Raw genomic sequence first — 48984 nt, forward strand, 5'->3', positions numbered from 1 at the left:
TACATGGGCGGCCACGGCACCAGTATCGGCGGCATCGTCGTCGACGGCGGCAACTTCGACTGGGAGGCCTGGGGCGACCGCTTCCCGACCCTGAACACGCCCGACCAGAGCTATCACGGCGCGGTGTGGACCGAGGCGGTCAAGCCGCTCGGCCCGATTGCCTTCATCATCCGGATGCGCGTGATCCTGTTGCGCGACATCGGCGCGGCGATGAGCCCGTTCAACGCCTTCCAGGTGATTCAGGGGATCGAGACCCTGCCCCTGCGGATGCGCCAGCACTGCGAGAACGCCATCCTGACGGCACGGTTCCTGCGCGACCATCCGAAGGTGACGAAGGTCATTCACCCCAGCCTCCAGGACGGCGAGATGCGCCGGCGCGCCGACTCGGCCTTCACCGGGGGCGGTTACGGCGCTCTGATCGGGTTCGAGCTGGACGGCGGCACCGAGGCCGGCCGGCGCTTCATCGAGGCGCTGGAGTTGTTCTATCACGTCGCCAATATCGGCGACGCGCGTAGTCTGGCGATCCACCCCGCGACCACGACGCACTCGCAATTGGCGCCGGAGGACCAACTTGCATCCGGCGTGTCACCGGGCTATGTCCGTCTGTCGATCGGGATCGAGCATCCCGACGACATCATCGCGGACTTGAGCCAGGCATTGGAGAAAGTGTGAGCGGACTGACCGTCGTCAATGGCCTCGGACATTTCCCGAGGACCCGGCCGCGGCGCCTGCGCGGCGCCGCCTGGTCGCGCAATCTGGTCGCGGAAACCCATCTCAGCGTGTCGGATCTCGTCTGGCCCGTTTTCGTCATCGAGGGCGAGGGCCAGCGTGAGTCGGTGACGTCGATGCCCGGCGTCGAACGCTTGAGCATCGACCTGCTGGTGGACGCCGTCGGCGAGGCGTCCAATCTTGGCATCAAGGCGTTGGCGCTGTTCCCCAAGGTGGACCCGTCGCTCAAGACGTCGGACGGGCGCGAGGCCGCCAACGCGGACAACCTGATGTGCCGGGCCACCCGGGCGCTGAAGGCGGCGCATCCCGATGTCGGTCTGTTCTGCGACGTGGCGCTGGACCCGTACAACAGCGACGGCCACGACGGCATCGTGCGCGACGGTGTCATTCTCAACGATGAGACCGTCGAGATGCTGATCAAGCAGTCGGTGGTCCAGGCCGCCGCCGGGGCCGACGTGATCGCGCCATCCGACATGATGGACGGGCGCATCGGCGCCATCCGCGACGCGCTCGACCAAGCCGGCTTCACGCACGTTCAGATCATGAGTTACGCCGCCAAGTACGCGTCGGCCTACTACGGTCCGTTCCGCGACGCGGTCGGCTCCGGTGGGGCGCTCAAGGGCGACAAGAAGACGTATCAGATGGATGCGCGCAACACCGACGAGGCGTTGCGCGAGGTGGCCATGGACCTCGACGAAGGCGCCGATTCGGTCATGGTCAAGCCGGGGATGCCCTACCTGGACATCGTCCAGCGCGTGCGCGAGACCTTCGCCGTGCCGACGCTGGTCTATCAGGTCAGCGGCGAGTACGCGATGATCAAGGCAGCCGCCGCCAACGGCTGGCTGGACAACGACACCGCCGTTCTGGAAAGCCTGATGGCGTTCAAGCGGGCCGGGGCCAACGCCGTGTTCACCTATGCCGCGCTCGAGGCCGCGCGCCTCTTGAAAGGCTGTTGAGCCGGGCCCTTGGTGTGATCGCGCCCCTGTTCAATCCAGCCGGAAACCCGTAGGGTCGGCAGACCGGATGCGCCGTCCGGCAGGCGGCGCTTCGGCGGAGTCCCAACTGTTTACGCCGGGCCTTCGGTCATGCGCATCGACATCGTCTTTGACACGGTTTGTCCGTGGTGCTTCGTCGGCAGCCGGCGTCTGACCCACGCCCTGGCGATGCGCCCGGGCGTGCCCGTGGACCTGCGCTATCACCCCTTCCTGCTCAATCCGGACATGCCGCCGGGCGGCATCGAACGCTCGCTCTACCTGGAGCGCAAGTTCGGCGGCGGGCATCGCGCCCGCCGGGTGCTGGAGGCCGTCACCATGGCGGCCCGGGGGGCCGGGGTGACGTTCCACTTCGAGGCGATCAAGCGAATGCCGAACTCCGTCGACAGCCACCGCCTGCTGCGGGTGGCACAGGAGGAAGGCCTGATCGAACCGGCGCTCGACGCCGTGTTCCGCGCTTTCTTTCAGGAGGGGCAGGATATCGGCGACCGGTCCGTGCTGCTGCGGATCGGTGAGGCGGTCGGCCTGAGCCCGGCCCTGGTGGAGGCCGCGTTCGAGCGCCCCGCCGCCATCGCCGAGATCCGCTCGGCCAACGCGCGCGCCCATGCCATGGGCATCAGCGGCGTGCCGAGCTTCGTCTTCAACGACAGCTATGCCATCGCCGGCGCGCAGGAACCGGATGTCCTGTTGCGCCTGATCGACTTGGCACTGGAAACCCAGGTGCGCGACCCGGTGACGGTGAGCTGAGGCGCGGGCTACGGGCAGCGGTCCAGCCTCTCGGTCGCGCCCAGGGCCTGGATCAAGGCGGCGACGCCGAGCCCGTTCACCGGGTGGCGCCAGTCGGGGGCCACGTCGGCCAGCGGCACCAGCACGAACGCGCGCTCGGTCATGCGCGGGTGCGGCAGGATCGGCGCCGCCTCGCGCACCATGCCGTCCATGTCCAGCAGGTCGAGGTCCAGCGGCCGTGCGGCATTGCGCGTGCCGTCGCGCCGCCGGCCGAAGGCTGCTTCGATGGCGTGCAGGCGCGCCAGCAGCATCGCCGCGTCTCCCTCTGCGAAGGCGACGCGCGCCACGCCATTGACGAACCACGGTTGATCCGATGGCGGCACGGGGGCGCTGCGGTACCAGGGCGAGCACGCCAGCACGCGGATCCCGGCGTCCGGAAACGCGGCCAGGGCGCGTTCCACCGTCTGGCGCGGCGAGCCGGCGGGGCCGGGCAGGTTGGATCCCAGGGCGACCAGAATCATGGGGTTGTGGTCCGTGTCTCGGGTCGCCAAAAGCTCTTGAACCGGAGGGGCGGACTCCCTAATTTACATAGGGTATAGCTGGTGCAATTTCGCGACCGGCCCATTTCAAAACGATATTTGGCGAGAATTGTCGGCAAGACCATTGTCGCAGAATCGTGCATTAGGGATCCGACTGTATGATTTTCTATCCTCAGGAACGGATCGGCCTGTTCATCGACGGGTCGAATCTGTATGCCGCCGCCCGCTCCCTGGGTTTCGACATCGACTACAAACGCCTGCTTGACCTGTTCGCCGCCAAGGGCCGGCTGATCCGGGCCTTCTACTACACGGCGCTGGTCGAGGACCAGGAGTATTCGCCCATCCGCCCGTTGGTCGACTGGCTGGACTATAACGGATACACCATGGTCACCAAGCCGACCAAGGAATTCACCGACGCCATGGGGCGGCGCAAGATCAAGGGCAACATGGACATCGAGCTGGCCATCGATGTCATGGAAATGGCCCCGCACCTGGACCACATCGTGCTGTTCTCGGGCGATGGCGACTTCCGCCGCCTGGTCGAGGCGGTGCAGCGCAAGGGCCTGCGCGTGACCGTGGTCAGCACGGTGCGCTCGCAGCCGCCGATGGTCGCCGACGAACTGCGCCGGCAGGCCGACAACTTCCAGGAATTGCAGGACCTGGAGCCCAGCATCTGCCGCAGCCAGGTGCAGCGAGAGCCGCGTGAACCCCGTGAACCGCGCGAGCCGCGCGGCGAAACACGGGAACCCCGCGAGCGCGCCGAACCTCGCGAGCCATCGCAGATCCTCAGCAGCCAGGACGTGGACACGACACCTCGGTGAGGGGTGGAGCCGTGGGGCAGGGGACGGCGCCAGAGCCGGACTGCGCGCTGTGTCCGCGCCTGGCGGCCTTCCGCGCCGCAAACGCGGCGGCGTATCCCGACTGGTTCAACGCCCCGGTGCCCTCGTTCGGGCCGCCGGACGCGCGCCTGCTGGTGGTCGGTCTGGCGCCGGGGTTGCGCGGCGCCAACCGGACCGGGCGACCCTTCACCGGGGACTTCGCGGGCGACCTTCTGTATGCGACGCTGCTGGAGCGCGGCCTGGCCGAAGGGGTCTACGCGGCCCGTGCCGGCGATGGGCTGACGCTGTCGGGCTGCCGCATCACCAACGCGGTGCGCTGTGTCCCGCCGGAGAACAAGCCGACGACCGGCGAAATCAACACCTGCCGTACGTTTCTCGCGGCCGAAATCGCCAGCCTGGCGCATCTGCGCGTGATTCTGGCGCTGGGCAAGATTGCCCACGACGCCGTGATTCGCGCGTTGGGCCTGCGGCTCAGCGCCCACTCGTTCGCCCACGGCGCGGCCCATGCCCTGCCGAACGGGCGACGGCTGTTCGACAGCTACCACTGCTCCCGCTACAACCAGAACACTGGCCGCTTGACCCCCGACATGTTCCGGGCGGTGGTGGATGCGTGTGTGGCGGTGTTGGACGAATGAACCGGGGGTGAGTCTTCCCTGTCGGTGCAGGCTTGCGCGTTCGTCCATTTGTAACGACATTATACATGCATGACAGAGAATGGGGAACGGCCATGCCGCGCGTCAGTCAGCATCCAAAGGCGGCAACCTTCAACTTCCGGGTCGACCGGGCGTTGAAAGCGGCCTTTACACAGGCGACGGAGGCCGAGGACAAGCCGGCGGCCCAGGTGCTACGCGACTTCATGCGAGCCTATGTCGCGCGTAAGAACCGGTCCATGTTCGAGGCGGAGGCCCAGCGGCAGTCGCGCGAAGCGGCGGCACACGCCGAGGACCCGGACAGCGACGAGGCCCGGTCTCTCAAGGACCTGGAAGTTCTGCTCGATGAGGACGACTTCGCCGCCGAGTGGACGGCATGAGGCGTGGAGACCTGGTGACCATCGCGGTTGGCGGGGATTACGGCAAGCCCCGTCCCGCCCTGGTGATCCAGGATGATACGTTCTCCGACCTTAGCGCCGTCACGGTGTTGCGCCTCACCAGCGAGTTGAATGATTGGCCGCTGTTCAGGATCACCGTCGAGCCAACACCCGAAAATGGCCTGCGGAAGCGGTCGCAGGTGATGATCGACCGGTGTGTTGCCCTACCACGGGCGAAAGTTGGAGCCGTGTTCGGACATCTTGGCGTCGACGACATGGCGGCGGTCAGCGAAGCCCTCTATCGGTTTTTTGGGTTGCGCGACAGCGGGTCGTGATGAGGCGGCCGCCCCCTACAACCGCTTGATGGGGATACCGTGCCGGCGCAGGGCGTAACCCACCTGGCGCGGCGTCAGGACGCCTGCTTTTGGGCCGTGCCGGGCATGGGAATCGGGCGACCCATGTCCTTCGCGGCGTCGATCCAGTCCGCGATGGCATCCTGGATATTGACGGCCGCCTCCTGCGGCGTTTCGCCGTCCGACATGCAACCTGGAAGATCGGGCACCTCGGCGAGGTAGCCCCCTCCATCGGCGTCAGACAGCGGCGTGATCGTGATCGCGTATTCCACAGGTGTCATGACGGGTGGGCCTCCACGCATTCAATGAAAGACACAAGCCTTCGGATGTAGACGGCCTTGATGGGGCGTCGGGCCGGAATCGTCAGAATATGGGCCTGCGAGGGGTGGCGGATCTTGAAATGGGATCCTCCGCCCCGGGGCGGCACCACCTCAATATCATACGCCCTGCAAACAGCTTGAACATCCGCAATCGTCCAGTCGGCACTGGGCTGGTCTTTCATTTTTCGGAAGTGCTTGTTCATGGCATCGCAATCTTCAGGAATCGGGTCGGCGTCGACGCTCAGGCGACTCCCTACAACCGCTTGATGGGGATCCCGTGTCGGCGCAGGGCATAGCCCACCTGGCGCGGGGTCAGGCCGAGCAGGCGGGCGGCCTTGGCCTGCACCCAGCCGGTCTTTTCCATGGCCGCGACCAGGCGTTCGCGATCGGGCAGGCGGCCGGAGCCGCCACCAGCATCATCGCCGTCGCTGGCTTCGTCCGCTCCCGTCTCGGCGGCCGGGTCCGGGGCCGGGGGCGGCGCGGGAGCCGGCGCTGGCGAAGCGGGCGGGCCGGGGCTGGTGCACGAGGCGCACCCGGCTCCGGTGCCGCCCGCCGTGCCGGACGGGCACGGCCCTCCCGGCGCCGGCGAGGCCAGCCCGCCGACGGCCTGCGTGGGACCCTGCACCTCGCGCCACAAGGCCGAGGACAGGCACCCCGCCTCGCGGCAGGCGAAGTCCTGGGCGCCGATGACATCGCCGCGCACCATGGTGGCGACACGAGTGATGCAGTTCTCCAGTTCGCGCACGTTGCCGGGGAAGGCGCAGCCGCGCAGCAGGTCCAGGGCTTCCGGGGCCAGTCCCAGGTTATCGCCGTTCTCTTCGTTGAAGCGGTCGAGGAAGTGGCGGGCCAGGGGCTCGATGTCCTCCGGGCGGTCGCGCAACGGCGGCAACACCAGGGTCACGACGTTGATGCGGTAGTACAGGTCGGCGCGGAACTCGCCCCGCGCCACGGCCTCTTCGAGGTTGCGGTTGGTGGCGGCGATCAGGCGCACGTCGACCTTGCGGGTTTTCGACGAGCCCAGGCGCTCGAACTGGCCTTCCTGTAGCACGCGCAGCAGCTTGGCCTGGAAGGCGGCGGAAATCTCGCCGATCTCGTCCAGGAACAGGGTGCCGCCGTCGGCCATTTCGAATCGGCCCTTGCGCTCGGCGTTGGCGCCGGTGAAGGCGCCCTTGTCGTGGCCGAACAGTTCCGACTCCAGCAGCGTGTCTGGCAACGCGGCGCAGTTGACGCAGACGAACGGCTTGTCGGACCGAGGGCTGACCTGATGGATGGCGCGGGCGACCATCTCCTTGCCGGTGCCACTCTCACCGCGCAGCATCACGGGCGCGCGCGTCCGCGCCACATGGCGCACCTGATCGAGCACGGCGCGCATGGCCGGGCCACGGCCGATGATCTCCTTGAACCGGGGCGTGCGACCGCCGGGGCCGGTCGCGCCGGCCGTGGCGTTCGGATCGGCACGGACCCGTTTTTCCAGCCGCGCGGCGTCGGCCAGGAGCGTCCGGCGATCGGCGGCTACCAGACGATGCAGGCGCACCGTCTGTCCGATCAGGTTGCCGACCATGGCCAGGAATCGCAGGTCCTCGTCGAACGAGCGCGCCGGCGGGCCGTCCCATTCCCGTTCCACCGACAGCGTGCCAAGGGCGGTGTCGCCGGCGCGGATGGGGACACACAGGAACGACACGCGGTCGGTCTCCAGGCAGCCGGAATGTTCGGCGTAGGCGGCGAAGCGCTCATCGTCGCTCAGACGGCCGACCAGCAGCGGCAGGTTCGAGCGGTACACCTGGGCGGCGGCCTCCAGGGGGTAGGCGCCCTGTCCGCCGCGCGCGATCTCCAGCGACTGGCCGACCGTGCCCACGATCGCCAGCGGGGCGGCCTCGCCAACGCCATCGGTCGCCGGCTCGGGGGCCAGGGCGATGGTGCCGCGCCGCATGTCCAGGTAGGACGACAGCACGTTCAGCACGTCCCGCAACGTCGCGTCCAGGTTCAGGGACGCGGAGAGGATCTTGCTGATCTCGTACAACGTCAGCAGCGGCATGGCGCTCGACGTCGGGGTGTTCTCGCCCGAAGGGCCTGGAGAAGAGGATAGCTCGCGCGGGGGGTGCGCATCCATGGGCGATGCTCCGGAGCTGGCAATGTGTGCATCGCACCATGATGCGACGTTTCTGCCTTAATAGCAATCACTGTTGGGGCCGTCACGCAATGTTGCCTAAGTCATAGGCACATTTTCCAGGGGCGCGGAGGCATGGGCACGATCCCAGACCTACGGTAGCGCGTCCAGGGTCCGCCTTCTACGCCTTTTGATGTCGGCGACGGCGTTGGGCGGTTCGTCCGGATATGGTTCGGACGCGACTCCACGAGGCCCGGCGTGGATCCGAGGTCGGCAGACAGCCGCGGCCGGCAAACGCGACAGACACACGCAAACGGGGGCGCCCGCCAAGGCGCCCCCGTTCAACGTCACACGACAGAGAGATCGTCAGGTGTGTTCGGATCAGCCGAACTTGAACTGGATGCCGTAGCCGCCGCGCGGGTAGTTCCAGTCCAGTTCGCCGGAGCCGGCGGTCAACACGCGGCAGGTGCCGCATTCCATGCAGCCGTCGGGCATCACCTCGACGGTGCCGTCGTCGGCCATCTGATAGCAGCCGGCCGGGCAGACCTTCACCAGGGTTTTTAGCACGTCCGACGGAACGGTGTGCGGTGCGATGCAGACGTGCGGGTTGCCCTCGTCCACCTTGTAGCGGTTCTGGAAGAGCTTGTCCTCAACCTTGACCGATTGGCTTTCCAACATCACGAAACTCCTTGGATTGGGCCGAGGACCGGCCGGTCTGATGCCTGGGGGACCCAATCTGTCGGGCACCCAATCAATCTGGACCCATTGTGTCTCTCCGGGCGCCAACTTTGTAATTAAAAATCCCGCCAGAGGGAAGCGTTATCAGCACCGGTTGGATCGAAACCGGATCGGGACGTGTTGGCGCGGTCGGATGTTACCCTTCTGTGTACGCCAGATGCGGATTGAACTCAATTCTTTTGTTCGCAGGTGCGAGATGCGGGCGACGCTCGCCGCCCGCGCTCGCACCCGCGCCGCCGTCAGCGGGTCAGGTCATAGCTGATGCCGGGCTGTTCCGTATCCCGGTCGACCTTGTCCAGCACCGCGTCGAGCAGGGTGACCAGGACCCGCAGGCCCCCCTGGTAGCCCATGGTCGGGAAGCGGTGGTGGTGGTGCCGATCGAAGATCGGGAACGTCAGGCGGATCAGCGGAATGCCGAGGTCCTGTTGCAGGAACTTGCCGTGCGAGCTGCCGATGACGAACTCGGCCGGCTCGGTGGCCAGCAGGGACCGCAGGTGCCACAGGTCCTTGCGCGACCACACCTGGGCGTCCTTGCCGAACGGCGAGTCCGCCAGCAGGGCCTTCATCTTCTCTTCCCACGCCGGGTTGCCGTTGGTGGCGAGGCAATGCACCGGCTCGACACCCAGGTCCAACAGGAACGCGGTCATGCCGTAGACGAAGTCCGGATCACCGAACACCGCCATCTTCCGGCCATGCAGCCAGGCCTGGCTGTCGGTCATGGCGTCGACCAGGCGGCCCCGCTCCACCTCCAGGCTTTCCGGGATGGGCTTGCCGGTGATCTCCGAGACCGCCATCAGGAAGGCGTCGGTCGCCGTCACACCCATCGGATAGTGGAAGGACTGGGTCGTCTGGCCGGTGTCCTCCTTGACCATCTCCAGCGTCTTCTCGCTGCACCAGTGCTGCAGCGACAGGGTCGCCTTGGCGTTGCGGGCGGCCTTGATCTCGTCGATGGTCGTGCCGCCGGCGTACATGCGGTAGGTGCCGTCCGTTGGCGTGTCGAAGACCTCCGAGACGTCCGAGATCATCGTCATCTCGACCCCCATGAGGTCCATCATGCGCTTGATCTCGCGGTTGTTGGCGACCGCGTAGCCGTCGAAGCCGGGGACGATGTTGATGGCCTCGCCCGGAGTCGGATCACCCTCTTCCTTGTCCCAGAAGTAGGAGACGATGCTCTTGACCATGACGTCGTAGCCGTTGACGTGGCTGCCGACGAAGGCCGGGGTATGCGCGAACGGAACCGGGAACTCCTTACTGAAGTCGTTCTTTTCCTTGGCCTGGATGATGAACGAGTTGAGGTCGTCGCCGATGACCTCGGCCATGCAGGTGGTCGAGACGGCGATGATTTTCGGATCGTACAGCGCCGAGGCGTTGGCCAGCCCGTCCACCAGGTTCTGCAGGCCACCGAACACGGCGGCGTCCTCGGTCATCGAGGTGGAGACCGCCGCCGACGGCTCCTTGAAGTGGCGCGCCAGGTGCGAGCGGTAGTAGGCCACGCACCCCTGCGAGCCGTGCACCATCGACAGGCACTGGTCGAACCCGGCGGCGGCGAACACGGCGCCCAGCGGCTGGCAGGCCTTGGCCGGGTTGATGGTCAGGACCTCGCGGGAGAAGTTCTTTTCGCGGTAGTCCCAGCCCTTGGTCCAGTCGGCGATCTCCTGGACCTTGTCGGACGGGTGCGGGCACTCGAAGGCGTCCCGCTTGGCCTCAAACATGGCCTCGTATTCCGGCTCCCGGAACAGCGTGGCGTGATCGAGCACGCGATCAGCGTTCTGTGGCATTGTCGGATGTCTCCACGCGAGAGGGATCAGGAAGCGGCCTTCCAGGGGGCCTTGGTCAGGCCCCAGACCGGGCTGTTGACGGCCATGTCCATGTCGCGGGCGAACACCACGAAGCCGTCATAGCCGTGATAGGGGCCGGAGTAGTCCCACGAGTGCATCTGGCGGAACGGCACGCCCATCTTCTGGATGGCGTACTTTTCCTTGATGCCGGAGCCGACCAGGTCGGGGCGCAGCTTCTGGATGAAGTGGTCCAGCTCGTAACCGGTCACGTCGTCGTAGATCAGTGTGCCCTCTTTGACGTACGGGCTGGTGCGCTTGTAGTCGTCGCCGTGGGCGAATTCATAGCCGGTGGCGATGATCTCCATGCCCAGGTCGTCGTAGGCGGTGGCCACGTGCCGGGGCCGCAGGCCGCCGACATACAACATCACCTTCTTGCCTTCCAGGCGCGGCTTGTACTTGGCCAGCACCGCGTCCATCATCGGCTCGTACTTGGCGATGACCTCCTCGGCCTTCTTCTGGATCGTCTCGTCGAACTGGGCGGCGATGGCCCGCAGCGACTTGGCGATCTGGGTCGGGCCGAAGAAGTTGAACTCCATCCAGGGCACGCCGTAGGTCTCTTCCATGTGGCGGCAAATGTAGTTCATCGACCGGTAGCAGTGGATCAGGTTCAGCTTGGCCTTCGGCGCGTGTTCGATTTCCGACAGGGTGCAGTCGCCCGACCACACGGCCACCACGCGCAGGCCCATCTCCTCCAGCAGACGGCGGGAGGCCCAGGCGTCGCCACCGATGTTGTAGTCGCCGATGACGTTGACGTCGTAGTCGGTGCCGCCCTCGGTGTTGGCGTTGTCCTTCAGCACCCAATCGCGGATGGTGTCGTTGGCGATGTGGTGGCCCAGCGACTGCGACACGCCCCGGAAGCCCTCGCAGCGCACCGGCACGATGGTCTTGCCGATGTCCTTGGCCTTCTTCTTGGCCACGCCCTCGATGTCGTCACCGATCAGGCCGATCGGGCATTCCGACTGGATCGTGACACCCTTGTTCAGCGGGAACAGGCTCTCGATCTCGTCGATCATGATGCCCAGCTTCTTGTCACCGCCGAAGACGATATCCCGCTCCTGGAAGTCGGAGGTGATCTGCATGGTGACGAAGCGGTCAACGCCGGTGGTGCCGGTGTAGTAGTTGCGGCGCTGGGACCAGGAGTAATGGCCGCAGCCCACCGGACCGTGCGAGATGTGCACCATGTCCTTGATCGGACCCCACACCACGCCCTTCGAGCCGGCATAGGCGCAGCCGCGAATGGTCATGACGCCGGGGATGGACTTGACGTTGGATTTCACGCCGCAGCTCGGGCTCTCCTCGCCCTCGGGCGTGCGGGCCACGGCGAGGTGCTTGGAACGGCGCTTGGCGAACTTGTCGGGATAGGCGGACAGGACTTCGGCGATCAGATCCTCGCCGGAAACGGAGCCGCCCGGAGTGTCCAGAGGGGTCATGGTGTCCTCCAGTGAAGACGAAATGGGAACGGACAGTCGGTGGGAGGGGCCGGACTGAAACGGACGACCCCTCCGGGACGCCGGGGGAACGCGGGAGCGGAGGCCGCCCGGTTACGCCATGGCCTTTTCCTTGGCCTCCAGTTCGGCGATCTGCTGGTCCTCGGACTTCATGATGCCGAACTCGATGAGCATTTCCTCAAGCTCGTCCATGCTGACCGGGGTGGGGATCACACCCTTGCCCGAGTTCTCGTGAATCTTCCGGGCCAGCTCGCGGTATTCGTTGGCCTGGTTGGAGTCCGGCGCGTACTGGATGACCGTCTGGCGGCGCAGCTCGGCGTGCTGCACGATGTTGTCGCGCGGCACGAAGTGGATCAGCTTGGTGCCCAGCTTGGCGGCCAGGGCCTCGGACAGCTCCAGTTCCTTGTCGGTCTTGCGCTCGTTACAGATCAGGCCGCCCAGGCGCACGCCGCCGGAGTGGGCGTACTTCAGAATGCCCTTGGCGATGTTGTTGGCGGCGTACAGCGCCATCATCTCGCCGGACATGACGATGTAGATTTCCTGGGCCTTGTTCTCGCGGATCGGCATGGCGAAGCCGCCGCACACCACGTCACCCAGCACGTCGTAGGACACATAGTCCACGTCGTCGTAGGCGCCGTTTTCCTCAAGGAAGTTGATGGCGGTGATGACGCCACGGCCGGCGCAGCCGACGCCGGGCTCGGGGCCGCCGGATTCCGTGCACTTGATGTCCTTGTAGCCGATCTTGACCACGTCCTCGATCTCCAGGTCCTCGACCGAGCCGGCCTCTGCGGCCAGGTGCAGCACGGTGTCCTGCAGCTTGGTGTTGAGGATCAGGCGCGTGGAGTCAGCCTTCGGGTCGCAGCCGACGATCAGGATCTTCTGGCCGAGTTCGACCAGGGCCGCGAGGGTGTTCTGGGAGGTGGTGGACTTGCCGATGCCGCCTTTGCCGTAGAAGGCGATCTGACGCAGTTTCTTCTCCATGAGTGTCTCTCCAGTTGCAAAGGTCGGGGACCGAGGGAGGAACGGCCGGTCCGGTGCCTGGGTCCCTCATGGGCAAGGTCCGTGCCAACCCGGAGCGCGGCTCGCGTCAGACCAATAAAATCGCGTAGAAACAAGGCATTGCGGGCCTGTCGTGGGGGTTCGGGGGCACCGATCCGCCCTGTTCGGAAGGCGACAAAGCACCCACACCCCATGTCGGGATCGACACAGGCCCGGCCCTTTTGTCGTTTCGTGTCCGATGCGAGTTCCGCCGCGTGTTCAGGAAATTTGACGGTTGCCCGCCGCTGTCCGATAAAGACCCGACTCGGCATGGGGTTTGCGAGGGGGAAGGACCATGAGCAGCGGGGCGATCACGGCGCCTTCATCCGCCAGGGTGGGCGAAGCCCGGCACCAGCCGCGTCCGCCCGTGGATGAGGAGCCGGTCGTGCGCCGGCCCCTGGGGCACAGCAGCAACATGGTGGGCCTGCCCACTGCGGTCCTGGCCAGTCCGCTGTTCAACGCACGGCCCATCGCGCTGGACCTGCCGCATGTGCGGGCGACCTGCGGGGCTTTGTTCGAGATGCTGGGTGAGGCGGAAGACATGGCTGATGCCGTCACGGCCTTCCACGCGTACATGGCGGCCACGTTCTGCCTGGAGGCGGAACAGCGCGATCCGCTGGACAAGCCCGGCCGCAAACGGCCGGACGACGGCACGCGCCGGTTCCGCTCCAGCTATCTGCGGCTGCTGAAGGGGTGGGTGTTCGACAGCGCCTCGCCCGAGGGCGCGGTGCTGAAGGGCTGGGTGGAAAGCCGCTTCGGCCTGCTGCCCACATGGCACGGCGAGCCGATCACGCACATCCCGTGTCCGGCCTGGGTCCGCTATGTCGAGCAAAAGATGAGCAGCCGCTTCCACGGCAACTCGATCCACTGCCAGCTCGATCTGGTGTTCACCTTCTGCCAGTGGATGCTGGCCCGCTTCGTGCTTAACGGACGCCAGCACATCACATTGTATCGGGGCGTGAACGCCATGGGGGAGGATCAGGTCCTGGAGCGGCGCGGCAAGCGCGAGGCGCTGGTCCGGTTCAACAGCCTGACCTCGTTCACGGGCGAACGAGAGATCGCCGACTGCTTCGGCGACAAGATTCTGACCGTGCAGGTCCCGGTGACCAAGATTCTGTTCTTTGACAAGCTGCTGCCGCGCCACCCGCTCAAGGGCGAGGCGGAATACCTGGTGATCGGCGGCGACTACGACGTGGAGATGGCGACGTTATGAGGGCCGTGGATCCGTTTGAAGACTCGGCCGCGCTGGAGGACCGGGCGCTTGGCGCCTACCTCGGACTGGCGGTCGGGGATGCCCTGGGGGCCACGGTCGAGTTCATGACCCGGCGCGAGATCGAGGCGAAGTACGGTGTCCACAGCCGTATGATCGGCGGCGGCTGGCTGAACCTGAAGCCGGGGCAGGTGACGGACGACACCGGCATGGCCCTGGCCATGGGGCGGGCGCTGATCACGTCGGGCGGCTACGATCCCCATGCGATCGCCGAGTCCTTCGTCGGCTGGCTGAAGAGCAAGCCCGTCGACTGTGGCAACACGGTCCGGCGCGGCTTGCGCCGCTACATCACCCAGGGCACCCTGGTCGGTCCCTACAACGAGGGCGACGGCGGCAACGGGGCCGCGATGCGGCTGGCGCCGCTGGCGGTGATGTCGTTTGGCGCACCGGCGGAGGACGTCGAGGCCTGGACCCTGGGGCAGGCGCAAATCACGCACAATCAGGCGCGTTCGGACGCCGCCTGCGTGGCGCTGGTGCGCATGGTGCACCGGGCGTTGCGGGGCGAGGGCGTGAGCGGCGTGCGCGCCGAGGCCACACGCCTGATCGAGGCGCACCCGAAGTTCAAGTTCACACCCTATCGCGGGCACAGCTCGGCCTACATCGTCGATACCATGCAGACGGTGCTGCACTTCTATTTCTCGACCGACGGCTTCCGGTCCTGCGTGACACAGACCGTCAACCAGGGCGGCGACGCCGACACCACCGGCGGCATCGCCGGTATGCTCGCCGGGGCGACCTACGGCGCGTCGGCCATTCCCTCGGCCTGGACCGGCAAGCTGGACAAGACCGTGGCGGCCGAGGTCAAGGCGCAGACGCGGGCGCTGCTGATGCTGGCGCAGCGTCGGGCGGGCCAATAGGGCGCGCGCTGTCGGCTCATGAAGCTGCCGAAAGCACGCCTCCCGTCGACAGGTTCACTCACCACCAGCAGCGTCCGCGGCCGCCCATGCCGGCTCCGGCACCGCCTCGTCCGGGGTCGCCTCGGCCCATGCCCGTGCCCTGGCCCCGGCCCTGGCCGCCCCGGCTCGCCGGGCCAATCTGCCAGTTGGGCCGCAGGGTGTCATCGCGCAGCGCGAAGTGCATGTCCCCGACAGTGACCGTTCGGGCCACGTAGGCATCGCCCGGCATGGCCTCTGTCCTGAAGGCCGTGACGGCGACCGACTCGCCGGGCCGCAGGGCGTCGAGCAGGTCCGGCAATGCGGCCACGGGTCCCAGATGCACGTTCAGGGGGGTGTTGTCCGCTGTTTGCAGGATCATGTGGGCGCCGATGGCCGCCCGTCCGGAGGTCATGGCGCACCGTTCTGTCACGACCTCTCCGACGACGCCGGACAGGTCGATGACGGGCAGGGCAAGGCCTTGGCGCGCAACACCCTGCGTGTCGCCGAGTCCTTTCTGTGCCAATACCGAAGACGGCACCGCCACGACCATCAGCAGCGCCGCGAGTGCATATATCATACGGGTCATGATGCCCTCCCGTGTCCGACAGGTGTCCACCGGATGTCCACGGGATCGACGTTCGGCTGGCGGCGGCGGGGCCGCTTGAGTCTTCGGGTCGGGTCCTCACTCTGTCCACTCCAGCCACACCGTCTGAGGTTTGCCGCGCTCCCGAATAGCCTGCGGTCCCGTGAAGACAACACCGCCAGGATACCACGACGAAGACGTTGCGGCGTTGCCAGGATATCAGGGCAGGGGCGCGGCAAATACCGGTCCGGACAGGTGTCGTGGGCGGGGGCTTTGGGCCGCAGGTCATCCCGGCGCCGTGCAGGTCTTCATGAACCGTAGGGTGTGTTCGCGCCCCGGCCGGCGTGCCATGCAATGCTCGCCTTTTCCTGAACCCGTGTCGTGTCCCGTGGAAACGACCGGGGCGCAACGCACCATGTGCGCCAGCCGCGTGGCGGTGCGTTGCCCGCCTAGGGGGCAAGGTGGCGCCGATCCGGGGGCATTCGGGGTCCCGAGTCACAGTCCAGTGACGCATCCGGGTTGCGGCCTTGGACAGGGCCCCGAACGCCACCGTCCACCGGTTGCGGCGTTGGTGGACACCCCCTTGCTTCGGTTGCCAAGGAGCGCTTCAAGGTAGACACTGTGTGTCTGGCTGCAGTTCGTGGAGGGGGCAAACCACGAAGACACTGAAGCGAAGATGGCATTCGTCCTTTGTGATTTTGGGGCAGGCGGCACGGAGACTTTGATCATGTTCAAATCGATTCGCATCGGTTCGAAGCTGTACGGTGGTTTCGGGGTCGTATTGTTTTTGCTTGTGGCTGTAGGGGGTCTCTCGACTCTTCAGTTCCTGACCGTGCAGGACATGTTCAATCAGTACCGCGATGCGGCCAAGGCCGCGCACACCATCAGCGAGCTTCAGGCTGAGTTCTTGCAGGCCCGACTGAATGTCAAAAACTACCTCATTGACAACGACCCAGCCGTTGCCGAGTCGGCCCTTGAACAGATGGAGGCCTCGCGCGAGCATATCGTCACCGCCTTGGAAGAGGCTGACGATCCGGATGCCGAGGCGCGCCTGAGGGACATGAACGACCTCGCCGGCCAGTACCTGTCGGCCTTCACCAACGTCATCGACCTTGAGCGTCGACGCGCAGACCTGACACAGGTGTTCCTCGCCGTTGGCCCGGAACTCGAAAACGCCCTGACGTCCGTCATGCGGGAGTCTGATCAGGACAACAATTCAGAAGCGGCTTATCGGGCCGGATTGATGCTTCGAGAGCTGCTTCAGGCTCGCATCCATTCCAGCAAGTTCCTTGGCAACGCCGACCGCACCGAAGAGACCCGAACGTTCGAAGCCCTCACGGCATACGATGAAGCCGCGCCCGCCCTGTTGGGCGTGCTGCAGGACCCTGTGTTGCGGCGTACGACAGAGGAAGCCGTCGCGCGCAAGCAGGACTACCAGGAGGCCTTCGATGCCGTCGCCGACGTGATCCACAGGCGCGATGAGATTGTTGGCGGAGTCCTTGATGTTGTGGGGCCAACCGTCGCGGATCAGATCGTCCGGTTCATCACGGATACCAAGCGGGTTCGCGACACTCTCGGCCCGCAAGCCGTGGCGATCATTTCCCAGACCGTCGTCATCACCATTTCCCTCTCGGTGGTTGCCATTCTGATCGGCGTTGCGGCGGCCTGGATCCTCAGCAGGGGAATCGCCCAGCCGATCCGTGCCATGACAGCCGCCATGGAACGGCTGGCGCACAAGGACTTCGCGGTGCAGATCCCGGCCCAGGACCATAAGGATGAGGTCGGCGAGATGTCGAAGGCCGTGCAGGTCTTCAAGGACAATGGCATCAGCCTGAACCGGATGCAGGCCGAGCAGGAAGCCGAGCATCGCCGCAACGCGCGGCGGGTTAAAACGGAAATGTTCGCCCTGACGAACGCCCTGGACGAACAGGTCCGGGGGTCCATCGCCGAGGTGCAGCAACAGGCCAAGCGGATGCTGGACGCGGCCGTCAAGATGGCGGAGGCGGTGACCATCTCCGAGGGTGGCGCGACGGCCGCCGCGAATGCGTCGCGCGAGTCGTCGTCCAGCGTCGATGCCGTGGCGGCGGCCGCCGAGGAAATGGCCAGTTCCATTGCCGAGATCAGTCGGCAGGTCAGCGGTGCCAGCGACATTGCCCGTCGGGCCTCCAATCAGGCCGAGATGACCAACGAACGGATCCAGGGCCTCGCGTCCGCCGCCAACCAGGTCGGCGAGGTGGTCAACCTCATCAGCGATATCGCCAAGCAGACGAACCTTTTGGCCTTGAACGCGACAATCGAGGCCGCGCGCGCCGGCGAGGCCGGCAAGGGCTTCGCCGTGGTCGCCAACGAGGTCAAGACGCTCGCCAACCAGACCGCAAAAGCGACAGAGGACATCGCCGGACAGATCAGCACCATCCAGACCTCGACCAAGGACGCGGTCGAGGCCATCGAAAGCATCGTGCGGGTGATCGGCGAAATCAACGAAGTCACCTCCAGCGTCTCGGCCGCGGTGGAGGAGCAATCCGCCGCCACCGGCGAGATCAGCCAGAACGCCCAGCAGGCCGCGCAGAGCACCCAGGATGCGTCGCGCAACATCGAGGATGTCTCCAACAGCACCGAAACGACCGGTGGCTACGCCCGCGACGTCAAGCAGGCGGCGACTCAAGTCGGCGAGCAGATCGCGCGGATGCTGCAAGATCTGGAACGGATCGTCCGTTCGGGCAGCGAAGAGGAACGCGAGATCCACGCCCTGCGGACCATCAACGTCGCGTGCACGATCGACGTGGGTGGCGGGGCGCAGCACTCCACGCTGCTGCAGGATGTGTCCCTCAGCGGCGTCGGAGTCCTGGATCGGCCGCTGGGGGTGGATCGCGGTCAGAGGCTTACATTGCAGGTCCCGGACCTGGGGACGGTAGAGGCCATTGTCGTGTCGGAAACCGCGACCCACACGCACATACGCCTGGACGTCGGCGAAGGCCAGAGAAAGGGCCTCGAAACCTTCGTCCGACAACGCCAGCGCGGCTAACGGGATCGTCTCCCGGGATGTGGTGCCGGAGCGCGATGGCCTTCGCGCTCTCCGGCTGGGTTTGCCCGTTGGATCATGCGACCGGCACCCGGCCCCCCTAAAGGCGCGATCCCTGCCCCGGCGCCGCGTAGGCCTTCAGTTCCTCCAGGGTGACGACCTCCAGCGCGCGTTCGTGCGTGGCCTCCAGCACCACCGGCGGGGCCATGCCGATTTCGAACGCGTCCAGCCAGCGCGACGCGCACACGCACCAGCGATTGCCGGGCTGAAGCCCGGGAAAGCCGTACTCGGGCCGGGGCGTCAGCAGGTCGTTGCCGGATCGCCGGCTGAATTCCAGGAACTCCAGGGTCATGACGGCACACACCGTGTGGGATCCCGGATCATCATCCCCCGTGTTGCAGCATCCGTCCCGGTAGAACCCCGTCAAGGGTCGCAGGGAACACCGCGCAAGCTGGCCGCCGAGGACATTGCGGGCGGTAGTGGTTTTGTCTTCGGTCATGGCACGCACTCCTCCCCCTGGGCCTTCCGCGAGCCCATGTCATTCTGGGATGTGGGGATGGGCCGGCGCGGCGTCATCCCACTGTCACACGCGGACGGCCACGCCGCCCCACGGGCGGCCCTGGAAGGACAGCAGCCCATGATGGACCAAAGCCCGAACACAAAGCCGCTCAATGTCGCCCTGCAGGGTGGCGGGTCCCACGGCGCGTACACCTGGGGGGTTCTGGACAAGCTGCTGGAGGACGGCCGCCTGGCGATCGACGGCCTGTCCGGGACCAGCGCCGGGTCGATGAATGCCGTGGTCTATGCCTACGGCAAGATGACCGGCGGCCCTGACGGCGCGCGCACCGCGCTGCACGAGTTCTGGTCGCACGTCAGCGAGGCCGGACAATGGTTCTCGCCGGTGCGGACGACGCCGTGGGACGGCTGGGCCAAGGCCTGGGGCATGGACCGCTCGCCCCTGTTCACCCTGTTCGACGCGGCCACTCGCATGGTCTCGCCCTATGTCCTCAACCCGTTCGACTTCAACCCGTTGCGTAAGGTGCTGGAAAAGACCGTGGATTTCGACACGCTGCGGGACTGCCGCTGCACGCGCCTGTTCATCAGCGCGACCAACGTGCGCACCGGCCGCGTGCGGGTGTTCACGGCGCCGGAGATCTCAACCGACGTGGTGATGGCCTCGGCCTGCCTGCCGTTCCTGTTCAAGGCGGTGGAGATCGACGGCGAGGCTTTCTGGGACGGCGGCTACATGGGCAACCCGTCTTTGTTCCCATTCTTCTATCACACCGGCACCGACGACGTGCTGATCGTCAACATCAACCCGATCGAGCGTCACACGGTACCCAAGAGCGCCCCCGACATCATGGACCGCGTCAACGAGATCAGCTTCAACAGCCCCCTGTTGGGGGAAATGCGGGCCATCGCCTTCGTGCAGAAACTGATCGACGAGGACTGGCTGAACGAGGAGCACAAGGGCAAGCTGCGGCGGGTGCGGTTCCACGCCGTCCGGGCCGACCAACTGATGTGCGACCTGACAGTGGCCAGCAAGTACCGCACCGACTGGGATTTCCTGTGCGATCTGCGTGACCGAGGCCGCGCGGCGGCGGAGGCGTGGCTGCTGGCCCATGTCGACGATGTCGGCACGTGCTCCACCGTGGACCTGCACCAGGAATACCTCGGGCCCGACGGCGCCGTGGGTCCGGACCCCGCGCCGGCGCCGTGACGGCGCGGCCTTGTCCCGGCGGCGGGTGCGGTCCAAATAGCAGGCGGCGCCCGCCCGATGGCGAGCCGCCTCCGCGCGGGCGGATACGGTCCGCCACCGCAACATCCCTTGCCGGGCGCGCCAACCCGGCCTAAACACCACTGCCACCGATATGAGGAGGATGCCGTGCGGGACGACGGCGCCAGAGCCACCCATTTCACCGCGCCGCAGCCGCGCGCCATTGGCGCGGTCAACTGGCGCGGCGCCTGGGAACTGTACCTCAAGGAGGTGCGGCGGTTCCTGAAGGTCTACATGCAGACCGTCATGGCGCCGATCGTCACCACCCTGATCTTCCTGGCCATTTTTGTGCTGGCCCTGGGTCGGGACGTGACGCCGCACGTGCCCGGCGTGTCGTTCATGGAATTCCTCGCCCCCGGTCTGGTGATGATGGCCATGGTGCAGAACGCCTTCGCCAACACGTCGTCGTCGGTGATCATCTCCAAGGTTCAGGGCAACATCGTCGACGTGCTGATGCCGCCGCTGTCCAGCGTGGAAATCCTGACGGCGTATGCCCTGGCCGGAGTTTCGCGGGGCCTGGTGGTGGGTGTGGCGGTGCTGGCGGCGATTGCCGTGTTCGTGCCCATCCACATCCACAACGTCGGCTTTATTCTGTTTCATGCCTTCGGGGCGTCGCTGATGCTGTCGCTGCTGGGCATCATCGCCGGCATCTGGGCCGACAAGTTCGACCACATGGCGGCGGTGACGAATTTCATCATCACGCCCTTGTCATTCCTGTCCGGAACGTTCTATTCGATCGATCGCCTGCCGGAAAATTTCCAGCTCTTTGCCCACATCAATCCGTTCTTCTACATGATCGACGGATTTCGCTACGGCTTCATCGGCCACGAGGACGCCCTGGCCACGGCCGGCCTGCCGGTGGTGCTGGGGGCCAACGTGGTGCTGCTGGCGGCCGGGTACGCCATGCTGAAGTCGGGCTACAAACTGAAGGCGTGACACCGTGGACCTGCTTGCCGCCGCTCCGACCCTGGCCGCCGTGCCGTTTCCGGCCATCGACCCGGTGGCCTTTGAGATCGGCCCGCTGGTCATCCGGTGGTACGCGCTGGCGTACATCGGCGGGCTGGTGCTGGGCTGGTGGATGCTGCGGCGCCTGGGGCGCACGCCGCCGGCGGTGCTGACGGCCGAGCAAGCGGACGATTTTCTCGTCTGGGCCACGCTGGGCGTGGTGCTGGGCGGACGGCTGGGCTACGTTTTGTTCTACAACCTGCCGTATTACCTCGACCACCCGGCCGAGATCGCCATGGTCTGGCAGGGCGGCATGGCCTTCCACGGCGGATTCCTGGGCGTGGTCATCGCCTTGCTGATCTTCTGTCGCCGCAAGGGCATTCCTCCGCTGGCCATGGGCGACCTGCTGGCGTGCATCGCGCCCATCGGCTTGTTCTTCGGCCGCATCGCCAACTTCATCAACGGCGAGCTGTACGGCCGCCCGGCGCCCGACGTGCCGTGGGCCATGGTGTTTCCAACCGCCGACGCCCAGCCGCGCCACCCCAGCCAGCTCTACGAGGCGGCGCTGGAAGGGTTGGTCCTGTTCGCGGTGACCATGATCCTGTTCCGTGTCGCGGCGGTGCGGGCGCGGCGCGGGGCGCTGATCGGGGTCTTCATGACCGGGTACGGTCTGGCCCGCTTCGTGGTCGAGTATTTCCGCGAACCCGATCCGCAGCTCGGCTATCTGTTCGGGGTCATCACCATGGGCCAGATCCTGTCGCTGCCCATGATCCTGGCCGGTCTGGCGTTCCTGGCCTGGGCCTGGTACCGGCCGCCGGCGTGGCGGCCCGGCGCGCCCGCATGAGCACGCCCGTCGAGGACCGGCTGCGAGCGCGCATCGCGGCCGAGGGACCCCTTCCGGTGGAAGACGTCATGGCCGAGGCCAACGCCGCGTACTACGCGCGCGGCACAGCCATTGGCGCCGCCGGCGACTTCATTACGGCCCCCGAGATCAGCCAGGTGTTCGGCGAGGTCGTCGGCCTGTGGACGGCCGTGGTCTGGCAGCTTCTGGGAATGCCCAAGCCGGTCTCGCTGGTCGAGTGCGGCCCCGGGCGCGGCACCCTGATGGCCGATGCCCTGCGGGCGCTGGCCCCGGTGCCGGCGTTCCGCGAGGCGCTTGAGGTGCACCTGGTGGAGACCAGCCCGGCCCTGCGCGAGGTCCAGTGCGCCACCCTGGGCGACGCCGTGACGGCGTGGCACGACGGTCTGGAGACCCTGCCCGACCGACCCCTTCTGCTGATCGCCAACGAGTTCCTGGATGCGCTGCCGGTGCGCCAGTACGTGCGGGTCGGCGCGGCGTGGCATCTGCGCCGGGTCGACGTGGACGCGGACGGCGCCTTTCGCTTCGTGACCGGCGAGCCGGTCGCGGCCGACGACCTGGACCCGCGTGTGCGGGCGCGGGCGCCGGACGGCGCCATCGCCGAGGTGTGCCCGGCGGCCCGCGATGTCGTGGCCGCCGTGGCCCGCCGGGTGGCGGCCCGGGGCGGTGCCGCCGTGTTCATCGACTACGGCCACGCGGTCTCGGCGGGCGGCGACACACTGCAGGCGGTGCGACGTCATGCGCAACATCCTGTCCTTCAGGGTCTTGGCACCGTGGACCTGACGGCCCATGTGGATTTTCAGGCATTGGCTGAATCAGCCGAGTCTGCTGGGGTCTTGTCGCATGGCCCGGTAGATCAAGGTTCTTGGCTTCGGGCATTGGGCGCGGAAATGCGGGCCGCTCAGTTGTGTCGCCATGCCAACGAAAATCAGGCCGAGGCGGTCCGCTCCGGAGTTCGTCGCTTGATCGATCCCGGGGAAATGGGCACCTTGTTTAGGGTCTTTGCCGTGACCGCGCCTGGGTTGGCCTCGCCACCCGGTTTCGAAGGGACGTGACTCCATGATTACCGTATCCGCGTTGAATGCCTTGAGCCGGGTCCGCCACGCCTTTTGCACGCGGGACGGCGGCATTTCCGAGGGGCTGTACGAGAGCAACAATTGCGGGTATTCGTCCAGCGACGATCCGGCCAACGTGGCCAAGAACCGACAGAAGTCGGTCGAGCGGATGGAGATGCCGCCGGAGGCGCTGGTCACGGTCAGCCAGCAGCACACCACCGACGTCGTGGTCACGGACAAGCCATGGCCGCGAGATGCCATGCCGGTGGCCGACGCCATTGTGACGACGCGCCCGCGCCTGGTGCTCGGCGTGCTGACGGCGGACTGCGCGCCGGTGCTGATGGCCGACGGCAAGGCGGGCGTGGTGGCGGCCGTGCACGCCGGGTGGCGCGGGGCGCTGAACGGCGTTCTGGCCAACACCGTGGCCACCATGACGGAGCTCGGCGCCAAGCCCGACAGGATCATCGTCGGCATCGGTCCGTGCATCGGCCAGCGCTCCTACGAGGTGGGACCGGAGTTCCCCGCCCCGTTCCTGGAACAGGACGAAACCAACGCCGCCTTCTTCGCCGACGCCCGCCGGGAGGGACACTTTCTGTTCGACCTGCCCGGGTTCGTGGCCAAACAGCTGTCCCGCGCGGGGGTGCGCGAGATCATGCCCACGCCGTGCGACACCTGTCGGGAGGAGGCGCGGTTCTTTAGTCATCGCCGGGCAACCCTGCGCGGCGAGGAGGACTATGGGCGCCAATTGTCGGCCATTGCCCTGGAGCGGTGAGGGAGCCACGATGCCGAGGTCATCCCTGGTCGGGCTGCGCGGCGCGCTGGTGGTCGCGGCGCTGATCGTCCTGGCGGCCTGTGGCCTTCCGCAGCCCTTTCGGCACCACGCCTATGCCCCCGACGACAACCCGCTGGTCAGCTTGCGATCCGGCATCGGGGTGGCCGTGCCGCCGGTGGTCGGCGCGCCGCCGCCGTTGAACCGCGCGATGGCGGTGGAGATGGCCGACCGCCTGCGGACCTGGGAGATCCCGGCGACCGTGGTCAACAGCGCGGCGGCGGACGCGCCGGGGCTGGTGCTGCTCGGGTGGCTGGTCGGCAACGAGCCGGAGGGCGGCCGCATTGGGCTCGACGTGCGCTGGAGCCTGCTGGCCTCGGATGGCACGGTGCTCGACGAGACGACCCGCCACGTGACCGTGTCAAACGGCCTGTGGACCGCGCGGGACCAACGGGTGGCGGCCCTGGTGGCCAGCGAGAGCCGGGCGTCCGTCGTCGGCATGATCGGGCCGGGCTCGGGGCTGGCGGACGAACCGGGCGGAGTGGACGAGGCCCTGGCGGCGGTACCGCCGCCGGGGGCGGCCCCAAAGGCTGACACCGAGCCGGCCGACACCGAGGCGGCCGAGGACGATGCCACCAGTGCCCCGGCGGCGGAAACGCCGAAACGCCGGGCAGGCGAGCCGGCGCGCTCGGCCGCCGATCTGGTCATGGCGCCGCCGGAGGTGACGCGGGCGCCGGGCGACGGCAAGGAGGCGCTGGAACGCGCCTTGACCCGCATCTTCGAACAGAACGGCGTGACCATCCAGGACACCCCGTCCCCCGACCGCCTGAGCGTGCGCGGCGCGGTCGACCTGCTGCCGCTGGAGTCGGTCTCGCAGGAGCAGGTCACCATCGTCTGGGAACTGAAGGATGGCGACGGCGACCTGCTGGGACGCATGACGCAGGAAAACGCCATCCCGGTCGGCAGCCTGGACGGCCCTTGGGGCGACGTGGCGGCCCTGATCGCCGAGGGGGCGGTCATGGGCGTGGGCGAGATCCTGGTGCGCAAGGGGATCGTCGTGCCGCCAGGGTCCTGATGCCCCGGCGCGCCGTCCGTGCGACAACGGCTGTCATGACAGCTTGGTGAAAGCCGTATTGTCGGGTGGCGGAGCGGTTGATATAGTCCGCCGCGCGCGGCGACGGAGGGGGCTGGCTCTCCGTCGCCAAGGCTTCTCTTGGGGTTGCCGTCCTCGGGCCATCGTCCGCGCCAGCGGGTCCGGCAGGGCGCGCGCCGCCGATCCTGCTCATCGCCTCCGGGGACCCTGGCCCATGAAACTCGTGGCCTGCAACGGCAACCGTCCGCTTGCCGAAGCCATCGCCGCCTATCTGAACATCGAACTGACCGATGCCTCCGTGCGCCGGTTTTCGGACATGGAGGTCTTTGTCGAAATCCATCAGAACGTGCGCGGCGAGGATTGTTTCGTCATCCAGCCGACGTCGTATCCGGCGAACGACAATCTGATGGAGCTTCTGGTCACGCTGGATGCATTGCGCCGCAGTTCGGCGCGCCGCATCACGGCGGTGATCCCGTATTTCGGCTACGCCCGGCAAGACCGCAAGACCTCGCCGCGCACGCCGATTACCGCCAAGCTGGTGGCCAACGTGATCGCCGTGGCCGGCGCCAACCGCGTGGTCACGCTGGACCTGCACTCGGGCCAGATTCAGGGCTTTTTCGATATCCCACTGGACAACCTGTTCTGTGCGCCGGTGTTTTCCAAGGACATCATGGAGCGCTACCCGGGTGAGCGACCCATGATCATCTCGCCCGACGTGGGCGGCGTGGTGCGCGCGCGCGGTCTGGCCAGCCGCATCGAGGCCGACCTGGCCATCATCGACAAGCGCCGGGAACGCGCCGGCGTGTCGGCGGTGATGAACATCATCGGCGACGTCAAGGGGCGCTCCTGCATCCTGGTCGACGATATCGTCGACTCCGCCGGCACCCTGTGCAACGCGGCGGTGGCCCTGAAGGAGGCCGGTGCCACGGCCGTCAGCGCCTATGTCAGCCACGGCGTGCTGTCGGGGGGCGCGGTCGCCCGGGTGACGTCGTCGCCGCTGGACAGCCTGGTCATCACCGACAGTATCCAGGCGACCGAGGCCATGCGTCTGGCCAAGAACGTCCGCCAGTTGACCATCGCGCCCTTGATCGCCCAGGCCATCGAGCGCATCAGTGACGAACGGTCGGTCTCCAGCCTGTTCGACTGAGGGCGGCCGGGCACCGGGGATAGGGGGACCGCCGAAAGCGGAGCGCCCTATCCCGTCGCACCCAGCCCGTAGGGTGCGTCTGACCGCCGCGAACGCGGCGGGCGACGCACCGCCTCGCGACCTTCGCGGCCACTTGGTGCGTCGTCGGCGGCGTCGCCGCCTCCAGACGCACCCTACGACGGCTGATTCACACATCATTACTCTTTTTCGTCATTGCGAGGAGCGCAGCCCAAAAACCAAAACTGGGGCAATCCAGAGCGTGTACTTGCGTTTTACGCTCTGGATTGCTTCACCCTCGTCTTGCGACGAGGGTTCGCAATGACGAGTCACACGCCGCGCGAGCGAAGAGCCACCGCTTCGGCGGAAACAAGTGTGAATATGATAGGCTAGGCGGGAGGGGGACACCCGCCCTATCCCGTCGCGCCCAGGCCGGCGGCGATGGCGTTGACCGTCTGCAGCAGGGACGGCAGCCACCGTTCGGCGTCCTGTTCGCGGTCCTCGGCGCGCAACCGGCGCCATTCGGCTAGCAGTTGAACCTGCCGGTCGTGGATCGGCGCCAGTGCCGGCGACCGAAGGCTGAGCACCCGGTGCACGCGCGGGCGTGTTTCCGACAGCGGCCCCTGGTAGATCGTCTCCAGGCCGATCCGGGTGCGCTCGTATTCCTCCAGGATCAGACCCAGCACGCGCTCGCGCACGGTCGTATCCTCGACCAGACTGGCGTAGCGGGTCATGACGGCGGGATCGGCCGTGGCCCAGCCGGTGCCGGCGTTGCTGATCAGGTAGTGCAGGGGCGGCCAGTCGGCGGCGCGCTTGCAGGCGGCCAGGCGGTCGAACCCGTCGGGATCCTCCTGCCGCAAGGTCTCCAGCGCGGTGCCGACGCCGAACCAGGCCGACACAAGGAATCGCGACTGGCTCCAGGCGAACACCCAGGGAATGGCGCGCAGGTCCTGCAACGTCCGCTGGCCGGTGCGGCGCGCGGGGCGGGAGCCGATGCGGCTGGACTCGATCACGTCGATGGGCGTGGCCTGCCCATAGAACGTCATGAACCCCTCGCACTCCAGCAGGGAGCGGTAGCGCTGCCGGCTGGCCTCCGCCAGCCGGTCCATGACGGGGCCAAGGCCCGGGTCCGTTCCGTTCGGGCGACTGCCACGCAAGGTGGCGCTCAACGAGCCCGCCGTCAGCAGTTCCAGATTGTAGGCGGCGGTGACGACGTTGGCGTACTTCTGCGAGATGGTCTCACCCTGTTCGGTCAGCCGGAACTCGCCGTCGATGGCGCCGCGCGGTTGCGCGCGCACGAAGCGGTGGGTCGGGCCGGAGCCCCGGCTGATGGTGCCGCCACGGCCATGGAAAAAGCGCAGCCGCACGCCGTGGCGCCGCCCGACCGCGACCATGGCGGCCTGCGCCCGGTGCAGCCCCCATTGGCTGGCGACGATGCCACCGTCCTTGCCGCTGTCGCTGTAGCCGATCATGACCTGCTGGCGTGGCCGCTCTCCGCCCTCGTCGGCGCGCTGTGCCTCCAGGCTGGCGCGAGTGACGGGGTGGGCCAGGAAGGCATCCAGGATGTCGGGGCTGTGCTCCAGGTCCTCGATGGTCTCGAACAGCGGCACCACGGGCAACGGACACACCGCCGCGCCGTTGGGGAAGGTCAACAGCCCCGCCTCGCGGGCCAGCAGATAAACGACCAGCAGGTCCGACACACTTCGCGTCATGCTGATGATCAGGGCGCCCAGTCCGTCCGGGCCTCGGTCCTCGAGGCGGTGGGCCAGCACGCGCAGGGCGCCCAGCACGCTGGCGGCCTCGGGGCCGGCGCGGGTGCCGTCATGCATGAACGGGCGCGGCGAGGCCAGTTCGCGGTTCAGCAACTCCAGCCGCCGCGATTCGTCCCACTGTGGGAAGTCGGCGCCGTCGATGCCCGCCGCCACCAGCAACTGCGCCACGGCCTTGTCGTGAAAGGCGCTGTTCTGGCGTACGTCCAGCGTCGCCAGATGGAACCCGAACGCCTTGACCATGGTCTGCACGGGGCCGACGTCGCGCTCGGCCAGCCGGTGCGCGCCCAGGGTCCTCAGGGTCTCGGCGATCACATCAAGGTCCGCGAGCAGCTCGCGCGGGCGGCGGTAGTGGTGCGGGGCCAAGGGGTTGGCCGGGTCGGGCAGGGACAGGATCATCAGGTTGATCATCTGCCGCCACGGCTCGTCCTTGTTGCGGGCAAGGGCCGGTTCGGCGGCCGGCCCGAGGGCCTCGACCATCGCGTTCAGCCGTTCGGACAGGGCGGGCGGGACGGATTGGCGGGTGGTCGCCAGTGACAAACCGGCGGCCAGTCGCTCCAGTCGCTCCCGCAGGTTCTTCAGGGCCGTGGTCGCAAGCTGGGCCAACGCCCAGGCCGTCGTCTCCGGTGTGACGAACGGGTGGCCGTCGCGGTCGCCGCCCACCCAGGTTCCAAAGGTCACGCGCGGTCGGTGCGAGGGACCGCGCAGCAGCGCGGGGTCGAAGCCGACGCGGCGCCAGGCGGTCTCCAGCCGGCGGTCGAGCCACGGCAGCGTCTGCGGGAACATCTCGCCCAGGTAATACAGGATGATGCCCAGTTCGCCCTCGACTGTGGGCTTTTCCAGCAGGATTTCGCCGGTGCGCCAGAGGCGTTCCAGGCCGGCCTTGGTGTCCTCGCGCAAGGACGCGCGTTCACCCGGCGTCCACATCGTGTTCTCGCTGTCCACCAGCAGCCGGTAAATGGCGCGGTGGTGGTGCAGCACGCTGGCCCGCTTGGCCTCGGTCGGGTGCGCGGTCAGCACCGGTTCGACCCGGATGGTGGCCAGGGCCTCGGCGATCTCTTCCGGGGTGAACCCATCGCGGGCGAGGTGGATGAGTTCGTATTCCCAGGAGCCCGAATCCGCGTCCAGCGGGCCGTCGGTTTCCACCCGCCGGCGGCTCTGGGCGTGGGCGTTTTCCTCGGCCTGATGGAGCAACTGGAAGGCCACCGAGCGGGCCTCGACGCAGCGTTCGGCCAGCGGGTCGGCCGGATCGTCGGGCCACTGGTTGACGCCGTCGGAGTCCACGGTGACCAGCGTGTCGCCGCGCCGCGGCCAGGGCAGGCGTTCGGCCACGGCGTCCTCGCCGATGTCCCGCAGGACCTCGGCCAACGCATCCATCAGGAATCGAAGGTCCTGGTCGACCTTGGGCAGGGCCGTCGCGTCGGACAGCCGCGACGTGATGATGGCGGGCATGTTGGAACTCGCGGTGCGGGAGGGGGAACGCCGGGCGGCACGGGCCGGCACGGAAAAGTGTACAGGGTTCGTGCGGCATTGCAACGTGGTGTACCGCGTTCGCCCGAGACAATTTCGATACACCGGGCGGGCGTTGAGAGCGAACCAACAACCGACATCGCTCACGCCGCGCGCTATCCCTCCTTCGCCGGGTCCTCCATGTCGGCGCGCACGTCGCGGGCGTCGGCCGGGCGCCACTTGCGGACGAAGGCCCGCAGGGCCTCGTCGTCGGCGTCCTCCAGCACGATGCGCAGGCGCACGAGTTGATCGCCGCGCGCGTCGGTCCCGGTACCGTCCTTGCGCGGCAGGCCCTTGCCGCGCAGGCGCAGGGTCGCACCGGTGTTGGAGCCCTCGGGCACGGTGACGGCCACGCGGCCGCTCAGGGTCGGCACGGTGATCTTGGCGCCCAGCACGGCCTCGCGCAGGCTGACCGGCACCTCGGCGATGACGTCATCGCCGGCGCGGCGGAACACGGGGTGGTCCTTGACCAGGATTTCCACCAGGGCGTCCCCGGCCTCGCCGCCGTGGTGGCCCGGATTGCCCTGGCCGCGCAGACGCAGCGTGCTGCCGTTCTCGGTGCCCGGCGGGACGCGGACATCCAGCGTCTTGCCGGTGGTCAGCGTGATGCGCCGCGAGGTGCCCAGGGCCGCGTCCTCGAACGGAACGCGCAAGCGGTACTGGGCATCGCCGCCGCGCTGCGGCCGGCCGTGGCCCTGCGCGCCGCCGCCGCCCGCGCCGGTCGCGCGGTGCTTGGCCGACTGAGCACGGGCAAAAATGTCCTCGAACGAGTCCGCGCCCTTGAACAGGTCCTCGAAATGGAAGTGGAACCCGCCGTCCGACCTCGCCCGGCCTTTCGCGGTGCGCGGGCCAGCGCCAGGATGGTGGCGGAACCCGAACGGGCGATCCTGGCCCTGCGCGTCGATTTCACCGCGATCGAAGCGGGCCCGCTTGTCAGGGTCGGCCAGCACGTCGTGGGCCGCGCTCAACTCCTTGAAGCGGTCCTCGGCTTCGGGGTCGCCCGGATTGACGTCAGGGTGCATGGTCCGCGCCAACCGCCGATAGGCGCGTCTGATTTCGTCCGCGCTGGCACTGCGCGGCACACCGAGCACGGCGTACGGGTCCTTCATGGCGGCGCGGTCGCTTCAGGGGTATGGGCGATCGGAGCAATCATACACGACTGCCCGGCGAAAGAGGCGGTGTTCTTTCGCCGGGCCGTCTGCCGTCGCGGCGCCGTGAGAGGGCGGGAGCGATCGTCAGTTGACCATCTGCCACGTGCCGTCCGGCTGGCGGCAGGCGGTGCCGGTGGCCTCTTCCAGGCGGCCGTCGATGGTGACGGTGGTGCGGAACTGCCGGCAGTACTGGCCGGTGTTGGTGTAGCCGTCGCGGACCGGAGTGAAGGACCCGTAGTTGCCCGTCTGCGGGTTGTTCCACGAGATCGTCTGCCCGACCGGCGCCTGGTAGGCCTGCTGCGAGGCCTGTCTCATGCGCATCCGGTCGGTTTCGTCGAGCGAACGCCCGATCTCGCTGCCGACCAGGCCGCCAAGCAGCACGCCCAGACCGGTGGCGGCCATTTTCCACTCGGTCGAGCCGCCGAACTGCGAACCGAGCAGTCCGCCCAAGGCGGCGCCGCCCACCGTGCCGACGGTCTGTTTGGGGCTGTTGGCCGTCTGGCAGCCGACCAGCGCGGGGCCGGCCAGCAGGGTGGCGGCCAGCGCCACGGCGGTGGAGCGCTTCACAAATCTGTCCATCGGTCCGACCTTTCCTTTCCGTGTCGACCAGGGTGCGGCACGCGGGGACCGCCCGTCACCGCGCCTGTCCGGATACAGGGTGCGCGCGGCCTTCGCGGCCACCAAATCCAAGAATCCGTTACCATAATATGTGCGAGCAAGATGGCGAAAAAAGGGTCCACGCTTGCGCGGCGATCCTGTACGTCTGCGCCAGGGGATGGGTGCCGATGGCAGCGTCCGCCCCATCCCTTGTCCCCGCGCATGATGTCTTGGTTTCCGGGAGGGAGGTTGTCCCCGTGTCGTCCCTGATGGTGTCCGATCCGTTCGCCCTGTTCCAGGCGTGGCTGAAAGAGGCGGAGAAAAGCGAGTCCAACGACCCGACCGCCATGGCCCTGGCCACGGCAACGGCGGACGGACGACCTTCGGTGCGCATGGTGCTGCTCAAGGACGTCGTGCCCAGGCCCGGTCCGGAGGGCGGATTCGTGTTCTACACCAACATGGAAAGCCGCAAGGGCGAGGACCTGCGCGCCAATCCCCACGCCGCGCTGTGCTTCCATTGGAAAAGCCTGCGGCGCCAGGTGCGGGTCGAGGGGCCCGTGGTGCCGGTTCCCGACGCCGAAGCCGATGCGTATTTCGAGTCCCGCGCGCGGGAAAGCCGCATTGGTGCCTGGGCCTCGTTGCAGTCGCGGCCACTCACCGAACGCCTGGAGTTGGAGAAGCGGGTCGCCTCCTTTGGCGCCAAGTTCGGGATCGGGGCGATCCCCCGGCCGGATTGGTGGACCGGCGCCCGCGTGGTGGCCAATCGCATCGAGTTCTGGCGCGACCGTCCCTTTCGGTTGCACGATCGTGTGGTTTACAGTTGGGATGGAGTGGCGTGGCAGACTCAGCGCCTGTATCCGTGATGGGACACGGCCCGATGGTGGAAGGAACGCGATGATGGGGGAGGCGCCTGGAACGGCCGAAACACGAACGGGGCGGTTGTCGGACGATCGCCTGATGCGTTGGGCCACCTACGCGGCGGTCGGCACGGCCGGGACCCTGATCGTGGTGAAACTGATCGCGTGGGCGCTGACGGGGTCGCTGGCGTTGTTGTCCACGCTGATCGATTCCATCCTGGATGCTGCGGCCTCGCTGTTGAATCTGTTCGCGGTGCGCGTGGCGCTGGAGCCGGCCGACCATGACCACCGGTTCGGCCACGGCAAGGCGGAGCCGCTGGCCGGGCTGGCCCAGGCGGCGTTCATCGGCGGGTCGGCGTTGTTCCTGACCATCGAGGCGACGTCGCGCGTCCTCGATCCCGAGCCCGTCGCGCGGTCGGGCCTGGGCATCGCCATCATGGTGCTGTCCATCGTCCTGACCCTGGCCCTGGTCGCGTTTCAGCGGCTTGTGATCCGGCGCACCGGCTCCGTGGCCATCCGGGCCGACTCGGTGCACTACGCTGGCGACATCCTGATCAACATCAGCGTGATCGTCTCCCTCCTCCTGACCACACAGGCGGATCTGCCGTGGGCCGATCCAACGTTTGCGCTCATTATTGCCGCCTATCTCCTCTACAACGCTTGGTCCATACTTAAGAATTCTCTGAATTACTTGATGGACCGGGAATTCGAGGACGAGGATCGGCGCCGGATCCTTGAGATTGCCCGCGCGCATCCTCAAGTGATGGATGCACATGACCTGCGCACCCGGTCGTCCGGCCCGCAGCAGTTCATTCAGTTGCACTTGGAGATGGAGTGTGATCTTACATTGCGTACGGCCCATGGGATTGCCGAGCAGGTGGAGGCCCAAATTCTGGACGCGTTTCCGGGGGCGGAGGTCTTGATCCATCAGGATCCCTGGGGCGTGCGGGAAGAGCGTGACGTGCCGCCCGAGCCGGGTGACGCAAGCCCGTCACCTGCCAACCGCGAGGCCAGGGGCTCGAACGGATGATTGTTTTCGTTGTTGGCGTCTAACGGTCGGGTCGTTAGGGTGCCGACACGGCGTCGCGCGGGTGTCCGAGGCGGGGCGGGCGACCCCGTCGGGGCTCAGTCGGAATGGTGCCGAGGATGGGAGGGACGGAGAGGTGGATCCAGCGCGGATCGTGGTCATTGGTGGCGACCTGCCCCATGGGGAGTCGTTTCATGACACTCTCGGCGCCGACTGGGACGTGTCCGTGGTGTCCGCCGCCGGCGGTGATGTAACCGGGCGGGCGCGGGCGGCGGTTGCGGGCCAGCAACCTGACCTGGTCGTCCTGACCGTCGCTGCGTCCGGCGCCGACGGTGTCGATCCGGACACCGCCGCCGAGGTCTGTCTGACCTTGCGGCGCGACAATCGGGTCGGCTCCATTCCAGTGCTGCTGCTCGGACTCGATGGCGGGTCGGCCGCGTCCGAGCGTGACACGGCGACGACCCCGGGGGCGACCCCGGCAGCCTGGCTGGAACGCGGGGCCAGTGACGTGATCACGGGTCCCTTTGATCCGCACCTGCTGCGGGCGCGCGTCCACACCCTGATCGAACTCCGGCGGCTGCGGGAGGAACAAGCCCATGCTGTCGGCGCCGAACGCGCCAGCGGGGTCATGACCCGGCGCGTGTTCGAGAGTGTGTTGCGTCGGGAAAGCGGACGCCTCCGGCGAACCGACGGTCACCTGGGTTTGCTGTTGGTCGAGCTGGACCATTTCAAGGCCTTTCGGGCGCAAGACGGTGTGGAAACAGCCGAGTCGTGTTTCCACCAGGTCGCCGACGCCGTGGCGAGCCGCCTGCGCCGTCCGTCGGATCTGGTGGCCCGGTTCAGCGTCGAGCACTTGGCCTGCCTGATGCCGGACACGGACCTGCGCGGCGCGCGGGTGGTGGGCGAGTCCGTCCGGGATGCCGTCGAGGCCCTGGGCCTCCCGCATACGGCCTCTCCCGTCGCGGACCACGTCACCGTCAGCGTGGGCGTCGCGTCGCGCCGGTGCTCCGGCCCGGAGGTGGAGTCGTGGCTGCTCTCCGAAGCGCAAGACAGGCTCAGGCGGGCGCGGCGCGCCGGATGCAATCGGGTTGTGTCGGGGGAAGGCGGCGCGGCTGTGCCGACGTTCGGTGCGGGAACTGGCGGTCTGTGGACCGTTCCGGGAAGCAGGCCGGTTCGGGAGGCGGGGACCGGCTGACCCGCAAGAAACGCCCGTCTCGCGGCCGGCCAGTCCGCAGAGTCGATCCTGTGGCGGGTCGCGTTCAAAGATGCGGGCCCCGTTCCACCGAGTCGGCCGGCAGGGGGTTCAATGCAGACGGAATGTTAACGTCTTTCTCCTACAGTCGCGGGCGGCCGGAAACGAACGGAACGCGGCGTCGACTGAAGAAAGACAACATCGATGTTTCACGGAAAATCCATCCTGATTACGGGCGGAACAGGATCGTTCGGTCACCAGTACGCCAGAACTATTCTGAAAACCTATAAGCCGCGCCGACTGATCATATATTCGCGCGACGAGTTGAAACAATTTGAGATGCAGGCCGAGTTCACCGACCCGTGTATGCGCTTTTTCCTTGGGGATGTTCGAGACTTCCAGCGAACACGGCAGGCCATGGAGGGGGTGGACTTCGTGATCCATGCCGCCGCCCTGAAGCAGGTGCCCGCCGCCGAATACAACCCGAACGAAGTGATCCGTACGAACATCAATGGCGCCGAAAACGTCATTCGCGCCAGCCTTGATGCGGGGGTCGAAAAGGTCATCGCCCTGTCGACCGACAAGGCCGCCAACCCGATCAATCTGTACGGCGCGACCAAGCTGGCCTCCGACAAGCTGTTCGTCGCGGCGAACAACATCGCCGGCGCCAAGATCACCCGCTTTGCCGTGGTGCGCTATGGCAACGTCGCCGGCTCGCGTGGGTCAGTGGTTCCGTTCTTTCGCAATCTGATCAAGAACGGCGCCGACCACCTGCCGATTACCGACGACCGCATGACCCGCTTCTGGATCACACTGCAAGAGGGCGTGGACTTCGTGCTGAAGAACTTCCACCGCATGGTGGGGGGCGAGATCTTCGTGCCCAAGATTCCGTCCATGCGCGTGGTCGATCTGGCGAAGGCGATGGCGCCTGACCTGCCGCACAAGCACATCGGCATCCGGCCGGGCGAAAAGCTGCACGAGATCATGTGTCCGCGCGACTATGCTCACATCACGCTGGAGTTCCAGGATCACTACGTGATCCAGCCGACCATCCGCTTCACGGATCACAACGTTGATTACGCGAACAACGCCATGGGCGAAGCCGCCGCTCCCGTGGATCCGGATTTTGAGTACAATTCGGGCGACAACCCGCACTTCCTCTCCGTCGACGAACTGAAAGAGCTCAACGAGAAGCTCGTGGCATGATCCCCTATGGCCGACATCACATCGAGGACGACGATATTGCCGCCGTCGTCGATGTATTGCGCGGCCCGGCCCTGACAGGTGGCCCGGCGGTGGGGCGCTTCGAAGCAGCGTTGGCGGGCGCGACCGGTGCGCCGCACGCCATGGTGTGCGCGTCCGGCACGGCGGCCCTGCACCTTGTGGCGATGGGGCTGGACCTTGGCCCGGGCGACGCCGTTGTGGTGCCGTCCGTGACATTCCTGGCCACGGCCAATGCGGCGCGCTACGCGGGCGCCGACGTGCGCTTTGCTGATGTCGATCCGGACACCGGCCTGCTGACGCCGGAAACCCTCGAACAGGCTTTGGCGCGACCAGGGCCCGGGCGCCCGCGCGCCGTCTTCGCGGTGCACCTCAACGGGCAATGCGCCAACATGGAGGGGCTGCTTGCCGTGGCGGACCGGCACGGTCTGCCCGTGGTCGAAGACGCGTGCCATGCGCTCGGTGGCGCGTACTGGCTGGAGGGTGAGCGATACCCGGTCGGTGCGGCGCCGCGTTCGGTGGCCGCGTGCTTCTCCTTCCACCCCGTCAAGACGGTGGCCATGGGCGAGGGCGGGGCGGTCACCACGCACGACGCCGCGCTGGCCGAGCGCCTGCGCCGATTGCGCACGCACGGCATGGAGCGCGATCCCCGGGCGTTCACGGAAACCGTTCAGGCCTTCGACGACCTGTCCGGCGACGCCAATCCCTGGTACTACGAGATGGCCGAGCCCGGATTCAACTACCGGGCCTCCGATCTGCACTGCGCCCTGGGGGCCAGCCAACTCGCCAAGCTGGATCGGTTTCTCGACCGGCGGCGCGCCCTGGCGGCGCTGTATGATCGCGCGCTGGAGCCTTTGGCGCCGTTGGCGCGGCCGGTTCCGCGTCGCGCCACCGAAGACGATGGCTGGCACCTGTATGTCGTGCTGATCGATTTCGCGGCGGTCGGCCTGACGCGCGCGCAGGTGATAACCCGGCTGCGGGACGCCGGCATCGGCACACAGGTGCATTACCTGCCGGTCCATCGCCAGCCCTACTATCGCGCGCTGTATCCGGACCTGACCCTGCCGGGCGCTGACGCCTATTATGCCCGGTGTCTTTCGCTGCCGCTGTTCCCCGACATGGAGGATCAGGCGGTGGCGCGGGTGGCCGACGCCTTGCGGGAGATCCTGTCGTGACCAGCCTGGCGGTCATCCCCGCGCGCGGCGGCAGCAAGCGCATTCCGCGCAAGAACATCAGACCGTTCTGCGGCAAGCCGATGATCGCCTGGTCGATCGAGGCCGCGCTGGCCGCCGACTGCTTTGATGACGTGATCGTCTCGACAGAGGACGACGAGATCGCCGAGGTGGCGCGCGCGTTCGGGGCGGCGGTCCCGTTCCGCCGGCCGGACCGGCTGGCCGATGACTACGTGATCACGGTGGACGTGATCTCCCATGCCATCGAAGCCTATGCCCAGGGTGCCGCCCGTCCGGAGTATGTGTGCTGCCTGTACGCCACGGCGCCGTTCGTCACGCCGGACGACCTGCGCCGGGGGCACGACCTGATCGTCGGACAGGACCTGGACTACGCCTTTTCTGTGACCTCGTTCCCATTCCCGATCCAGCGCGCGTTGCGCCTGACGGAGAACGGCCGCGTTGTCATGGTCCAGCCCGAACATTTGACCACCCGCTCGCAGGACCTGGAACCCGCGTACCACGACGCCGGCCAGTTCTATTGGGGCCGCGCCGAGGCCTGGCAGGCCCGCCGCCCGCTGTTCGGCCCGCGCTCGGCGCCGGTGCTGCTGCCGCGCCACCGTGTGCAGGACATCGACACGGAAGAGGATTGGGAGACGGCGGAACGCCTGTTCGCGGTGCATCGGGCGCGGGAGGAGACATCATGACGACCCTGGTCCTGGCGGCACATCCGGATGACGAAGTCCTGGGCTGCGGGGGAACGATCGCACGGATGGCCGACGACGGCGAGGACGTCCATGTCGTCATCGCGGCCGAGGGCGCGACCAGCCGCGACCCAAACCGCGATCGGAGCGCGCGGGCCGGCGACTTGTCGGCCCTGGGCGAGGCCGCGCGCGAGGCCGGGCGGATCCTCGGCGCGCGATCCGTCGAGTTGCTGGACCTGCCTGACAATCGAATGGATTCCATGGATCGCCTGGATATCGTGAAGATTGTCGAAGGATTGGTGGCTCGGTGGGCGCCACGCACGGTTTTCACGCATCATGCCGGCGATGTGAATGTCGATCACCGGCGACTGCACGAGGCGGTCGTCACCGCGTGCCGGCCTCAGCCGGGCCATCCGGTTCGACGCCTGCTCTTTTTCGAGGTCTCGTCCAGCACGGAATGGCAACCGCCGGGCAGCGCGCCACCGTTCCTTCCCAACGTGTTTGTGGACATATCCGCCTCCCTCGCACGTAAGCGTGATGCGTTGCATGTTTATGATGTTGAAATGCGCCCATGGCCACATGCGCGGTCGGTCGAGGGCGTGGAACACCTCGCGCGGTGGCGTGGCTCGATCGTTGGCGTGGAGGCGGCTGAAGCCTTCTGCCTGGGCCGGGAAATTGTCTGATGCGTGTTGCGGTCCGCGCGGACGCATCGACCCGCATCGGGTCCGGGCATGTGATGCGCTGCCTGACGCTGGCCCAAGCCCTGAGAGAACAGGGCGCCGAGGTGCGCTTCATCTGCCGCGACCATCCAGGGCACATGGGCGACCGAATCAAGTTGGCTGGCTTGCCGGTCTCGTTGCTGCGGGCTCCGCCGGACTCGCGCCGGCCGATCCCCGACGGAGACTATGCCGCCTGGCTCGGTGTACCCATCGACACCGACGCGGCCGAGACCATCTCTGCATTGGATGGCTGGCGACCGGACTGGCTGGTGGTCGACCACTATGGGCTCGACCGTGCATGGGAGCAGGTCCTGCGGCCCCATGTTGGCGCTATCCTCGTCATCGACGACCTCGCCAATCGGGCGCACGACTGCGATTTGCTGCTGGATCAGAATGATCACCCGAAGCCTGCGGCGCGGTACGACGGTCTCGTTCCGGCTGCCTGTCGGCGCCTGTGTGGGCCCGGTTATGCCCTGTTGCGGTCCGAGTACGCGGCGACCCGACGGCAAATCGGTCCTCGCGACGGTCCGGTGGCGCGAGTCCTCGTGTACTACGGTGCGACCGACCCGACCAACGAGACCGCCCGTGCCTTGCGCGTCCTGAGCCAGCCGGCGTTCCGGCATCTTTTGGTGGATGTCGTGTTGGGCGTCAACGCGCCCCATCGAGACGAGGTTGTTTCTCTTGCCACGGCCCGTCCCGGCACAACCGTGCATGAGCCGCGCCCAAGTCTCGCGGACCTGATGGCCCGCGCCGATCTTGCGTTGGGTGCTGGGGGAGCAACGACCTGGGAACGCTGTTGCCTTGGTCTGCCGGCCATTGTCACGGCGGTGGCGGCGAATCAAGGGCCCTTGGCGACGGCCCTCGCGGAGGGAGGCCGCGCGGTGTTCCTGGGATGTCACGACTCGGTGACAGACGACTGTCTGTCCGAGGCCGTGCGCGACCTGCTGGCGGTGCCAGCAAAACGGGAGGCCATCGCGCAGGCCGCTTTCGCGCTCACGGATGGATGGGGCGCGGCCAAGGTCGCCGAGATCGTGGTCCCGAGCGACGGGCACGATCTCGCGCTCCGGCCGGCCGAGGTTGGCGACATGGCCCAGTATTATTTCTGGGTGAACGATCCAAGCGTGCGGGCGCAGGCGTTCGAGACCGAGCCCGTCCCGTGGCCGACGCACAGGGCTTGGTTTCGCCGCGCTTTGGACAGGGCATCCTGCCATATGCACGTCCTGGAGTTGAAACCGCACGTGCCGGTCGGGCAGGTGCGGATCGAGCAAAAAGGAGAAGAGGACGTTATTGACTACAGTGTCGACGCGGCGATGCGCGGGCGTGGCTGGGGGACGCGAATTCTTGTGCTGGCGCGCCAGGTCTGGGATGGCATCGGTCAATCCCGTGCGCTGCACGGCTATGTCAAAGCAGGCAATGTCGCCTCGCAACGGGCGTTTGTTGCCGCAGGGTTTACGGAACGGCCGCTCGACTCCCTGGACAGTGAGCCCGGCAGCCTGCATTATGTTTACGTGCCTGAAAACACACGCGAAACGGACCGAAGATGACGCTGCCGCCGCAATCCTATGTCATCGCTTCGGACCGGCCATGGAACGCCGGCCTGGTCGAGCGGGTGTCGGCGCGGTGCGGGAAAACGGTCCACCCCATCACGGAAAAGGGCGCGTTGACACCGGCGCATCTTGAGGCTCTGGCGCCGCGTTTCGTGTTTTTTCCGCATTGGTCGTACAAAATTCCAAAAGCCGTTTTCGAGGCGTATCCCTGCGTCATTTTCCATATGACGGACCTGCCGTACGGTCGGGGCGGCAGTCCGCTGCAGAACTTGATCGTACGCGGGCATCGCGAGACCAAAATCACGGCCCTGCGCTGTGTCGAGGCCTTTGACGCCGGCCCTGTTTACATGAAGCGCCCGCTTAGTCTGCTTGGCGCTGCCGAGGAAATCTTTCTGCGCGCCGACCGGATCATAGAAGACATGATCGTTGAGATCGTGGCGACCGAACCCGTCCCGGTTCCGCAGGAGGGCGAGCCGGTCGTGTTTCGCCGGCGCACCCCAAGCGACGGCAATCTGGCCCAAGCCACCGACCTGGACGGTCTCTACGATATGATCCGTATGCTCGATGCCCAGGGATATCCAGCCGCCTTTGTGGAGGTCGGTCCGTTTCGTCTGGACTTCACGCGGGCCATCCGTCGATGCGATGGCGTCGTCGCGGATGTCCGCATCACGCGACGCGAGGAGGCGTCCAATGACTGATGCCATGGTTGGCGCTGACGGGATGTCGTTCGGAAGCTGCCTCATCGGCCGCGCCCACAGGCCTTTCGTGATCGCCGAGATGTCGGGCAACCATAACCAGTCGCTCGACCGTGCCCTGGCCATTGTCGAGGCGGCGGCGGACGCGGGCGCCCACGGCCTGAAGCTGCAGACGTACACCCCCGATACGATGACACTCGATGTGGATCGCGATGACTTCCTGATCACGGGCAAGGACAACCCGTGGACGGGTCGCCGCCTGCACGAACTCTACCGAGAGGCCATGACGCCGTGGGAGTGGCACGAGCCTCTCTTCAAGCGGGCGCGCGACCTCGGCATGATCCCCCTCAGCACGCCGTTCGACGACACGGCGGTGGAGCTGCTGGAGGACCTGGACGCGGCCGTCTACAAGATCGCGTCGTTCGAAAGCAATCACCTGCCCCTGCTGCGCCGGGTGGCGGCCACCGGCAAGCCGGTGATCATGTCCACGGGCATGGCGACTCTCGGGGAACTGGATCTGGCGGTTCGAACGCTGCGGGGCGCCGGCTGTCGCGACATCGTGCTTCTGAAATGCACCAGCACCTATCCGGCCACGCCCGAGAACACGAACATTCTGACCATCCCGCACATGCGCGAGCTGTTCGGCTGCGAGGTGGGGCTGTCCGACCACACCCACGGGATCGGGGTCGCGGTGGCCAGCGTGGCCCTGGGTGCTACGGTGATCGAGAAGCACTTCACGCTACGCCGCGCGGACGGCGGCGTGGACTCGACGTTCTCCATGGAGCCGGAGGAGATGAAGGCGCTGGTGACCGAGACCGAACGGGCGTGGCAGGCGCTGGGCCACGTCTCGTATGGTCCCACGGCGGCCGAGCAGGGGTCGCGCGCCTTCCGCCGGTCGCTGTACGTCGTGCGGGACTGTCCGCCCGGCCATGCGCTGAGCGCCGACGATCTTCGGATCGTCCGTCCCGGACACGGGCTGGAGCCGGTGGCGTGGGACGATGTCATCGGCCTGACCCTGCCGCGCGGGGCCCGGCGGGGCGATGCGGTGACGTTCGATCTGTTCCGGACGTCCTGACCGCGTCTGGCTCTCGTCTTCTCCCGTTCAGGGCCGCACCGGTCCCTGCCAGGACAACAACAAGGGGCCAGCCCGCCCAGGCTAACCCCTTGATTTCATTGGTGGAGCCGAGGGGAATCGAACCCCTGACCTCAGCAGTGCGATTGCTGCGCTCTCCCAACTGAGCTACGGCCCCGGGAAGCGCCGCGCGGTGGCCCGGCGCGGCGGAGAGACGGGACGATGCTGCGCGGCGCCGGCAAAGTCAAGCCTCGCGTCGTGATCAAACCGAACGACGGCGGGTGTATGCCGCGATCGGGTCGACTGGCGTGATCTCGGCCCCGTCTCCCCCTTTGCAAACACTCCCAAACCCATTAAATACGGAGCACCTTCGGGTTGCCATTAAATTTAACGTTCGCAGATCGGAGTTTTAGCATGGACACGACCCCCGCCATCGATGCGACCACCCATGTCCGGGGGCGCATCTATGACAGCATCACCGAGACCATCGGCGCCACGCCGCTGGTTCGCCTGTCCCGCTTCGGTGAGGCGCACGGCGCCAAGGGCGACATCCTCGGCAAATGCGAGTTCTTCAACCCGCTGGCCTCGGTGAAGGACCGCATCGGCGTCTCGATGATCGAGGCCGCCGAGGCCGAGGGCCGCATCAAGCCGGGCGCCACCCTGGTCGAGCCCACGTCGGGCAACACCGGCATCGCCCTGGCCTTCGTCGCCGCCGCCAAGGGCTACCGTTTGATCCTCACCATGCCGGAAAGCATGTCGATCGAGCGCCGCAAGATGCTCCAGCTTCTGGGAGCCGAACTCGACCTGACGCCGCCGGCCAAGGGCATGAACGGCGCCGTCGAACGCGCCCGGGAACTGGTGGACACGATCCCCGGCGCCGTCATGCTGCAGCAGTTCGAGAACCCGGCCAACCCGGCGATCCACCGCCGCACCACCGCCGAGGAGATCTGGGCGGATACCGATGGGACGGTCGACGTGGTGGTTTCCGGCATCGGCACCGGCGGCACCATCACCGGCGTCGGCGAGGTGTTGAAGGCGCGCAAGCCCTCCGTCCGCATGGTGGCGGTCGAGCCCGAGGACAGCCCCATCCTGAGCGGCGGCACGCCCGGGCCGCACAAGATCCAGGGCATCGGCGCCAACTTCGTGCCGGCAATCCTCAACACCGGCATCTATGACGAGGTGCTGGGCATCGGCAACGAGACCGCCTTTGCCACCGCGCGCGAGGTGGCGCGGCTGGAGGGCCTGCCGGTGGGCATTTCGTCCGGCGCGGCGCTGGCGGCGGCGGCCGAGGTCGCCAGCCGGGACGACATGACCGGCAAGACCATCGTCGTCGTGCTGCCGTCGTTCGCCGAACGGTACCTGTCCACGCCCCTGTTCGAGGGATTGTAACAGCGCTGGCGCTCCCGTCGGGATGACAGATGTGTTTGTTTCAAATCATAAAACGTCATCCCGAACGCCCCGACAGGGGCGGAGGGATCTCGGGCGGTTGAAGACGCCAAGCTACCCGTCATTGCGAGGCGCGGCGCGCCGAAGCAGTCCAGGACGAATATTTGTGTTTCCCGCTCTGGATTGCGTCGCCCTTATGTTCCGATGAGGGCTCGCGATGACGACATTTGGTTCAGTTCGGCGGGCTTTTTTCCAAGGCCCCTACATCGTCTCGCGATAGTTCGGCGCCTCGCGGGTGATGGCCACGTCGTGCACGTGGCTTTCGCGCCAGCCCGACGCGGTGATGCGCCGGAACCGTGCCTTGGCGTGCAGGTCGGTGATGGTGGCGTTGCCGGTGTAGCCCATGGCGGCCTTCAGGCCGCCCACGAGCTGGTGAATGATGGTGCCGGCCGCGCCCTTGTACGGCACGCGGCCCTCGATGCCCTCCGGCACCAGCTTCAGGGTATCGCGCACCTCCTGCTGGAAGTACCGGTCCGCCGACCCGCGCGCCATGGCGCCCATGGACCCCATGCCCCGGTAGGCCTTGTAGGTGCGGCCCTGGTACAGGAACACCTCGCCCGGGGCCTCGTCGGTGCCGGCCAGCAGCGAGCCGATCATGCACACGTCGGCGCCGGCGGCGATGGCCTTGGCCAGGTCGCCCGAGTACTTGATGCCGCCGTCGGCGATCAGCGGCACGCCGGCGGCCTTGCACACCTCGGCGGTCTCGATGATGGCGCTGAACTGCGGCACGCCGACACCGGCGACGATGCGCGTGGTGCAGATCGAGCCGGGGCCGATGCCCACCTTGACGGCGTCGGCGCCGGCGTCGATCAGCGAGCGGGCGCCGTCGGGCGTGGCCACGTTGCCGCCGATCACCTGGGTGTAGTTGGAAAGCGTCTTGATGCGTTCCACCGCCGTCATCACGCCCTTGGAATGGCCATGCGCGGTGTCGACGACGATCACGTCGACGCCGGCGTCCAGCAGGGCCTCGGCGCGGGCGACGCCGTCCGGGCCGACGCCGGTGGCGGCCGCCACCCGCAGGCGACCCTTCTCGTCCTTGGCGGCGTTGGGGAAGGTGGTGGCCTTCTCGATGTCCTTGACGGTCACCAGCCCCACGCAGCGATAGGCGTCATCGACCACAAGCAGCTTTTCAATGCGGTGGCGGTGCAACAGCCGCTTGGCTTCCTCCTGTGTCACACCCTCGGTGACGGTGACCAGCTTGTCCTTGGTCATCAACTCGCTGACCGGCTGGTCCATGTCGGTGGCGAAGCGCACGTCGCGGTGGGTGAGGATCCCCACCAAGCGCCCGCAGTCCCGCTCGACCACCGGAATGCCCGAGATCTTGTGGCGGGCCATCATGGCCATGGCGTCGGCCAGGGGCTGGTCGGGATGCATGGTGACCGGATTGACCACCATGCCCGACTCATAGCGCTTGACCTTGCGGACCTCCTCGGCCTGGGCCTCGATGTCCAGGTTCTTGTGGATCACGCCCAGCCCGCCCGACTGGGCCATGACGATGGCCATGGCGCTTTCGGTGACCGTGTCCATGGCGGCCGAGATCAGCGGAATGGCCAGCTCGATCGAGCGGGTCACCCTGGTGCGCGTGCGGGCCGTGGCGGGCAGGACCTCGGATTCCGCCGGCAGCAGCAAAACGTCATCGAACGTCAGGGCTTCGGGGAAGGCCATGGCGGAGTCTCCTTCTGGTTCCGGCGGTGCCCCGGATATGCCACGGGCGACCGGCCGCGCCAAGAGGCCAGGGGCGCATGGCGGACGCGCGGGGGGTGCATTCAGTCGGTGGCTTCGGGTTCGGGACGGCCCCGGAAGCCCTGGGCGACCACGTAGACCTCGGCCGAGTCCTTGCGGCTGGCCGGCGGCTTGGCGTGCTTGACGGTCTCGCACAGGGTCTTCATGCGCCGCAGCAGGGCGTTTTCCGTGCCGCCCTGGAACACCTTGCAGACGAAGGCGCCGCCGGGGGCCAGAGTCTCCTCGGCGAAGGCCCACGCCGCCTCGGCCAGGCCCATGATGCGCAAGTGATCGGTCGCCGCGTGACCCGTGGTCGGCGCCGCCATGTCCGACAGCACCACGTCCACCGGGCCGCCGCAGTGGCGATGCACCACTTCCGGGGCGTCCGGCTCCATGAAGTCCAGGGTCAGGCACTGGGCGCCGGGGACCTCGGCCCAGTCGAGGATGTCGACGCCGACCACCATCCCGGAGCCGCCGCGCCCGCCCGGGCCGTCACCCGGCGGCCGGCCGGCGCGCACCCGCGCCACGGCCACCTGCGTCCAGCCGCCGGGAGCGGCGCCCAGGTCCACCACGCGCAGGCCCGGCCGCAGGATATGGAAGCGGTCGTCCAGTTCGATCAGCTTGAAGGCGGCGCGGGAGCGGAATCCCTGCTTGCGGGCCTCCAGCACATACGGGTCGTTGAGCTGACGCTGCAGCCAGCGGGTGGACGACGTCTTGCGGCCCCGCGCCGTCTCGACCCGGGTGTGCAGCTTGCGCGATGCCCCGACCGGCTTGCCCCCGCCGGATCCGGATCGTCCTCCACCACCCTTGGCGCCACCCTTGCCGCCGCCCCGGCCGCGAGCGCTCATGCCATGACCCCGGCGGCGCGCATCAGGTCCATCAACACGCCCTCGCGGATGCCCCGGTCGGCGATGCGCAGACGCCCCACCGGCCACAGATCGCAGATGGCCTCCAGGATGGCGCAGCCCGAGACCACCAGATCGGCGCGGTCGGTGCCGATGCAGGGATGGCGGGCGCGCTGCTCGCAGGTCATCTCGCGCAGGCGCCGACTGACGGCCATGATGGAGATGAAGTCAACCTCCAGGCCGTCGACGCTGTCCCGGTTGTAGCGCGGCAGGTCGAGCATCACGCCGCCCAGCGTGGTGACGGTCCCGGACGTTCCGAGCATCTGGATCGTCTCGCCGGCGGCCAGCCGGTCGGCGATTCGGTGGCGTCGGTCGAAGGCCGACAGGGCGGCGGCCACATCCTGCTTGACGGCGCCGTAGGAGAGCTCGCACAGGTCGCCGCCGCGTGCCTCGGCCACCGTCACGACGCCCAGCGGCAGCGAGGTCACGTCGACGATGCACGGATCGATGGCGCCGTTGGGTCCGCCGCGCGGGACCACCCACATCAGCTCGGTGCTGCCGCCGCCGATGTCGAACACCACGGCCCCCTCGCACCCGGGCCGCAGCAACGGGGCGCAGCCGGCCAGGGCGAGGCGGGCCTCTTCCTCGGCCGGGATGATCTCCAGACGCAGGCCCGTCTCCGCTGCCGCGCGGTCGAGGAAGGCGGCGCCGTTGACCGCGTGGCGGCAGGCGGCGGTGGCCACCATGCGCGCGCCCGTGACGCGGTGGCGGCCGATCTTGCGGGCACACGCGCGCAGGGCGTCAATGGTGCGGCTCATGGCGACCGTCGACAGGCGGCCGGTCTCGTGCAGGCCCTCACCCAGGCGGGTGATGCGGGAGAAGGAATCGACCACGCGGAAGCCGCCGCGCGGGTCGGGCCGGGCGGCCAACATGCGGCAGTTGTTGGTGCCGAGATCGACCGCCACGAAGATGGGCCGGCCGAGCGCGGCCGGCGACGCCATCGGGCCGAGGGACGGGGGCTGCCCCGTCGGCGCGGGCCGCCGATCAACACACACCGCCCCATCCGCACCAACCGCCGCGGCTTCCAACGCGGCGACCGTCGCGGATCCTGTCGCTGACCTGGGCGGGCGCTCGAACGGCACGGGTCCTCTCGGATCAATGGGCTGGCGGTTGGGTGGCGGTGGTACGTCTATAGGATCGTAAAGCACATCGACCCGGCATGGAAACGGCAATGTCCGGCAGGGCAATCGGGTGAACGACCCCTGTGGGAGCGAAAACCCGCATGAGTGAATTGTTTCCCCTAAAGAACACGCAATCCGTCATTGCGAGGAACGAAGTGACGAAGCAATCCAGGGCTTGTGGGGCGGGGGTTGGCCCCCGCCCCACAAGGGGGCAATCCAGGGCGAATACATCATGAAGACGCCCTGGATTGCTTCGCCCGCGTCTTGCGACGCGGGCTCGCAATGACGGGTTTTGTGCGGGCCTCTACCCCGGATGGCCGTCTCGACGATGGGCCTCCGTTCACCCGATTGCCCTGCAATGTCCGGGCGCGACGACGTTGGCTTTCTTGGCTGGCGCGTTTGTGTCAGGTTGCGGTGAAGCCCCAGGACGCGACCCGCGCGACGGGCTGGTTGCGGCCCAGCGCCTGCATTCCGGTGATGACTCGCGTCAACATCCAGACGACCCACGCCAGCAGGAGCAGGTACCCGATCAGAATCAGCGACAGGAGGCCACCCACGACCATGGCCAGCAACCCGATCCAAAACGTTCGGATTTGGAAGGTGAAATGGCTGCCAAGGACGGTGTCACGCGCCTTGCCGCGATTGATGTAAGCCAGGATCACGCCGACCAGGGCCGTGATCGGAAAGAAGAGGCCGGCCAGATAGAGGATATAGATCAGGTTCGCCGATCCTTGTCCCTCCAGGCCGATCTCAAGACTGTTCGTGCCCCCGTTCGTTGGCGGTTTGGGCGCATTGTCGGACATGCTGAACCTCTCCCCTCTTTCTCCGTAACGTGCTCGGGCCATTCACGACGCCCGTGGATGTATTGTTTGAGCCCGCCGGTCCGTTCCATCATGCTAGAGCAGAGTCATGTGAACAATCTGAATCACCCCGTGTTTCAGAGTGTTCACGTGACTCTGCTCAAAATCAAATCGTTAGGGCGGATTCACGCGTCCCATATGCCCTGCCGAGCGGGTCAAATGGCACGCGATCTGCGCTAGGCGCCTTGCCCGATTGGTAGGTGCACCCGGGGGGCCGGATGATTCTGTCTGGTCGCGTTTGCGTCATGCTATCGTCTCCGCAGATCTCATCCACGGTTACAGGGCCTCCGTACAACGTCACGGTGATCACCGGCGAGGCGTGGCGTGTTCCGGAGGGGGCCCATGAGCGGCGCGAACAGGGAGAGACCAAGCATGGCGCGGTGGTGGATCGTGTTGGGCGCCGTCATGGGCCTGCTCTCGGTGGCCCTGGGGGCCTTCGCCGCGCACGGCCTGGAGGCGCGGGGCGATGCGCGGGCGGTGGAACTGGTGCGAACGGCGGCGCGCTATCAGGCCATTCACGCCATCGCCCTGGTGCTGTGCGGGGTGCTGAGCGTGCTGGCCGGGCCGGGCTCGGGGGTCGCGCGCTGGGCCGGCCGCGCGGGCGCGCTGTTCCTGGCCGGGATCGTGCTGTTCTGCGGCGCCTTGTACGGGATCGCCCTGGCCGGCTGGCCGCTGGGGATGGTCGCCCCCTTTGGCGGAACAGCGTTCATGCTGGGCTGGGCGGGGCTGGCCGTGGCCGGCTGGCGTCTCGCCCCGTCCGGTCCCGGAAAAAGCTGAGGCGCGACCGTTGCGGGCTGTTGGATTCCGGGGCGAGTCCGGGTACAAGCGTGGTGTAGCATATGAAAGTGCTGTTCGGCGGGCGTTCAGGTGAAGGTGTACTCGGTCGGCACGCAACGCCAGGTTGGCCGTTCGTCGTGTGGCTGTTCGTCGTGTGGCTGTTCGTCGTGGGCCGCGTAAGGCAGGCAGGGAACCATGTCCAAGACCATATTGATCGTTGAAGACAACGAGTTGAATATGAAGCTGTTCAACGATTTGTTGCAGGCGCATGGGTATGCCACGTTGCAGACCAGCGACGGCCGGGACGTCATGGGGATGGCGCGGGAGCATAAGCCCGACCTGATCCTCATGGACATTCAGCTTCCAGAGATCTCCGGCCTGGAGATCACCAAGATGCTGAAGGAAGACGACGACCTGAAGGCCATCCCCGTGGTGGCCGTCACGGCCTTTGCCATGAAGGGCGACGAGGAAAAGATCCGCGAGGGCGGATGCGAGGGCTATATCGCGAAGCCGATCTCGGTGGCCAATTTCCTGCAGACCGTGGCCAAGTTCATGAACTGACCGGGGCGGTCGAGGTGTCGCCCGGGGGCGACGCCCGAGTGCGACGGACGCAGCGCGCAAAAACACACAGGCCGTCGACAGGGTGCGACGGCCTTTGTCATGAGTCGGACCGTGTTTGATACCAAGCGACGGAAATCGTCACACGTTTTCCGGACCGTCGGCACACGACCTTGGGAGATCCCTCGCGTCCTAACGGACGCTTCGGGATGACGTATGTATTTGTTCTTTATACCCAGACTCTGCTGAAAGCCGGAAAAATGCGATTGAGAGGTTGCCA

47 protein-coding genes and 1 tRNA gene (1 of these 48 cut by a window edge) are annotated in these 48984 nt (G+C 67.2%); 30 read left to right on the forward strand and 18 right to left on the reverse strand.

Translation table 11 applies throughout. The features are described from left to right. The 3 genes from Q0309_RS07625 to Q0309_RS07635 all read left to right on the forward strand — a co-directional run. Positions 1 to 672, forward strand: the 3' portion of a protein-coding gene (locus tag Q0309_RS07625) for a PLP-dependent transferase (RefSeq protein ID WP_299439144.1). Its footprint begins 624 nt before the window's first position; the window shows 672 of its 1296 coding nt (coding positions 625-1296); its start codon lies off the left edge, out of view; its stop codon occupies positions 670 to 672. Next, a complete protein-coding gene (gene hemB, locus Q0309_RS07630; protein WP_299439146.1) occupies positions 669 to 1685 on the forward strand; it encodes a porphobilinogen synthase in 1017 nt (338 codons plus the stop codon). The genes Q0309_RS07625 and hemB overlap by 4 nt, the downstream gene beginning before the upstream one ends. A gap of 129 nt (positions 1686 to 1814) precedes the next feature. After that, positions 1815 to 2468, forward strand: coding sequence for a DsbA family oxidoreductase (locus Q0309_RS07635; protein WP_299439148.1), 654 nt, complete (start codon positions 1815 to 1817; stop codon positions 2466 to 2468). 8 nt (positions 2469 to 2476) lie between these two features. Here the strand turns inward: Q0309_RS07635 and folK are convergent, their stop codons facing one another. Next, positions 2477 to 2968: a 2-amino-4-hydroxy-6-hydroxymethyldihydropteridine diphosphokinase gene (gene folK, locus Q0309_RS07640; protein WP_299439150.1), complete on the reverse strand. Its 492-nt coding sequence runs from the start codon at positions 2966 to 2968 to the stop codon at positions 2477 to 2479. A 176-nt stretch (positions 2969 to 3144) separates the two neighbouring features. Here folK and Q0309_RS07645 point away from each other — a divergent pair, with 176 nt between their 5' ends. The 4 genes from Q0309_RS07645 to Q0309_RS07660 all read left to right on the forward strand — a co-directional run bounded on the left by Q0309_RS07645 (position 3145) and on the right by Q0309_RS07660 (position 5187). Then, a complete protein-coding gene (locus Q0309_RS07645) occupies positions 3145 to 3807 on the forward strand; it encodes an NYN domain-containing protein (RefSeq protein ID WP_299439153.1) in 663 nt (220 codons plus the stop codon). 11 nt (positions 3808 to 3818) lie between these two features. Beyond that, on the forward strand, positions 3819 to 4460 hold the full coding sequence (locus Q0309_RS07650; RefSeq protein WP_299439155.1) for a uracil-DNA glycosylase: 642 nt from the start codon (positions 3819 to 3821) through the stop codon (positions 4458 to 4460). A 65-nt stretch (positions 4461 to 4525) separates the two neighbouring features. Next, the gene (locus Q0309_RS07655) at positions 4526 to 4855 is read left to right on the forward strand and encodes a hypothetical protein (protein ID WP_299439157.1); all 330 of its coding nucleotides are present in this window, start codon (positions 4526 to 4528) and stop codon (positions 4853 to 4855) included. Beyond that, positions 4852 to 5187, forward strand: a complete 336-nt coding sequence (locus Q0309_RS07660) for a type II toxin-antitoxin system PemK/MazF family toxin (RefSeq protein WP_299439243.1) — start codon at positions 4852 to 4854, stop codon at positions 5185 to 5187. Before Q0309_RS07655 ends, Q0309_RS07660 begins: the two co-directional genes overlap by 4 nt. A 74-nt stretch (positions 5188 to 5261) precedes the next feature. Here Q0309_RS07660 and Q0309_RS07665 read toward each other — a convergent pair whose 3' ends face one another. The 7 genes from Q0309_RS07665 to nifH form a co-directional block, all read right to left on the reverse strand. Further along, entirely contained in the window at positions 5262 to 5486 is a 225-nt protein-coding gene (locus tag Q0309_RS07665) for a type II toxin-antitoxin system HicB family antitoxin (protein ID WP_299439160.1), read from the reverse strand. Next, positions 5483 to 5728, reverse strand: a complete 246-nt coding sequence (locus Q0309_RS07670; RefSeq protein WP_299439162.1) for a hypothetical protein — start codon at positions 5726 to 5728, stop codon at positions 5483 to 5485. Before Q0309_RS07670 ends, Q0309_RS07665 begins: the two co-directional genes overlap by 4 nt. Positions 5729 to 5778: 50 nt before the next feature. Continuing rightward, positions 5779 to 7635, reverse strand: coding sequence for a nif-specific transcriptional activator NifA (gene nifA / locus Q0309_RS07675; RefSeq protein WP_299439164.1), 1857 nt, complete (start codon positions 7633 to 7635; stop codon positions 5779 to 5781). A 378-nt stretch (positions 7636 to 8013) separates the two neighbouring features. Next, positions 8014 to 8310, reverse strand: coding sequence for a ferredoxin family protein (locus Q0309_RS07680; RefSeq protein ID WP_299439166.1), 297 nt, complete (start codon positions 8308 to 8310; stop codon positions 8014 to 8016). Between the two features lie 299 nt (positions 8311 to 8609). After that, a complete protein-coding gene (gene nifK / locus Q0309_RS07685) occupies positions 8610 to 10148 on the reverse strand; it encodes a nitrogenase molybdenum-iron protein subunit beta (RefSeq protein WP_299439168.1) in 1539 nt (512 codons plus the stop codon). Positions 10149 to 10174: 26 nt separating this feature from the next. Then, entirely contained in the window at positions 10175 to 11638 is a 1464-nt protein-coding gene (gene nifD / locus Q0309_RS07690) for a nitrogenase molybdenum-iron protein alpha chain (protein ID WP_299439170.1), read from the reverse strand. Between the two features lie 111 nt (positions 11639 to 11749). Further along, positions 11750 to 12637: a nitrogenase iron protein gene (gene nifH / locus Q0309_RS07695; protein ID WP_299439172.1), complete on the reverse strand. Its 888-nt coding sequence runs from the start codon at positions 12635 to 12637 to the stop codon at positions 11750 to 11752. A 442-nt stretch (positions 12638 to 13079) separates the two neighbouring features. Between nifH and Q0309_RS07700 the strand changes: the two genes are divergently transcribed. Continuing rightward, positions 13080 to 13907 carry an NAD(+)--dinitrogen-reductase ADP-D-ribosyltransferase gene (locus Q0309_RS07700; protein WP_299439174.1) on the forward strand — a complete coding sequence of 276 codons (828 nt, stop codon included), beginning with the start codon at positions 13080 to 13082 and terminating at the stop codon, positions 13905 to 13907. Beyond that, positions 13904 to 14821, forward strand: coding sequence for an ADP-ribosyl-[dinitrogen reductase] hydrolase (gene draG, locus Q0309_RS07705; protein WP_299439176.1), 918 nt, complete (start codon positions 13904 to 13906; stop codon positions 14819 to 14821). The genes Q0309_RS07700 and draG overlap by 4 nt, the downstream gene beginning before the upstream one ends. A gap of 58 nt (positions 14822 to 14879) precedes the next feature. Here the strand turns inward: draG and Q0309_RS07710 are convergent, their stop codons facing one another. Further along, positions 14880 to 15425 carry a hypothetical protein gene (locus Q0309_RS07710; protein ID WP_299439178.1) on the reverse strand — a complete coding sequence of 182 codons (546 nt, stop codon included), beginning with the start codon at positions 15423 to 15425 and terminating at the stop codon, positions 14880 to 14882. Between the two features lie 724 nt (positions 15426 to 16149). Between Q0309_RS07710 and Q0309_RS07715 the strand changes: the two genes are divergently transcribed. Then, complete coding sequence (locus tag Q0309_RS07715) at positions 16150 to 18447, forward strand: methyl-accepting chemotaxis protein (RefSeq protein WP_299439180.1); 2298 nt, start codon at positions 16150 to 16152, stop codon at positions 18445 to 18447. A 97-nt stretch (positions 18448 to 18544) separates the two neighbouring features. Here the strand turns inward: Q0309_RS07715 and Q0309_RS07720 are convergent, their stop codons facing one another. Next, positions 18545 to 18943, reverse strand: a complete 399-nt coding sequence (locus tag Q0309_RS07720; RefSeq protein ID WP_299439182.1) for a DUF2237 domain-containing protein — start codon at positions 18941 to 18943, stop codon at positions 18545 to 18547. Between the two features lie 138 nt (positions 18944 to 19081). Between Q0309_RS07720 and Q0309_RS07725 the strand changes: the two genes are divergently transcribed. From Q0309_RS07725 to Q0309_RS07755, 7 genes are all read left to right on the forward strand, one after another. Further along, the gene (locus Q0309_RS07725) at positions 19082 to 20164 is read left to right on the forward strand and encodes a patatin-like phospholipase family protein (RefSeq protein WP_299439184.1); all 1083 of its coding nucleotides are present in this window, start codon (positions 19082 to 19084) and stop codon (positions 20162 to 20164) included. Positions 20165 to 20329: 165 nt separating this feature from the next. Beyond that, positions 20330 to 21157, forward strand: a complete 828-nt coding sequence (locus tag Q0309_RS07730) for an ABC transporter permease (RefSeq protein WP_299439186.1) — start codon at positions 20330 to 20332, stop codon at positions 21155 to 21157. Positions 21158 to 21167: 10 nt separating this feature from the next. Continuing rightward, positions 21168 to 22010, forward strand: a complete 843-nt coding sequence (lgt, locus tag Q0309_RS07735) for a prolipoprotein diacylglyceryl transferase (RefSeq protein ID WP_299439245.1) — start codon at positions 21168 to 21170, stop codon at positions 22008 to 22010. Then, positions 22007 to 23080, forward strand: coding sequence for an SAM-dependent methyltransferase (locus Q0309_RS07740; RefSeq protein WP_299439188.1), 1074 nt, complete (start codon positions 22007 to 22009; stop codon positions 23078 to 23080). Before lgt ends, Q0309_RS07740 begins: the two co-directional genes overlap by 4 nt. A gap of 4 nt (positions 23081 to 23084) precedes the next feature. Next, positions 23085 to 23852 carry a peptidoglycan editing factor PgeF gene (gene pgeF / locus Q0309_RS07745; RefSeq protein ID WP_299439190.1) on the forward strand — a complete coding sequence of 256 codons (768 nt, stop codon included), beginning with the start codon at positions 23085 to 23087 and terminating at the stop codon, positions 23850 to 23852. 10 nt (positions 23853 to 23862) lie between these two features. Then, the gene (locus Q0309_RS07750; protein WP_299439192.1) at positions 23863 to 24924 is read left to right on the forward strand and encodes a hypothetical protein; all 1062 of its coding nucleotides are present in this window, start codon (positions 23863 to 23865) and stop codon (positions 24922 to 24924) included. A gap of 232 nt (positions 24925 to 25156) precedes the next feature. Beyond that, positions 25157 to 26089, forward strand: coding sequence for a ribose-phosphate pyrophosphokinase (locus Q0309_RS07755; protein WP_299439194.1), 933 nt, complete (start codon positions 25157 to 25159; stop codon positions 26087 to 26089). Positions 26090 to 26499: 410 nt separating this feature from the next. On the opposite strand, the gene Q0309_RS07760 is transcribed toward Q0309_RS07755, so the two are convergent. The 3 genes from Q0309_RS07760 to Q0309_RS07770 form a co-directional block, all read right to left on the reverse strand. Next, positions 26500 to 29307 (reverse strand): phosphoenolpyruvate carboxylase, encoded by a 2808-nt coding sequence (locus Q0309_RS07760; RefSeq protein ID WP_299439196.1) that lies wholly within the window; start codon positions 29305 to 29307, stop codon positions 26500 to 26502. Between the two features lie 173 nt (positions 29308 to 29480). Next, complete coding sequence (locus Q0309_RS07765; protein ID WP_299439198.1) at positions 29481 to 30473, reverse strand: J domain-containing protein; 993 nt, start codon at positions 30471 to 30473, stop codon at positions 29481 to 29483. Positions 30474 to 30599: 126 nt separating this feature from the next. Continuing rightward, complete coding sequence (locus tag Q0309_RS07770) at positions 30600 to 31094, reverse strand: RT0821/Lpp0805 family surface protein (protein WP_299439200.1); 495 nt, start codon at positions 31092 to 31094, stop codon at positions 30600 to 30602. A gap of 275 nt (positions 31095 to 31369) precedes the next feature. On the opposite strand from Q0309_RS07770, the gene pdxH reads away from it, so the two are divergent. The 10 genes from pdxH (at position 31370) to pseI (ending at position 41318) form a co-directional block, all read left to right on the forward strand. After that, entirely contained in the window at positions 31370 to 31975 is a 606-nt protein-coding gene (gene pdxH / locus Q0309_RS07775) for a pyridoxamine 5'-phosphate oxidase (RefSeq protein WP_299439202.1), read from the forward strand. Positions 31976 to 32069: 94 nt separating this feature from the next. Continuing rightward, the gene (locus tag Q0309_RS07780; RefSeq protein ID WP_299439204.1) at positions 32070 to 32999 is read left to right on the forward strand and encodes a cation diffusion facilitator family transporter; all 930 of its coding nucleotides are present in this window, start codon (positions 32070 to 32072) and stop codon (positions 32997 to 32999) included. A gap of 133 nt (positions 33000 to 33132) precedes the next feature. Then, the gene (locus Q0309_RS07785) at positions 33133 to 34191 is read left to right on the forward strand and encodes a diguanylate cyclase (RefSeq protein ID WP_299439206.1); all 1059 of its coding nucleotides are present in this window, start codon (positions 33133 to 33135) and stop codon (positions 34189 to 34191) included. A gap of 201 nt (positions 34192 to 34392) precedes the next feature. Further along, complete coding sequence (gene pseB / locus Q0309_RS07790; protein WP_299439208.1) at positions 34393 to 35394, forward strand: UDP-N-acetylglucosamine 4,6-dehydratase (inverting); 1002 nt, start codon at positions 34393 to 34395, stop codon at positions 35392 to 35394. Further along, the gene (gene pseC, locus Q0309_RS07795) at positions 35391 to 36584 is read left to right on the forward strand and encodes a UDP-4-amino-4,6-dideoxy-N-acetyl-beta-L-altrosamine transaminase (RefSeq protein ID WP_299439210.1); all 1194 of its coding nucleotides are present in this window, start codon (positions 35391 to 35393) and stop codon (positions 36582 to 36584) included. The genes pseB and pseC overlap by 4 nt, the downstream gene beginning before the upstream one ends. Further along, positions 36581 to 37285: a pseudaminic acid cytidylyltransferase gene (gene pseF, locus Q0309_RS07800; protein WP_299439212.1), complete on the forward strand. Its 705-nt coding sequence runs from the start codon at positions 36581 to 36583 to the stop codon at positions 37283 to 37285. Before pseC ends, pseF begins: the two co-directional genes overlap by 4 nt. Beyond that, positions 37282 to 37965 (forward strand): PIG-L deacetylase family protein, encoded by a 684-nt coding sequence (locus tag Q0309_RS07805; RefSeq protein WP_299439214.1) that lies wholly within the window; start codon positions 37282 to 37284, stop codon positions 37963 to 37965. Before pseF ends, Q0309_RS07805 begins: the two co-directional genes overlap by 4 nt. Further along, positions 37965 to 39545 (forward strand): UDP-2,4-diacetamido-2,4,6-trideoxy-beta-L-altropyranose hydrolase, encoded by a 1581-nt coding sequence (gene pseG / locus Q0309_RS07810; RefSeq protein ID WP_299439216.1) that lies wholly within the window; start codon positions 37965 to 37967, stop codon positions 39543 to 39545. Before Q0309_RS07805 ends, pseG begins: the two co-directional genes overlap by 1 nt. After that, positions 39542 to 40246: a hypothetical protein gene (locus Q0309_RS07815; RefSeq protein ID WP_299439218.1), complete on the forward strand. Its 705-nt coding sequence runs from the start codon at positions 39542 to 39544 to the stop codon at positions 40244 to 40246. Before pseG ends, Q0309_RS07815 begins: the two co-directional genes overlap by 4 nt. Beyond that, on the forward strand, positions 40239 to 41318 hold the full coding sequence (gene pseI, locus Q0309_RS07820) for a pseudaminic acid synthase (RefSeq protein ID WP_299439220.1): 1080 nt from the start codon (positions 40239 to 40241) through the stop codon (positions 41316 to 41318). Before Q0309_RS07815 ends, pseI begins: the two co-directional genes overlap by 8 nt. A 99-nt stretch (positions 41319 to 41417) precedes the next feature. Here the strand turns inward: pseI and Q0309_RS07825 are convergent. Next, positions 41418 to 41493, reverse strand: a tRNA-Ala gene (locus tag Q0309_RS07825). A gap of 236 nt (positions 41494 to 41729) precedes the next feature. Here Q0309_RS07825 and cysK point away from each other — a divergent pair. Beyond that, positions 41730 to 42704, forward strand: a complete 975-nt coding sequence (cysK, locus tag Q0309_RS07830; RefSeq protein ID WP_299439223.1) for a cysteine synthase A — start codon at positions 41730 to 41732, stop codon at positions 42702 to 42704. A 258-nt stretch (positions 42705 to 42962) separates the two neighbouring features. Here the strand turns inward: cysK and guaB are convergent, their stop codons facing one another. The 4 genes from guaB to Q0309_RS07850 form a co-directional block, all read right to left on the reverse strand. Then, positions 42963 to 44426 carry an IMP dehydrogenase gene (guaB, locus tag Q0309_RS07835; RefSeq protein ID WP_299439225.1) on the reverse strand — a complete coding sequence of 488 codons (1464 nt, stop codon included), beginning with the start codon at positions 44424 to 44426 and terminating at the stop codon, positions 42963 to 42965. Positions 44427 to 44527: 101 nt separating this feature from the next. After that, positions 44528 to 45331 (reverse strand): RlmE family RNA methyltransferase, encoded by an 804-nt coding sequence (locus tag Q0309_RS07840; protein ID WP_299439227.1) that lies wholly within the window; start codon positions 45329 to 45331, stop codon positions 44528 to 44530. Then, positions 45328 to 46329: a Ppx/GppA phosphatase family protein gene (locus tag Q0309_RS07845; RefSeq protein ID WP_299439229.1), complete on the reverse strand. Its 1002-nt coding sequence runs from the start codon at positions 46327 to 46329 to the stop codon at positions 45328 to 45330. Before Q0309_RS07845 ends, Q0309_RS07840 begins: the two co-directional genes overlap by 4 nt. A gap of 584 nt (positions 46330 to 46913) precedes the next feature. Further along, positions 46914 to 47312 carry a hypothetical protein gene (locus tag Q0309_RS07850; RefSeq protein ID WP_299439231.1) on the reverse strand — a complete coding sequence of 133 codons (399 nt, stop codon included), beginning with the start codon at positions 47310 to 47312 and terminating at the stop codon, positions 46914 to 46916. Between the two features lie 429 nt (positions 47313 to 47741). Between Q0309_RS07850 and Q0309_RS07855 the strand changes: the two genes are divergently transcribed. Beyond that, positions 47742 to 48146: a DUF423 domain-containing protein gene (locus Q0309_RS07855; RefSeq protein WP_299439233.1), complete on the forward strand. Its 405-nt coding sequence runs from the start codon at positions 47742 to 47744 to the stop codon at positions 48144 to 48146. Between the two features lie 195 nt (positions 48147 to 48341). Next, positions 48342 to 48707 carry a response regulator gene (locus tag Q0309_RS07860; RefSeq protein WP_299439235.1) on the forward strand — a complete coding sequence of 122 codons (366 nt, stop codon included), beginning with the start codon at positions 48342 to 48344 and terminating at the stop codon, positions 48705 to 48707. The last annotated feature ends 277 nt before the right edge of the window (positions 48708 to 48984 follow it).

It is taken from the genome of uncultured Rhodospira sp. (genome assembly GCF_937138205.1).
GTDB lineage: Bacteria > Pseudomonadota > Alphaproteobacteria > Rhodospirillales > Rhodospirillaceae > Rhodospira.

Bases quoted from the DNA above. Each gene is read 5' to 3' on its own strand.
- Q0309_RS07635 (WP_299439148.1), top strand. From the start codon at position 1,815: ATGCGCATCGACATCGTCTTTGACACGGTTTGTCCGTGGTGCTTCGTC.
- folK (WP_299439150.1), bottom strand. From the start codon at position 2,968: ATGATTCTGGTCGCCCTGGGATCCAACCTGCCCGGCCCCGCCGGCTCG.
- Q0309_RS07645 (WP_299439153.1), top strand. From the start codon at position 3,145: ATGATTTTCTATCCTCAGGAACGGATCGGCCTGTTCATCGACGGGTCG.
- Q0309_RS07655 (WP_299439157.1), top strand. From the start codon at position 4,526: ATGCATGACAGAGAATGGGGAACGGCCATGCCGCGCGTCAGTCAGCAT.
- Q0309_RS07660 (WP_299439243.1), top strand. From the start codon at position 4,852: ATGAGGCGTGGAGACCTGGTGACCATCGCGGTTGGCGGGGATTACGGC.
- Q0309_RS07665 (WP_299439160.1), bottom strand. From the start codon at position 5,486: ATGACACCTGTGGAATACGCGATCACGATCACGCCGCTGTCTGACGCC.
- Q0309_RS07670 (WP_299439162.1), bottom strand. From the start codon at position 5,728: ATGAACAAGCACTTCCGAAAAATGAAAGACCAGCCCAGTGCCGACTGG.
- nifA (WP_299439164.1), bottom strand. From the start codon at position 7,635: ATGGATGCGCACCCCCCGCGCGAGCTATCCTCTTCTCCAGGCCCTTCG.
- Q0309_RS07680 (WP_299439166.1), bottom strand. From the start codon at position 8,310: ATGTTGGAAAGCCAATCGGTCAAGGTTGAGGACAAGCTCTTCCAGAAC.
- nifK (WP_299439168.1), bottom strand. From the start codon at position 10,148: ATGCCACAGAACGCTGATCGCGTGCTCGATCACGCCACGCTGTTCCGG.
- nifD (WP_299439170.1), bottom strand. From the start codon at position 11,638: ATGACCCCTCTGGACACTCCGGGCGGCTCCGTTTCCGGCGAGGATCTG.
- nifH (WP_299439172.1), bottom strand. From the start codon at position 12,637: ATGGAGAAGAAACTGCGTCAGATCGCCTTCTACGGCAAAGGCGGCATC.
- draG (WP_299439176.1), top strand. From the start codon at position 13,904: ATGAGGGCCGTGGATCCGTTTGAAGACTCGGCCGCGCTGGAGGACCGG.
- Q0309_RS07710 (WP_299439178.1), bottom strand. From the start codon at position 15,425: ATGACCCGTATGATATATGCACTCGCGGCGCTGCTGATGGTCGTGGCG.
- Q0309_RS07715 (WP_299439180.1), top strand. From the start codon at position 16,150: ATGTTCAAATCGATTCGCATCGGTTCGAAGCTGTACGGTGGTTTCGGG.
- Q0309_RS07720 (WP_299439182.1), bottom strand. From the start codon at position 18,943: ATGACCGAAGACAAAACCACTACCGCCCGCAATGTCCTCGGCGGCCAG.
- Q0309_RS07725 (WP_299439184.1), top strand. From the start codon at position 19,082: ATGATGGACCAAAGCCCGAACACAAAGCCGCTCAATGTCGCCCTGCAG.
- Q0309_RS07740 (WP_299439188.1), top strand. From the start codon at position 22,007: ATGAGCACGCCCGTCGAGGACCGGCTGCGAGCGCGCATCGCGGCCGAG.
- pgeF (WP_299439190.1), top strand. From the start codon at position 23,085: ATGATTACCGTATCCGCGTTGAATGCCTTGAGCCGGGTCCGCCACGCC.
- Q0309_RS07750 (WP_299439192.1), top strand. From the start codon at position 23,863: ATGCCGAGGTCATCCCTGGTCGGGCTGCGCGGCGCGCTGGTGGTCGCG.
- Q0309_RS07755 (WP_299439194.1), top strand. From the start codon at position 25,157: ATGAAACTCGTGGCCTGCAACGGCAACCGTCCGCTTGCCGAAGCCATC.
- Q0309_RS07760 (WP_299439196.1), bottom strand. From the start codon at position 29,307: ATGCCCGCCATCATCACGTCGCGGCTGTCCGACGCGACGGCCCTGCCC.
- Q0309_RS07765 (WP_299439198.1), bottom strand. From the start codon at position 30,473: ATGAAGGACCCGTACGCCGTGCTCGGTGTGCCGCGCAGTGCCAGCGCG.
- Q0309_RS07770 (WP_299439200.1), bottom strand. From the start codon at position 31,094: ATGGACAGATTTGTGAAGCGCTCCACCGCCGTGGCGCTGGCCGCCACC.
- Q0309_RS07780 (WP_299439204.1), top strand. From the start codon at position 32,070: ATGCGTTGGGCCACCTACGCGGCGGTCGGCACGGCCGGGACCCTGATC.
- pseB (WP_299439208.1), top strand. From the start codon at position 34,393: ATGTTTCACGGAAAATCCATCCTGATTACGGGCGGAACAGGATCGTTC.
- pseC (WP_299439210.1), top strand. From the start codon at position 35,391: ATGATCCCCTATGGCCGACATCACATCGAGGACGACGATATTGCCGCC.
- Q0309_RS07805 (WP_299439214.1), top strand. From the start codon at position 37,282: ATGACGACCCTGGTCCTGGCGGCACATCCGGATGACGAAGTCCTGGGC.
- pseG (WP_299439216.1), top strand. From the start codon at position 37,965: ATGCGTGTTGCGGTCCGCGCGGACGCATCGACCCGCATCGGGTCCGGG.
- Q0309_RS07815 (WP_299439218.1), top strand. From the start codon at position 39,542: ATGACGCTGCCGCCGCAATCCTATGTCATCGCTTCGGACCGGCCATGG.
- pseI (WP_299439220.1), top strand. From the start codon at position 40,239: ATGACTGATGCCATGGTTGGCGCTGACGGGATGTCGTTCGGAAGCTGC.
- cysK (WP_299439223.1), top strand. From the start codon at position 41,730: ATGGACACGACCCCCGCCATCGATGCGACCACCCATGTCCGGGGGCGC.
- guaB (WP_299439225.1), bottom strand. From the start codon at position 44,426: ATGGCCTTCCCCGAAGCCCTGACGTTCGATGACGTTTTGCTGCTGCCG.
- Q0309_RS07840 (WP_299439227.1), bottom strand. From the start codon at position 45,331: ATGAGCGCTCGCGGCCGGGGCGGCGGCAAGGGTGGCGCCAAGGGTGGT.
- Q0309_RS07845 (WP_299439229.1), bottom strand. From the start codon at position 46,329: ATGGCGTCGCCGGCCGCGCTCGGCCGGCCCATCTTCGTGGCGGTCGAT.
- Q0309_RS07850 (WP_299439231.1), bottom strand. From the start codon at position 47,312: ATGTCCGACAATGCGCCCAAACCGCCAACGAACGGGGGCACGAACAGT.
- Q0309_RS07855 (WP_299439233.1), top strand. From the start codon at position 47,742: ATGGCGCGGTGGTGGATCGTGTTGGGCGCCGTCATGGGCCTGCTCTCG.
- Q0309_RS07860 (WP_299439235.1), top strand. From the start codon at position 48,342: ATGTCCAAGACCATATTGATCGTTGAAGACAACGAGTTGAATATGAAG.